The organism is Streptomyces canus 299MFChir4.1 (assembly GCF_000383615.1).
GTDB lineage: Bacteria > Actinomycetota > Actinomycetes > Streptomycetales > Streptomycetaceae > Streptomyces > Streptomyces canus_C.
Window position 1 is genome coordinate 110,857 of the sequence record NZ_KB911598.1, and the last position, 55,679, is coordinate 166,535.

The 55,679-nt window shown below is 69.7% G+C and carries 50 protein-coding genes and 6 pseudogenes (1 of these 56 running past the window's edge); 33 read left to right on the forward strand and 23 right to left on the reverse strand.

Features of this window, described 5'->3' with window-relative positions:
- The first annotated feature begins 237 nt into the window (after positions 1-237).
- The 3 genes from H293_RS0130300 (at position 238) to H293_RS0130310 (ending at position 6,082) form a co-directional block, all read left to right on the forward strand.
- On the forward strand, positions 238-2,892 hold the full coding sequence (locus H293_RS0130300; RefSeq protein ID WP_020121579.1) for a discoidin domain-containing protein: 2,655 nt from the start codon (positions 238-240) through the stop codon (positions 2,890-2,892).
- Between the two features lie 281 nt (positions 2,893-3,173).
- Positions 3,174-5,318: a glycosyl hydrolase family 95 catalytic domain-containing protein gene (locus tag H293_RS0130305; RefSeq protein ID WP_259294555.1), complete on the forward strand. Its 2,145-nt coding sequence runs from the start codon at positions 3,174-3,176 to the stop codon at positions 5,316-5,318.
- A gap of 74 nt (positions 5,319-5,392) precedes the next feature.
- Positions 5,393-6,082 carry a polysaccharide lyase family 7 protein gene (locus tag H293_RS0130310; protein WP_028808327.1) on the forward strand — a complete coding sequence of 230 codons (690 nt, stop codon included), beginning with the start codon at positions 5,393-5,395 and terminating at the stop codon, positions 6,080-6,082.
- A gap of 14 nt (positions 6,083-6,096) precedes the next feature.
- Here H293_RS0130310 and H293_RS0130315 read toward each other — a convergent pair whose 3' ends face one another.
- Positions 6,097-8,133 (reverse strand): ATP-binding protein, encoded by a 2,037-nt coding sequence (locus H293_RS0130315; RefSeq protein WP_020121582.1) that lies wholly within the window; start codon positions 8,131-8,133, stop codon positions 6,097-6,099.
- Positions 8,134-8,458: 325 nt separating this feature from the next.
- On the reverse strand, positions 8,459-8,962 hold the full coding sequence (locus tag H293_RS0130320; RefSeq protein WP_020121583.1) for a MarR family winged helix-turn-helix transcriptional regulator: 504 nt from the start codon (positions 8,960-8,962) through the stop codon (positions 8,459-8,461).
- A 236-nt stretch (positions 8,963-9,198) separates the two neighbouring features.
- Between H293_RS0130320 and H293_RS0130325 the strand changes: the two genes are divergently transcribed.
- The 5 genes from H293_RS0130325 to H293_RS0130340 all read left to right on the forward strand — a co-directional run bounded on the left by H293_RS0130325 (position 9,199) and on the right by H293_RS0130340 (position 12,555).
- The gene (locus H293_RS0130325) at positions 9,199-9,666 is read left to right on the forward strand and encodes a cupin domain-containing protein (RefSeq protein ID WP_020121584.1); all 468 of its coding nucleotides are present in this window, start codon (positions 9,199-9,201) and stop codon (positions 9,664-9,666) included.
- Positions 9,667-9,754: 88 nt separating this feature from the next.
- Positions 9,755-9,934, forward strand: coding sequence for a hypothetical protein (locus tag H293_RS0130330; protein WP_158694451.1), 180 nt, complete (start codon positions 9,755-9,757; stop codon positions 9,932-9,934).
- Between the two features lie 2 nt (positions 9,935-9,936).
- On the forward strand, positions 9,937-10,389 hold the full coding sequence (locus tag H293_RS58525; protein WP_158694452.1) for an NADPH-dependent FMN reductase family protein: 453 nt from the start codon (positions 9,937-9,939) through the stop codon (positions 10,387-10,389).
- A 14-nt stretch (positions 10,390-10,403) separates the two neighbouring features.
- Positions 10,404-11,348, forward strand: a complete 945-nt coding sequence (locus tag H293_RS0130335) for an NADP-dependent oxidoreductase (RefSeq protein ID WP_020121586.1) — start codon at positions 10,404-10,406, stop codon at positions 11,346-11,348.
- 640 nt (positions 11,349-11,988) lie between these two features.
- Entirely contained in the window at positions 11,989-12,555 is a 567-nt protein-coding gene (locus tag H293_RS0130340) for an SMI1/KNR4 family protein (protein ID WP_020121587.1), read from the forward strand.
- A gap of 483 nt (positions 12,556-13,038) precedes the next feature.
- On the opposite strand, the gene H293_RS0130345 is transcribed toward H293_RS0130340, so the two are convergent.
- Positions 13,039-14,022: a L,D-transpeptidase gene (locus H293_RS0130345; protein WP_028808329.1), complete on the reverse strand. Its 984-nt coding sequence runs from the start codon at positions 14,020-14,022 to the stop codon at positions 13,039-13,041.
- Between the two features lie 234 nt (positions 14,023-14,256).
- On the opposite strand from H293_RS0130345, the gene H293_RS0130350 reads away from it, so the two are divergent.
- Positions 14,257-14,862, forward strand: coding sequence for a TIGR03086 family metal-binding protein (locus H293_RS0130350; RefSeq protein WP_028808330.1), 606 nt, complete (start codon positions 14,257-14,259; stop codon positions 14,860-14,862).
- A 586-nt stretch (positions 14,863-15,448) separates the two neighbouring features.
- On the opposite strand, the gene H293_RS0130360 is transcribed toward H293_RS0130350, so the two are convergent.
- From H293_RS0130360 to H293_RS55295, 5 genes and pseudogenes are all read right to left on the reverse strand, one after another.
- Positions 15,449-16,285, reverse strand: a complete 837-nt coding sequence (locus H293_RS0130360) for an ATP-grasp domain-containing protein (protein WP_028808331.1) — start codon at positions 16,283-16,285, stop codon at positions 15,449-15,451.
- 146 nt (positions 16,286-16,431) lie between these two features.
- Positions 16,432-16,782, reverse strand: a pseudogene (locus tag H293_RS0130365) (transposase); the annotation flags it as partial.
- Between the two features lie 128 nt (positions 16,783-16,910).
- Entirely contained in the window at positions 16,911-17,681 is a 771-nt protein-coding gene (locus H293_RS0130370; RefSeq protein WP_020121594.1) for an NPP1 family protein, read from the reverse strand.
- Between the two features lie 538 nt (positions 17,682-18,219).
- Positions 18,220-19,518: a ThuA domain-containing protein gene (locus H293_RS0130375; protein ID WP_020121595.1), complete on the reverse strand. Its 1,299-nt coding sequence runs from the start codon at positions 19,516-19,518 to the stop codon at positions 18,220-18,222.
- A 217-nt stretch (positions 19,519-19,735) separates the two neighbouring features.
- A pseudogene (locus H293_RS55295) lies at positions 19,736-20,257 on the reverse strand (glycoside hydrolase family 18 protein); the annotation flags it as partial.
- A 1-nt stretch (position 20,258) separates the two neighbouring features.
- Here H293_RS55295 and H293_RS54325 point away from each other — a divergent pair.
- The 6 genes and pseudogenes from H293_RS54325 to ykgO all read left to right on the forward strand — a co-directional run.
- Positions 20,259-21,115, forward strand: a pseudogene (locus tag H293_RS54325) (zinc-binding dehydrogenase); the annotation flags it as partial.
- A 268-nt stretch (positions 21,116-21,383) separates the two neighbouring features.
- Positions 21,384-21,512 (forward strand): hypothetical protein, encoded by a 129-nt coding sequence (locus H293_RS61480; protein WP_020121598.1) that lies wholly within the window; start codon positions 21,384-21,386, stop codon positions 21,510-21,512.
- 202 nt (positions 21,513-21,714) lie between these two features.
- Positions 21,715-22,119: pseudogene (locus tag H293_RS50205) on the forward strand (aldo/keto reductase); the annotation flags it as partial.
- Positions 22,120-22,296: 177 nt separating this feature from the next.
- On the forward strand, positions 22,297-22,461 hold the full coding sequence (rpmG, locus tag H293_RS0130400; protein ID WP_028808333.1) for a 50S ribosomal protein L33: 165 nt from the start codon (positions 22,297-22,299) through the stop codon (positions 22,459-22,461).
- 46 nt (positions 22,462-22,507) lie between these two features.
- Entirely contained in the window at positions 22,508-22,768 is a 261-nt protein-coding gene (locus H293_RS0130405; RefSeq protein ID WP_020121601.1) for a type B 50S ribosomal protein L31, read from the forward strand.
- A 46-nt stretch (positions 22,769-22,814) separates the two neighbouring features.
- A complete protein-coding gene (ykgO, locus tag H293_RS0130410; protein WP_020121602.1) occupies positions 22,815-22,937 on the forward strand; it encodes a type B 50S ribosomal protein L36 in 123 nt (40 codons plus the stop codon).
- A gap of 207 nt (positions 22,938-23,144) precedes the next feature.
- Here ykgO and H293_RS0130415 read toward each other — a convergent pair whose 3' ends face one another.
- Positions 23,145-24,116, reverse strand: a complete 972-nt coding sequence (locus H293_RS0130415; RefSeq protein WP_020121603.1) for a helix-turn-helix transcriptional regulator — start codon at positions 24,114-24,116, stop codon at positions 23,145-23,147.
- A gap of 146 nt (positions 24,117-24,262) precedes the next feature.
- Between H293_RS0130415 and H293_RS0130420 the strand changes: the two genes are divergently transcribed.
- Positions 24,263-24,949, forward strand: a complete 687-nt coding sequence (locus H293_RS0130420; protein WP_020121604.1) for an alpha/beta fold hydrolase — start codon at positions 24,263-24,265, stop codon at positions 24,947-24,949.
- A complete protein-coding gene (locus H293_RS0130425; protein WP_020121605.1) occupies positions 24,942-25,520 on the forward strand; it encodes a GNAT family N-acetyltransferase in 579 nt (192 codons plus the stop codon). Before H293_RS0130420 ends, H293_RS0130425 begins: the two co-directional genes overlap by 8 nt.
- 44 nt (positions 25,521-25,564) lie before the next feature.
- Here H293_RS0130425 and H293_RS0130430 read toward each other — a convergent pair whose 3' ends face one another.
- The 3 genes from H293_RS0130430 to H293_RS61485 form a co-directional block, all read right to left on the reverse strand.
- Positions 25,565-26,389 carry a DUF1684 domain-containing protein gene (locus H293_RS0130430; protein WP_020121606.1) on the reverse strand — a complete coding sequence of 275 codons (825 nt, stop codon included), beginning with the start codon at positions 26,387-26,389 and terminating at the stop codon, positions 25,565-25,567.
- A 96-nt stretch (positions 26,390-26,485) separates the two neighbouring features.
- On the reverse strand, positions 26,486-27,406 hold the full coding sequence (locus H293_RS0130435) for an LLM class F420-dependent oxidoreductase (RefSeq protein ID WP_020121607.1): 921 nt from the start codon (positions 27,404-27,406) through the stop codon (positions 26,486-26,488).
- Positions 27,407-28,020: 614 nt separating this feature from the next.
- Positions 28,021-28,671, reverse strand: a complete 651-nt coding sequence (locus H293_RS61485) for an MDR/zinc-dependent alcohol dehydrogenase-like family protein (RefSeq protein WP_020121609.1) — start codon at positions 28,669-28,671, stop codon at positions 28,021-28,023.
- 506 nt (positions 28,672-29,177) lie between these two features.
- Between H293_RS61485 and H293_RS0130450 the strand changes: the two genes are divergently transcribed.
- From H293_RS0130450 to H293_RS0130470, 5 genes are read left to right on the forward strand one after another with little or no spacing between them, the layout of a single operon-like run.
- A complete protein-coding gene (locus H293_RS0130450) occupies positions 29,178-30,074 on the forward strand; it encodes a TauD/TfdA dioxygenase family protein (protein ID WP_020121610.1) in 897 nt (298 codons plus the stop codon).
- Complete coding sequence (locus H293_RS0130455; RefSeq protein ID WP_020121611.1) at positions 30,071-30,964, forward strand: ABC transporter permease; 894 nt, start codon at positions 30,071-30,073, stop codon at positions 30,962-30,964. Before H293_RS0130450 ends, H293_RS0130455 begins: the two co-directional genes overlap by 4 nt.
- Positions 30,961-31,692 (forward strand): ABC transporter ATP-binding protein, encoded by a 732-nt coding sequence (locus tag H293_RS0130460; RefSeq protein WP_020121612.1) that lies wholly within the window; start codon positions 30,961-30,963, stop codon positions 31,690-31,692. Before H293_RS0130455 ends, H293_RS0130460 begins: the two co-directional genes overlap by 4 nt.
- Positions 31,693-31,741: 49 nt before the next feature.
- Complete coding sequence (locus H293_RS0130465; RefSeq protein ID WP_020121613.1) at positions 31,742-32,800, forward strand: aliphatic sulfonate ABC transporter substrate-binding protein; 1,059 nt, start codon at positions 31,742-31,744, stop codon at positions 32,798-32,800.
- Positions 32,797-34,122: an LLM class flavin-dependent oxidoreductase gene (locus tag H293_RS0130470; protein ID WP_020121614.1), complete on the forward strand. Its 1,326-nt coding sequence runs from the start codon at positions 32,797-32,799 to the stop codon at positions 34,120-34,122. The genes H293_RS0130465 and H293_RS0130470 overlap by 4 nt, the downstream gene beginning before the upstream one ends.
- A 197-nt stretch (positions 34,123-34,319) precedes the next feature.
- Here H293_RS0130470 and H293_RS55315 read toward each other — a convergent pair.
- Positions 34,320-34,543 (reverse strand): annotated as a pseudogene (locus H293_RS55315) (MmyB family transcriptional regulator); the annotation flags it as partial.
- Between the two features lie 57 nt (positions 34,544-34,600).
- Here H293_RS55315 and H293_RS55320 point away from each other — a divergent pair.
- A pseudogene (locus H293_RS55320) lies at positions 34,601-35,092 on the forward strand (oxidoreductase); the annotation flags it as partial.
- 333 nt (positions 35,093-35,425) lie between these two features.
- On the opposite strand, the gene H293_RS0130485 reads toward H293_RS55320, so the two are convergent.
- Entirely contained in the window at positions 35,426-36,544 is a 1,119-nt protein-coding gene (locus H293_RS0130485; protein WP_020121617.1) for a fatty acid desaturase family protein, read from the reverse strand.
- Positions 36,545-36,551: 7 nt separating this feature from the next.
- On the reverse strand, positions 36,552-37,607 hold the full coding sequence (locus H293_RS0130490) for a ferredoxin reductase (protein ID WP_020121618.1): 1,056 nt from the start codon (positions 37,605-37,607) through the stop codon (positions 36,552-36,554).
- 87 nt (positions 37,608-37,694) lie between these two features.
- On the opposite strand from H293_RS0130490, the gene H293_RS0130495 reads away from it, so the two are divergent.
- From H293_RS0130495 to pntB, 3 genes are all read left to right on the forward strand, one after another.
- The gene (locus H293_RS0130495) at positions 37,695-38,834 is read left to right on the forward strand and encodes a PucR-like N-terminal domain-containing protein (protein WP_020121619.1); all 1,140 of its coding nucleotides are present in this window, start codon (positions 37,695-37,697) and stop codon (positions 38,832-38,834) included.
- 361 nt (positions 38,835-39,195) lie between these two features.
- Positions 39,196-40,752 (forward strand): Re/Si-specific NAD(P)(+) transhydrogenase subunit alpha, encoded by a 1,557-nt coding sequence (locus H293_RS0130500; RefSeq protein WP_020121620.1) that lies wholly within the window; start codon positions 39,196-39,198, stop codon positions 40,750-40,752.
- Positions 40,753-40,758: 6 nt separating this feature from the next.
- Positions 40,759-42,225, forward strand: a complete 1,467-nt coding sequence (gene pntB, locus H293_RS0130505) for a Re/Si-specific NAD(P)(+) transhydrogenase subunit beta (RefSeq protein WP_028808334.1) — start codon at positions 40,759-40,761, stop codon at positions 42,223-42,225.
- A 127-nt stretch (positions 42,226-42,352) separates the two neighbouring features.
- Here the strand turns inward: pntB and H293_RS55325 are convergent, their stop codons facing one another.
- Entirely contained in the window at positions 42,353-42,631 is a 279-nt protein-coding gene (locus H293_RS55325; protein ID WP_020121622.1) for a WhiB family transcriptional regulator, read from the reverse strand.
- A gap of 271 nt (positions 42,632-42,902) precedes the next feature.
- Here H293_RS55325 and H293_RS0130510 point away from each other — a divergent pair, with 271 nt between their 5' ends.
- Positions 42,903-43,073 (forward strand): hypothetical protein, encoded by a 171-nt coding sequence (locus tag H293_RS0130510; RefSeq protein ID WP_020121623.1) that lies wholly within the window; start codon positions 42,903-42,905, stop codon positions 43,071-43,073.
- 90 nt (positions 43,074-43,163) lie between these two features.
- Here the strand turns inward: H293_RS0130510 and H293_RS0130515 are convergent, their stop codons facing one another.
- The 3 genes from H293_RS0130515 to H293_RS0130525 all read right to left on the reverse strand — a co-directional run bounded on the left by H293_RS0130515 (position 43,164) and on the right by H293_RS0130525 (position 46,118).
- Positions 43,164-43,655 (reverse strand): hemerythrin domain-containing protein, encoded by a 492-nt coding sequence (locus H293_RS0130515; RefSeq protein ID WP_028808335.1) that lies wholly within the window; start codon positions 43,653-43,655, stop codon positions 43,164-43,166.
- A 90-nt stretch (positions 43,656-43,745) separates the two neighbouring features.
- Positions 43,746-44,234, reverse strand: a complete 489-nt coding sequence (locus H293_RS53825; protein ID WP_020121625.1) for an ABC transporter permease — start codon at positions 44,232-44,234, stop codon at positions 43,746-43,748.
- 951 nt (positions 44,235-45,185) lie between these two features.
- Positions 45,186-46,118, reverse strand: a complete 933-nt coding sequence (locus H293_RS0130525) for an aldo/keto reductase (RefSeq protein WP_020121626.1) — start codon at positions 46,116-46,118, stop codon at positions 45,186-45,188.
- Between the two features lie 586 nt (positions 46,119-46,704).
- On the opposite strand from H293_RS0130525, the gene H293_RS58530 reads away from it, so the two are divergent.
- Positions 46,705-46,857 (forward strand): hypothetical protein, encoded by a 153-nt coding sequence (locus tag H293_RS58530; protein WP_158694453.1) that lies wholly within the window; start codon positions 46,705-46,707, stop codon positions 46,855-46,857.
- A 141-nt stretch (positions 46,858-46,998) separates the two neighbouring features.
- Here the strand turns inward: H293_RS58530 and H293_RS0130535 are convergent, their stop codons facing one another.
- Complete coding sequence (locus H293_RS0130535; RefSeq protein ID WP_020121628.1) at positions 46,999-47,286, reverse strand: SHOCT domain-containing protein; 288 nt, start codon at positions 47,284-47,286, stop codon at positions 46,999-47,001.
- Positions 47,287-47,321: 35 nt separating this feature from the next.
- Entirely contained in the window at positions 47,322-47,765 is a 444-nt protein-coding gene (locus H293_RS0130540; RefSeq protein ID WP_020121629.1) for a DUF6325 family protein, read from the reverse strand.
- Positions 47,766-47,960: 195 nt separating this feature from the next.
- Between H293_RS0130540 and H293_RS0130545 the strand changes: the two genes are divergently transcribed.
- Together H293_RS0130545 and H293_RS0130550 are read left to right on the forward strand one after the other, a co-directional pair.
- Positions 47,961-49,304, forward strand: coding sequence for a hypothetical protein (locus H293_RS0130545; RefSeq protein WP_259294557.1), 1,344 nt, complete (start codon positions 47,961-47,963; stop codon positions 49,302-49,304).
- 251 nt (positions 49,305-49,555) lie between these two features.
- Entirely contained in the window at positions 49,556-50,974 is a 1,419-nt protein-coding gene (locus tag H293_RS0130550; RefSeq protein WP_020121631.1) for a DUF2252 domain-containing protein, read from the forward strand.
- Positions 50,975-51,305: 331 nt separating this feature from the next.
- Here H293_RS0130550 and H293_RS60405 read toward each other — a convergent pair whose 3' ends face one another.
- A complete protein-coding gene (locus H293_RS60405) occupies positions 51,306-51,434 on the reverse strand; it encodes a hypothetical protein (RefSeq protein ID WP_020121632.1) in 129 nt (42 codons plus the stop codon).
- A 343-nt stretch (positions 51,435-51,777) separates the two neighbouring features.
- Here H293_RS60405 and H293_RS0130560 point away from each other — a divergent pair, with 343 nt between their 5' ends.
- Positions 51,778-52,188, forward strand: coding sequence for a DUF7144 family membrane protein (locus H293_RS0130560; RefSeq protein ID WP_020121633.1), 411 nt, complete (start codon positions 51,778-51,780; stop codon positions 52,186-52,188).
- Between the two features lie 298 nt (positions 52,189-52,486).
- The gene (locus H293_RS50220; protein ID WP_020121634.1) at positions 52,487-53,776 is read left to right on the forward strand and encodes a chloride channel protein; all 1,290 of its coding nucleotides are present in this window, start codon (positions 52,487-52,489) and stop codon (positions 53,774-53,776) included.
- Positions 53,777-53,873: 97 nt separating this feature from the next.
- Here the strand turns inward: H293_RS50220 and H293_RS0130570 are convergent, their stop codons facing one another.
- Positions 53,874-54,845, reverse strand: coding sequence for a YhjD/YihY/BrkB family envelope integrity protein (locus H293_RS0130570; protein ID WP_078612698.1), 972 nt, complete (start codon positions 54,843-54,845; stop codon positions 53,874-53,876).
- A gap of 242 nt (positions 54,846-55,087) precedes the next feature.
- Here H293_RS0130570 and H293_RS0130575 point away from each other — a divergent pair, with 242 nt between their 5' ends.
- Positions 55,088-55,679 carry the 5' portion of a GAP family protein gene (locus H293_RS0130575; RefSeq protein ID WP_020121636.1) on the forward strand. The gene runs 95 nt beyond the window's last position, so the window shows 592 of its 687 coding nt (coding positions 1-592); the start codon lies at positions 55,088-55,090; its stop codon lies beyond the right edge, outside the window.

The window sequence follows — 55,679 nt, forward strand, 5'->3', positions numbered from 1 at the left end:
TCCGGGTTGCTGGGCGTACCCCCGGCAGCTCCGTCGACGTCTGCGGCACCCGGGGCACTTTCCCCACCCCCGACGGATCCCGCGACGCCTCCGACACCCCGGTCGCGCTCCGCCCCCCCCGGCGCCGTCGGCATCCCGGACGTCCTCGTCACCCCCGACGCCCTCGTCACCCCCGGCGGCTTCGAGGTCCCCGGCACCTCCAAGACCCCCAGCACCCCCGACGACTGGAGACGGGACATGAGACTCAGACACCTGTCTGCACTGGCCGCCGTGACCGCGCTGCTGACCTTCCCGGTCCAGGCGCAGGCGGCGCAGCCAGGCCACACGTACCACGTCGCCCCCCGGGGCAACGACCACGCACACGGCACGCAGGCGAGCCCGCTGCGTACGATCGGCGGCTGCCTCGAACGCGTACACCCCGGCGACACCTGCCTGATCCATCGTGGCACCTACCGCGAACAGCTCACTCCTCCCTCCGGCGACGAGGACGCCCCGATCACCATCGCGGCCTACGGCGACGGCCCGGTGACCGTCGACGGGACAGAGCGGGTGACCGGCTGGAAGGACGCCGGGGGCGGACTGATCGCCGCTGACACCGACCTGCCGCCCGACCCCGACTTCAACGCGGTGTTTCTGGACAACTCCCGCGCGGCGGAGGGCCGTTGGCCCAACTCGGGCACCGATCCGCTGAACACCACCTGGGCCGAGGCCGACTCCACCTCCACCGATCAGCACATCGACGACACCGACCTGCCCGACGCCGACTGGACCGGCGCCACCGTGCACCTGTGGGCCGGCTCCAACCCCTGGGCCCAGCAGACCGGCACGGTCACCGCCACCGCACCGGGTCAACTGGACTTCAAGGGCGGCAACTACCGCTGCCCTCCGCTGTGCATGGGCAACCAGACCTACCGCAATTACTACCTCGTCGGGTCGAAGGCAGCCCTCGACCAGCCGGGGGAGTGGTACTACGACGAGACCGCGCACCGGCTCTACCTGGTGCCCCCGAAGGGCGGCATCGCCGGACACACGGTGACCGCGAAGCACCGGTTGTGGGGGGTGGACCTGAGCCACAGCTCGTACGTCACCGTGCGCGGCCTGAACCTGCGGGGCACCTCCCTGCGAACGGGCGCTTCAAGCACGGGAGTTGTGGTCGACCGGCTGCATGCCACGTACATCTCCGAGTTCTCCACCCTGCCCATGCCGCCGGACAGTGATCTCGCGATCCCGCCGTTCGAGGGGCACATCGTCGCCTCCCGCATCCTCGACTCGGGCGTCCAGATCCTCGGCACCGGCAACACCCTCAAGAACAGCGAGATCAGCCAGTCGGCCGGAAACGGCGTCCTCGTCCGCGGCACCGGCAACACCGTCACCGACAACTACATCCACGACGTCGGCTGGATGGGCAGCTACACCCCCGGCATCGAGATCAACGGCAACGGCGACACGGTCACCCACAACACGATCCGGCGCACCGGGCGAGCGGCCATCGACACCGCCTGGCAGCTCAACGGCACCGAGTTCCACGACAACCGCATCGCCTACAACGACATCTCCGAAGCGATGCGCACCTCCCGCGACGGCTCCCCCTTCTACGTCTGTTGCAGCCTGAACGCCTCCGGCACCTCCATCGACCACAACACCGCGCACGACGCCGACGGCCAGAACGGCTACTACGTCGACAACTACTCCGGGCACTTCCGCCTGCACCACAACGTCGCCTGGAACACCGGCAGCCGGGGTGTCTACTTCAACGGCCACACCGGTCCCAGCATCGCCAACGAGGACCACAACTCCAGTTACGGCGTGGGCATCAACGTCGCCTCGTCCGCCCTCGGCGGGGCCACCGACGCGTCCGGCTCCTACCTCAGCAACATCATCGGACCGAAGCCGGTCACCGCGACACAGACCGGCAACCCACTGCCCGTCGTCCGCTCCAACCTGATCAGCGACAAGCCCGGCTACACGGACGCCGTCAACGGCGAACTGTGGCTGATACCCGGCTCACCCGCCATCGACGCGGGCGAAATGATCGACGGCATCACCACCGACGTCCAGGGCACGGCTCCCGACCAGGGCGCCTACGAGTACGGCGCGCCCATCTGGTCGACCGGCTGCGATCTGCCGGGCTGCCGACAGCGCGTGCGGCACGGCAACTGGACCGCCTCGGCGAGCGACGGCACCAACGCGTCCGCCGTCACCGATGGTGACATCAACACCCGCTGGACGGGCGCGGCTCCGCAAGCCGCGGGCCAGTACCTGACCGTCGACCTCGGTGAGAGCAAGACCTTCGGCCGGCTCTCCCTCGACGCGGGCCGCGACACAAGCGGCCAGCCGTACGGCTTCTCGGTCTCCGTCAGCCGCGACGGAACGCACTGGGGCGAACCGCTCGCCCGGGTCTCCGGTCGCTCCTTCACCCAGGACGCGGTGTTCCCCCGGCAGACCACCGCCCGCTACGTACGGATCACCCTCACCGCGAGTGGACCCGTGCCCTGGGTCGTCAACGACGTCCGGCTGTACGGCGACGCGCCCGACGCCGCCTCGACCCTCCAGGCCGAACAGGCGACCTCCGCACGAGGAGTACAGCGCGGCACGGCCGCCACCGGCGTCCTCGGCTCCGGCGACTGGGTGGGCTTCCGCAGGGCGAACCTCCACGGAAAGCACCTCACCGTGCGCCTCAACTCCACCTGCACCCAGGGCTGCTCGCTCCAACTGCGCCTGGACACGCCGGACGGTCCGGTGGCCGCGGTAGTGCCCGTCACGGGCACCGGCATCTGGCAGGAGCAGACCGTGACCCTCAAGCGCGAGGTCACCGGCACCCACGGCCTCTACCTCGTGGCGAAGGGCACAGGCCCGGTCTCCGCAGTCGACTGGCTGACCATCGGACCCTGACCACCGACCACCGGTCGGGCAGTGGGACACGGAACTCCGCTGCCCGGCCCCGCCGAATCCGAGTCCACAACCAGAAACCAGAATTGGGAGGCAGCCAGGTGACCGCGCCAACAGGGGACGGTATTTCTCGAAGAGGTGTGATCGGCAGGGCGGCAGCCGCGGTAGCCGCCGGCGGCTGGGCATCAGGTTCCGGCACCGCCTGGGCGGCGCCCCGGGAGTCCGCCGGGGCGGAGGGCGTACACGAACGCTTGGCCAGGGCCGCAGCTTTGCGCTGGCGGCGGATGCCCGGCGACTGGAAGGACGGCCCCTTCCTCGGCAACGGTCTCCTCGGAGTGCAGGTCTACCGAGGTGCGACGGCCAACTCCCTCAAGGTCATGGTCAGCCACAGTCAAGTGCAGGACCAGCGACCGCAGTGGCGCGCTCCGTACGGCTTCTCCCGGCTGCCCATAGGGCATTTCGACCTCACTCTCGCCGGTGAGGTGACCGGAGTCGACTGGACCCTGGACATCTGGGACGCGGAGCTGCGCGGCACCGTCACCACCACCCGGGGCAGTGTCCGCTTCTCGATGCTGGTGCACAACGCCCGTACCGCGCTGCTGATTTCCACCCGGCCCAGTGCCGGCGAGGAGACCGCGGCCTGGTCGTTCACGTGGCTGCCCGCCATTTCACCCCGTGAGAAGGACAAACCCGCGGACTACACGGGCAACCCCGACCCCCGCACCGGATCCGCCGGCACCACCCACTACGTCGAGCAGCCACTGATCGCGGGCGGCGGATGGACCACCGCCTGGCGTGAACGGCGCGTCGGCAGCGGCAGGTTGCTGGCCGCGCACATCGTCTACGGCTATCCCGAGGACCTGTCACGCACGACGGAGCGGGCCGTCGCCGACGTAGCGCGCACGCTCTCCGTGGACCCGGACGAGCTGGTGCGCGTCCACCGCACCTGGTGGCACCGCTTCTACCGGCGCAGCCTGGTCTCGGTACCGGACAAACGCATCCAGGACTTCTACTGGATCCAGCTCTACAAAGCCGCCTGCGCCACCCGGGCCGGCGGGCCCTCGATGTCCGAGTGGGGGCCGTGGTACCCGGAGACCGGCGGCAGCTGGAGCGCCGTCTGGTGGAACCTCAACGTACAGATCGCCACCTGGCTGATCCAGGGATCCGGTCACCCCGAACTCGACTCCGTCACCTCCACCTTCAAGAACTTCGAGAAGTACCTGCCGCTGTCCGTCCCGCCGGAGTACCAGGACGGCGACACCTACGCCCTCGCCCACCCCTCGGACTGGATGCTGCGCCCCGGAGCCAAGACGGTCGGCATCCCCGGCACGGCGACGAAGACCGACAACAACGGCAATCTCATCTGGGCCATGCACAACGTCTGGCTCAGCTACCGCCACTCCATGGACGTGTCGATCGTGCGTGACGTCCTCTACCCGATCCTCGTGAAGGCGGTGAACTTCTACGACCACTCCCTGTACGAGGGCAGCGACGGCAAGCTGCACCTGCCGCTCACCCGGTCGCCCGAGTGGGCGGACGCCACCGACTGCACCTACGACCTCTCCCTGATCCGCTGGGGCTGCGCCACCCTCCTCGACTGCCTGCGCGTTCTCCGTACGGACCATCCGCGCGCCGGGCGCTGGCGCGAGATCCTCCAGCGCCTGGTGGACTACCCGCGCGACGAGACCGGCGTCATGATCGGCGCCGGGAAGCCGCTCACCGAGTCCCACCGGCACTTCTCGCACATGCTGTGGCTCTTCCCCCTGCACGAGCTGGACTGGGACCGGCCGTCCGACCGGGACACGATGCGGACGACCTTCGACCACTGGGTCAAGGACCGGAGCCTGTGGGCCGGTTACAGCTACGCCGCCGCCTCCTCGATGGCCTCGCTGATGCAACGCCCTGAAGAGGCCCTCGACTTCCTCACCTTCTTCACCGACGGCAACGTCATCAAGAACGCGTGGATGACCGCGAACACCATGTACGTGGAAGGCGGGAACCTGGCCGTCGAGAGCCCGCTGACAGCGGCCCAGTCCGTACTCGACATGGTCGTGCAGAGCCACGGCGGCGTCGTACGGATCCTCCCCTCGGTGTCACGGCGCTGGACCGACGTGTCGGTCCAGGCCCTGCGTACCCAGGGCGCGTTCCTCGTCGACGCCGACCGATCAGGTGGCCGTACCCGATGGGTGCGCGTCCACAGCGAGGCCGGGGCACCGCTCGTTCTGGACCACGGCATCGACGGTGCCATCGACGTACGGGACGAACGCGGGCGGCGGCTGCGGTACCGGGAGACGGGGCCCGGTCGCATCGAGATCCCGCTCGACCGGCACGAAACGGCCGTCGTCCTGCCGCGCGGCACTCGCCCGGACCCGCGTCCGCGGGATGTGCCGGCCGCCGGTGGCGCAAAGCCCTGGGGGCTGCCGGACTGATCCGTGGGACCTCAGACGATGACCGACGTGATCAACCGCTCCACTCCGCTCACTACTTCGGAAAGGGACACGCCATGAACAGGAGATCCGTGTTACGGACCGGTGCCGGTCTGCTGGCCGGCAGCGCCGCGCTCGCCCTGCCGTCCGCCGCGCTTGCCGCCACGGCACCCGCCGTGCCGGACGCTGCCCCCACCGACGGCTGGACCAGGACCTCGTTCACCTACAGCTGGCAGAAGCCCTGGAACCTCGACCTCAGCGACCGGCACAGCTACAGCGGCGGCGTCGACCGCATGTGGGTGTACGCCACCGACCAGCCGTTCGAGGAGGGCAGCTCCACAGACCCGCGCACCGAGATGCGCTGGAAGGTCGACTACACCACGGGCGACCGTATGTGGGACGCCGACGTCTACCTCCCGTCCGGCACCGACGGTGCCTCCTTCGTCCAGATCCTGCGGAGCGTCCACCCCTCGGGCACTCCCGCCACCGACATCATGCTCAACATCCACAAGGCCAACGGCGGCACCGTACGCCGCTACGACGGCACAGTGCTCAAGACAGGGGCGTACGACACCTGGTTCAACGTGAAGATCGCCCACCACGCGACGACCGGGACCGGCACCGTCAAGGTCTACTTCGACGACTCCCTCGTCCTGACCGTCGACGACCGGGGCCCCGCCACCCGCTACTTCAAGAACGGCGTGTACAACCACGGTTCCGGCCGCGCGGAGGCCCGCTTCCGCAACATCCGCTACTGGACACGGTGACCCGTCAGCCGGTGTCATGAGTGCGGCGGGGTCGGGGTGGACGTCATGGCTGGTTGCCGCAGCAGTTGTTCGACGAGGCGTTCCTTTGCCAGGGCCAGGTGGCGCCGGTACGTGCCGTAGGGCACCCCCAGGCGTCGGGCGGCGGCCTTGTGGGTGCGGGGAGCCGTGATGTAGGTGGCGGTGAGAGCCTCGTGGGCCTTGACGCCCGCGGGGTCGATCTGCAGTGCGTCCAAGGCTGCGATGATGGCGCCGCGCAGGTCAACGGCCGGGTCGGGTGAGCCCGGCGGCACGAGATGGGAGTGCAGCAGGACACTGGTCGCGAATGCGCGGGGGGTGTGCCAGGTGCGCAGCGCATCGAGCACACCCTCCGCGAACGCGGCGCGCGCCGACTGGTCGCCCGAGCCACTCGTGGCGGCAGTCGCGGGCCATAAAGCCACGGGCGTGCCCGCCGCGCGCGCCCGGTGCCGCACCCACTGTTCCACCGGCTGCCGTCGCCAGTCCCGGCCGAAGACGTGCTGTCGCCGCCCGCCGACATCCACCGCCGCGACCTCCGGCATGCCGGCCTCGGCGAGGTAGCGCCCCCAGCGGTCGGCGTCTTCGAAGACGGTGAAGGTCACCGCGCGTCCGTGGATTCTCATCTCCTCGCCGATGGCGCGACGGCTGATGAGCTCTATCAGGGGCGAGGGTCGCTGGTGTCCGCCGGATTGCACCGCGAAGCGGCGGATGCCGAGGTGTTCGCCCGGTCGCAGGGGAGCGGCCGCCTCTACGAAATCCCAGACTGCTGCGATCACCGGGTCCTCGGCGCGGTCCTCGGGCAGTGGCGAGTCCAGCCGCAGAATGGCCATGAATGACACGGGTGCGGAGGAGCCCGCACGGCGGAGGACGCGAAAGGCCTCCGGCTGCCGGCGCACCCAGTGCGCGACCGCTGCCGCCGATGCCGGTCCCTCCGCTTCCTCGGCCATGCGCAGCACGCCGGGCACGTCTTCGGCCCGGAGCGGAGTGTCTTCGATGTGGGGGTGTGTCCGGTAGTTGTACAGATCATCCGGTCCCCCCTGGTTGCGGAAGAGGAACATCCACTCCGCGACCCGCAGCAGCGCGTCGTCCTCGGCAGCGCCGCGTACGGCCTGCAGGCCCGCGAGCGAGATGCGGACCCGGACGTCGTCGTAGCGCTCGGGATCCCGCCAGCGCAGGTCGGCCGCGAGGGTCGACCGCACCGCGTCGTGCGGATGCAGCCCTTCGGGAGTGGCCTCGATGTAGGGGAGTTGACGCAGCCAGGAGAACACCGTGTCGGTGTCCTCGTCACCCAGCACCGCGCGCAACAGGGGCTCGCGAGTGACGTAGGCCTGCGCGACGACCTCCAGGGCGCGCCGGTGGGCGACGCTGGGCAGGTCGCCCACGAGCCGCTCGACCAGGGTCGTCAGCACGTCGCCGGTCGGCTCCCACGGCGCGCCGGGTGCGGCCGGGGGCACGGAGGCGGCCAGGGAGAGGGCGAGCGGGCTGCCTCCGGCGAAGGCGACGAAGGCGTCGCGCTGCTCGGCGGGGACTCCCCGTGTGGCGAGCAGGGCGTGGGACTGGGCGGCGTCCAGCGGCCGCACGGCCAGTGCGGTGAACAGCCGCGCCCATCCAGGGTCCAGCGACCATTCGGCGTCGGGCGCGACTCTGCTGGCCACAACGACGATCGCATGGTCGGCGAGCCGCAGCAGGAAGGTCTCGCGCAGCCACGCCTCGAGGGGCTGACACTGCTCGAAGGTGTCGATGAGCAGCACTGTGCCGGGCTCGGCGCACGCGGGGGCGGCGGCCTCCTCGAGTCGGCGCGGATCGGCGTCGAGGAACCGTCCGTCCACGTGCACCACGCGGCGGCCGGTGAGCTCGGCCTGCCGGGCGGCGTAGCGCACCAGAGAGGACTTGCCGATGCCGCCGGGACCGTGAATGTACGCGACGAGCGGAGCGTCCGCCGCATCCGACAGCATCCGGTCGAGCACCGCCTGTTCCGGCTCCCTGCCCACCAGCGCACCGGCTCGAGCCTCCGCCAGCCGGCCCGCCAGGCCCACCGCTCCCAATCCAAGCTCCTCTCAGCAGACCCATTTTCATGCCCATTTTCATGGAAACAGCATGGCGGGACACGCACTACGGAGCCCGGCTGCTTCGGTAGGCCGAGGCCAACTCGGGGGTGCGGTGGCGACGTTCAGCGAGCTCGTGCTCCGCGGTGCGTCGGCGCCGCGTCCTTGCCCGCGACGACATCCCAGATGCGCAGGAAGAACTCGTGCCGACCGGGGGGCACCTGCGCAGCATGCGGGCCGGCGCACCCGAGGCTTGCCGTAGTTGCGCGGCACGTTGGCCGGGATCGTGATCGTGGACCCCGCTTCCACGGTCGTCCTACGCTCCACCTCTGCGGCGGCGAGACGCGGCCGAGCGAGGCGGCGTCGAGCGCATGTGGTCGCGCACCGGCGTCAGCAGGCCGGCGAGAGCCTTGACGTCGTCGCGCGAAAGCGGCTCGAACAGGAGGCCGCTGACCACCTCGATGTGACCCGGCAGCACCTTCGCAAGCAGCTCGCGCCCTGCATCGGTGATGGTGACGGTGATGCTCCGCTCGTCGTCCGGCGAGGGGGCGCGGACGACCAGGCCCTCCTTCTCCAGCAGACCTACCTGATACGTCAGGCCGCTGCGGCTGTAGACGACGCCGTCGGCCAGGTCGGTCATGCGGTGGCTGCCCGTCGGCGAGTCCCCGAGGCGCGCCAGCAGTTGGAACTGCACATAGCTGAGACCACCGGTCTCGCGCAGCTGCTGCTCGACCGCATGCCGGAGCAGGCTGGTCACCTCGACGAGGTCGAAGTAGGCGCCGAGCTGCACGGGGTCGAGCGACGGCGGTGAGTCAGGCATGACCGGAGTCTACTGCTTCGAATTCGAAGAGTGTGGAGTGCCGCCGTCCCAGCCACCACCTGGCGATGACGCGAGGGTCTCATTGGCAGGCCCGAGGACGTGACCCTGGTGAGCGCACGGTGTGGGCAGTGCTGGGCCCGACTGAGCACCGTAGAACATGGCGATCGGGCAGTGGTGCCGCGCAGGGTTGCGGAAAGGAGGACGGCGCCGCCGCCCACGGATCCCGAGGACCGGCCATGAGCATCCCCCACCTCGCCCAACGTGAGGACCAGCAGCAGCTCGAGTGGATCGGCGGGAGCGTCTTCAGCGTGCTGCTCGACGCCGAGGCGACCGGCGGGCAGCTGACCGTCGGCCGCTTCGACGTCAGCAAGGGTGAGGCGCCGCCGTTCCATGTGCACAACAAGGAGGACGAGGTCTTCCTGCTCCTGTCCGGTTCGGCGCTGGTGTGGGCCGGCGACGAGGAGCACGAGTTGCGGGAGGGCGGCATTGTCTTCCTGCCCCGGCGCATCCCGCACGGCTACCGCATCACCTCCGAGAAGGCAGATCTACTGCTCATCTCGACCCCTGGAGGGCTGGAGAAGATGTTCCGCCACGCGGGCCGTGACCTTCGTGAACCACGCCCGGAGGGCTTCGAGATCACCCCGCAGCTGCTCGCCGAAGCCGCGGAACTGTCCGGCAACGTCGTCCTCGGCCCTCCCCGGTGACGGCACCGCAGCCCGGCCACGGGGATGAAGCCATGAAACCGATGCCGGGATGAGCACCACCGCGTGAAGCTCCGTGTCCTTGGCCGTCTTGAGCGCCGGAGGGGGCTGCCCGCGTCCGACGCGCCTGCTCGCGGACTGGGTCGCGGAGGCTGTGTGCCGGTCACTGGCGGCCGGTGGTGTGCGCGCCGAGGTGGAGGTGCTGGAGTCGCACCGGCTGCGGACGACCTTGCCCGGCGTTCAGCCCACGGCCGCGCCGGCCTCGATCTGAGGGTGGCGATCGCGCTGAGGGAGGCGATCGCGGCGGTCCTGGCGGCCGACGGGCTTGTGGTGGCGATCGCGGTACTCACCGCGTCCCCGAGCGAGGTGTTCGACTCGTTCTCCGCCGGTCTCGGTGACGGAGTCCTCTCCGGCATGCCGGTGCTGCCGGCCCTCAAAAGTGGCTCCCGCCGGCAGCCACCCGACCTGGCGCAGGTGATACGCGCGCGCCTGACCGACGTGCACGCCGACCCGTGCCCATCGTCGTCGTCGCGGGCCCCGCCGGCTGGCGCGCCACAGCTCAGAGCGGCGCGGCGCGGCTGCGCGCCTGCATCGGCTAGCCGCCGCCGAGCTCACCGCTGCGATGCGCTCGCGCCGGTAGGGACTGAAACCACTTGCTTCGAATTCGAAGCAGATGTACCGTCATCAACAGTTGCTTCGAATTCGAAGCAAAGTCGATCGCAGTGAAGGTGAGAACCGAAATGAAGGCAGTACGTTTCCACGAGTACGGCGACCCCGACGTCCTGCGCTACGAGGATGTGGAGCAGCCCGTGCCCGGAGTCGGTGAGGTCCGGATCCGGGTCGCCGCGACCTCGTTCAACTCCGTCGACGGCAACATCCGCGGCGGCTTCATGCGCGGCCCCATCCCGGTGGAACTGCCCCACACCCCCGGCCTCGACGTCGCCGGTACGGTCGACGCGCTGGGTGAGGGCGTCGACGGCATCGCGGTCGGCGACGACGTCATCGGTTTTCTGCCGATGGACGGCAACGGAGCCGCGGCGGAGTACGTCCTCGCACCGGCCGACGTCCTGACCCCGGCGCCCAAGAGCGTCCCCCTGGCCGACGCCGCCGCGCTGCCGCTGGTGGGCCTGACCGCGTATCAGGCGCTGTTCGACCACGGCAAGCTGACGGCAGGGCAACGCGTGCTCATCAACGGGGCCGGCGGCGCGGTCGGCGGTTACGCCGTGCAGCTGGCCAAGAACGCCGGTGCTCACGTCATCGCCACGGCCGGCCCGCGCAGCAGCGAGGCGGTCAAGTCCGCCGGCGCCGACGAGGTCATAGACCACACCACCACCGGCGTGACCGCGGCGGTGACCGAGCCGGTCGACGTCGTGCTCAACCTCGCACCGGTCGACCCTGCCGAACTGGCCGCGCTGGTCATGCCGGTCCGCCCGGGCGGCGTCCTGGTCAACACGACGGTGTGGATGCCCGCCCCCTCCGACGAGGACCGCGGTGTGCGCGGCATCGACCTGTTCGTCCGCAGCGACGCCGAACAACTCGCGAAGCTGGTGGCCCTGATCGACCGCGGCGAGCTGCACGTCGCCATCGCCGAACGGCTGCCGCTGGCCGAACTGCCGCGGCTGCACGCCCGCGCAGCCGAAGGCGCGGTACACGGCAAGGTCATAGTCGTCCCGACCGCCGCCTGACATCGATCCCCCGCCGAAAGGAAGGGGCATGGCAATCCGCTTGGGCCCCGAAATCGCCGTGGCACCGGTCCCTATGGCCGGCGCGATGGCGGACGCCACACCACCGGCCGTAGGTGATATCGCAGCGCGCCGCGCCATGAGGGAGCCGATCATCGGCGCGCGGGGACGGCCCAGCCCATCCCGGGCCGACGTGAAAACGAGCGAGCACCACGCGACCGTCGGCGACGGCGCCCGAATCAAGATCGCGATGGTGCCGAGCACCCACTGCTGTGGACCCGCATCGACCACGGGGATGTGCGGAAGTTCTCGTGAGACCAGGGCTTCGCCGGCCGTCTGGTCGGCTGGACCTGCCTGATCCTCGGGCGCGAGCCCGAGATCGTCCGCAGACACCCTGGCCGGTGCCCCTTCCAGGCGCAGCCGAAGAGGTGGACGATGGAGCACCCGCTGTCGTGGATCACTGCCCACCGGCGCCTGGTTCGCGACCACGGGAGCAGGCCGGCTCACTCGGAGACCATGATCTGTCGGGCGATGATCGGGGTCGTGGTCCGCCGCCTGACGCGGGGCGGGGCTGCCACTCGGCCTGGTCCCAAATCGCTTACCCGGATGCGGTGACGTGCCAGAACGCCAGTACCGTGCTGCTGTGACCAGCGACAAGGCCGACCGCCGCGGGCTGTGGGACGCCGCTGCGGTCCGTGCCCGGGTCGCCGCCATGGCCCAAGAAGACCCTGCGCGTAAGCGTTTCGGCTCCTCACACCATGGATATCTGCTTCGGCCTCCTCTGGCAGAGGACACCATCTGGCTGTTCGAGCAGCAGCAGGGTGCCCGACTCCCCGCTTCCTACCGCGGCTTCCTCAAGGACGTCTCCGACGGAGGAGCGGGACCGGACTACGGGCTCCTGGGCCTTGCAGAGGAGGTGGACGACGAAGAGGCTCTGCACGACCTTCGAGAAGAGGGTCGACGCGTGGGCTTCCTGTCCACGCCGTTTGCGCACACTGACGGGTGGCCGGGGCCGGGCAGGGACGGCGATGCCGGCTACTCGGTCGGAGGGAGCCTGGTCATCGGGGAATGTGGTTGCGGCGCGTTCCACCGGCTGGTCGTCACGGGGAGGAACGCCGGCCAGGTCTGGCTCGACGATCCTGACTGGGGCGGCCTGACACCGGGGCCCGACTTCCGAGACTGGTACCTGGCATGGCTGGGCACGACCTGACTGGTGCGGCCCGAGCCCGTCCCGGTTCATAGCGCCGGACGTCGACGGCGGTCGTCGCACCGAGTGCCGCCCGGAAGCAGGGATGGACCTGGAACTCCGTCGCGCAGTCGGCCAGGAAGACGGCACCGAAGAGGACCCCAAAGAAGACGGCGACACACCGATCACGCAGGGCCGGGTTGCGCCTCGTCGGCTGCTCGCCAGGCCCCTGGTACGACGGCGCACCAGGACGCTGGCGATCAGCGCGGCCACCCGGCCCTTACCCTGCCGTGCAGAAGGAGTTGTACGAGATCATCGTGCGAGACCGTACGGAAGCCTCGTCCGCAAGGTGACACCCAGCTTGATATCGCCGAGCGGCGCGCCGTCACACCTTGATCACCAAAGGCGTCACGCATCCCGGGCTCCGCGCCACCTCACCGACAGGCGAGCGGTCGGCGGGCCGTGTCCACGGCCGCGTCCCGCTCGCACTGCAGGCACTCACGCGCGTCAAAGGGCGGCGGTCGTCCCCTCGCCGGAGGCGCTGCCCGCGAGCCACTGGTCCCATCCCAGGTTGAAGTCGGCGTAGCCGTTGTCCGCCGGGGCCTTGCCGCGGGGTGAGCCGGTGATGGTGATGGGGTCGCCCTGCTTGACCTGGCCGTAGAACCACTTGGCGTCCGACAGGGACAGGTGGACGCAGCCGTGCGAGCCGCGGGCGCTGCCGCTGCCCGGGTTCGGGTCGCCGGTCGAGTAGTGGACGTACGTGCCGGACTGGGTGAGGTGGATGTCCCAGGGCAGTGTCAGGTCGTAGAAATTGGGACTGCTCTTGTCGCAGCTGATTCCGACGCTGCAGGAGGTCATGTGGACCTTCTCCTGCTTGTCGATGACCGCCATCGTGCCGTCCCACGTCGGATACTCGGCGCTGCCCGCGTTGATCGACAGGGTGCGTACCGGCGCGCCGTTGCGGGTCACCTTCATGGTGTGGCCGGTCACCGAGACGTCCGCGCGCACGTCGTCACCGATCTTGAAGGTGTGCGTGTAGTTGTGTACGCCGTAGCGTCCGTTGCCATTGCTGACGCCCGTCATGTCGGCATCGATCTTCACCGTCGTACCGGAGGGCCAATACGTCTTCGGGCGCCAGTCGGCGCGCTTGTCGCCCATCCAGTGCCAGGCGCCGGCCACCGATTGTGAGGCACTCACCTTCATGTGCTTTTCCACTGTGGCCCGCGCCTTGGCCGCCACAGGGTTCGTGAAGATCACCGAGATCGGCATGGCCACGCCGACCGTGGTTCCCGTCTGCGGGGTAATCGTCTCGAGGAGCATAGGCGGACCCGCCGGTTTCGTCGGTGACGGAGAGGCGCTCGCACTCGGCTTCGCCGACGCCTTCGCGTCCCCGCTCGCCTTGTCGCTGCCGCCCCCGCCGCAGGCGCTCGCGCCCATCAGTGTCACACCCGTGACGAATGCGATCCATATGCTGCTCTTGCGCCGTCCCACGAACTGCCCCGGTCTGCTCGCTCTTCGGCCCTGACGGGCCCATCTCCCTGTCAGACAGCGAGGGCGTGGGCCGTAGTTGCACGCGTCGCGTAAAACATGTCCCAAGGTTCGGCGCTGGTCCGGGCCGTCCTGCCGTCGCAGACGTCCTTGGCTCCCTTGTCGTCACGGGCCGAGAGTGGACGCATGACACCAACGTTCATCACAGTGAGGGCACCACGAAAAGGGGGCTCTCCGATGAGCGATGGCATGATCTCCAGCGGTTGGGACGTTCTGGACGCTTCCCACGACGCACTACGCACGGCGGTTGGCGCCGTCCCCGCCGACGGCTGGCGCCTGCCGACACCCTGCGAGGACTGGACCGTCGCCCAGGTCTTCCAGCACGCCGTCGGCGACCAGATCGGCTTCGCCGCCGCCCTGACCGGCGAACCCGGCCCCGACTTCAACCCGTTCGCCCCGACGGGCGAGATGGAGGGAGTGGACCCGGCGGGGTTCCTGGAGGACGCCCTGGCACGCGCGGCGACGGCATGGGCGGGGGTCGACCGGGGCGTCGCCGAGGTGCCCACCCCGGTGCCGCCGCACAAGATGTCCCCTTGGTCCGGCTCGGCAGCGTGCGGGCTGGACGCAGCGGTCCACGGCTGGGACATCGCCCAGGCGACGGGCCGGCCGTCGCCGCTCACGCCCGAGTTGGCCCGCCCCCTTCTCGAGGTCGCCAGGGAGATCGTCGAGCCGCTGCGCCCATACGGCGCGTACGCCGCCGCCCTGGCCCCCGAGCAGGGCGACGACGACGTGGCGGTCCTCCTGCGTTACCTCGGCCGCGACCCTCGCTGGAGCGCCTCGTAGCGGGCGCTGATCGGGCCGTTGCCGTGATCCTGTTCGTGTTCCGCACCGGTGCCCAGGGGGAGCACCTGCCGCAGGCGCTCGGCTTCGGCTCGGGCGTGACGTGCGGGAGTCCTGGCCGCGTGGAACGAGGCCGACGTGTGGCCGCTGGCGATGATCGATCCTCCCTGGGCGGGCGGCCCGAGGCGGCCCGAGGGGGCCCGAGGGGGCCCCAAAGCGGGCCCAGCCTGGTCGGCCGTGCAGGGATGGGCGGCAGGCACCACGTCATCACCGACGCCCAGAGCATCCCGCCCGCCGGATAGCTGACCGGCGGCCACCGCGACGGCGTCACGCGGTTGCCGCCGCTACAAGGTTTGGCCGGTGGCCGGGTGGTGGGCCGGTCCTGGTGCCGGCCCGGCGCGCTCCTCGCCGAACGCGACCAGTCCCACCCCTCCGGCCTGGGCATCTTCCGGTACGTCGTCGAAAGAACGAACGCCTGACTGCACGGCTTCCGCCGCCTGCGCATCCGCTGGGACCGACGCGACGACCTCCACAAAGCCTTCCACGCCCTTGCCACCTGTCTCCAAGGTGACCGGCGGCCTGCCCTGGTTCAGGGGTGGGACGGGGTTCCGAGGAACCGGTGGAGGGAGGTCGTCATGCTGGTGACGAATGTGTCGCGGGTCGGGTCGTCGAGGCGGTCCAGGGAGAGGTAGGGGTTGAGGTCTTCCAGCTCGACAAGGAGCAGGTCACCGTCCTGGGTGCGGCAGGCGTCCACGCGCTGGATGCCGTGGTCAAGGGTGTTCCAGTCAATGAAGCGGCGGGCGAAATCGAGGTCGGCTTCGGTGGGCCGGTAGGGCTCGAGGACCCAGCGCCGTTCGGGGTCGGGGGCGTGAAGGGCGTACTGGAAGGCATCGTCGACGTAGTAGAACGACACCTCGTAGCGAAAATCGATGCGGGGCTGAACCAGGATGTCGCCGTGGACGAGGCCGGCCAGCTGTTCCTGAGGCACGAAGCTGAGGCCGATGGAGTCCGCCCCTGCCTTCGGCTTCACCACGTACTGGTCGCTCTCGGGCAGGCGGCCGAGGTCCTGGGGCCGGTCGATGGTGGGGATGACGGGGTATCCGGCTGCGGTCAGGTCCAGCAGGTATTGCTTGCCTGCCATGTCGGCCCGGCCGGACAGCGGGTTGTAGACCCGGGTGCCGCGCGCCGCGGCCCGGTCCCGGAAGGCGTCGTATTCCTTCTGGTAGTGCAGCACGGGGCCGCTGTTGCGGACCACGACCGTGTCAAAGGAGTCCATCAGAGCCGAGGCGTCCAGCGGATGGCACAAAGCGACGTCGAAGTCGTTCCGCAGCCGAGACGACAGGAAGATGTCCTCGTCGCAGTAACGCCGCCCCCGGGCCTCGTAGGCGAGGTCGGTCACGAACAAAACGCTGGGGCGGCCGGGCACGGGCCATCTCCTGGGTCGGTGGCCACCAATCTACTCAGACCACCGAACTCCCAGCACCGGGCCGGTCCCGCCCGTGCGACCAGTCAAGGACTCGCAGTAGTTGCACGGCGCACTTGGTATCGGCCGGCGTGGGCGGCTAACTGGCCCTAACAAAGCCTCTGGACGTGGCGGTGGGTGATCAGGCAGACGGCGATGCCAAAGAAGGCCTCGTGGATGTCGTGGCGTCGTTCCCAGCGAATGCGCAGGCGGCGGAAGCCGTGCAGCCAGGAGATCGTCCGCTCGACGACCCAGCGGAATGTGCCCAGGCCGGTGCCGTGCGGCTGGCCTCGCTCGGCGATCGCGGGCCGGATGCCGCGTTGCCGCAGGAGCCGGCGGTACTTGTCGTGGTCGTGGTCGTGGCCGCGGTCGGCGCAGAGTATGTCGGGCCGTCTGCGCGGCCGTCCGACGACTCCGGCCCTTGCCGGGATCTTGTCCAGCAGCGGCAGCAGTTGGGTGACCAAGCCTTGCCGACTGACCACTTCCATGCGTTCACCGGCATTGCCTGCTCCCGGCGGCGGCAGCCGCCCCGAGATTCGGGGCGGCGACCTTCATGTCCTGCGGTCTGGGCACCCGGCCGGCAGACAAGTCATGCGTACGGGTCGAAGGGGATGCCGCCCGGCTTGGCCTTGTTGAGCGTGTCGTTGAACTTGGAGTCCTGGAGCGGGAGGTTGGCGTTGCCCCAGTCGGAGCCGTTCAGGACGGTGCGCAGGTCGGGTGCGAGGCTGTCCCAGGTGAGCAGGTTCTCCTGGTGCCAGGCGCCGGTGTCGTTCTCCGCCGACTCGCCCCACTTGGCGAAGCGGAAGGCGTGGGTGCTGGCACCGTCCTTGTGGTAGACGGCCATGACGCGCCGACCGCTCATCGGAACGTCGGCAATCGGGTGGGTGCTGAAGCCGCCGTGCCGGGAGGCGGACAGGTATGACGGTGTGTCCGCCCCTTGCTCGACCCACACGACCATGCACTCCCAGTCGTGCCTGTGACCGATGCCCGGAGACGCCTCGTCCTTCTCGAAGTAGCTGGCGTAGATGATTCCGCACCAGCCGTTGTTGCACTTGGCTCGCGAGTAGGTGTTGGCGTGGCCGAGGTGGTCACCGCGGCACTGTCCGGTGATGGGGCCGGTCGGCTTCAGGCCGCCGTTGAGGGTCCCGCTCGCGTCGATGGCGGCGGCCGGGTAGCAGGAGTCCGTGTCGTAGTCGTACACGGGCTCGAAGTACTTCTGGAATGCGGTGGCGTTCTCGGGCAGGTTCTGCAGCACGCCCGCGGAGGCGCTGCCCGTCAGCGTGGCAGCGAGAGCCGCGCCGCTGCCCGTGACGGCGACGGCTCTGGCGAGCCGGATCGTTCTGCTGGTGGTTCGAGGCATGGGGTCTCCGTGGCGATGTGACGATCGCGGACATGACATCCGGCGTGTGCAGACAGAGACTGGCAAGCCGAGAGGCTGCTGGAAGGGCTTTCCGCCGAACTCAGGGCGGCATTTTTCCGAACTGATCGACGCTCGCCTGTGGTTCGGTGGGCGCGGACGGTCGGTCGGCTCGCCCGCATGCGAAGTCACACGCGCCCTTGGCGTGCCGGCCGACGAGGAGGCCCTCGTCGGCGCCCCAGGTCCGGCGTCTTGCAGCGAGTTGATGCCACCCGGGCCGACGCCGAAGGGAACGATTCGCGCGGCCCCGTGCGCTGGTGGCCGCCCACCGGAGTGTGATCGAACTGTCGGCTCGGCGGCTGTGCTGCGACAACTCAGGCTGCACCAGGGAGAACCGCTGCGGGCCTGATGGAGGTGACTGCCCCCGGGGTGGGTGGAGTCGAGGTGCTTGGTTCGTACGCTACCGGTGAGGGTGCGGAGTTCGTACTCGACCGGCTTGAGCATGCCCGGCGCGGGCGTCCTTGCGTCGATGTGCAGTGGCTCAGGACTGCGCAGCGAGCTCGAAGGCCTGCGCGGCCGAACCGTCGCAGGTCCGCTGAGTGAGCTGGACACTGTTCGTCGCCGGTGCGGCGGCTGTCAGACACTTGCCGCTGTGCCGGGCGACGAAGTGATAGCGCCCGCTTGTCTCACGCACCGGCTGCCATTGCTGATTCGTGCCGCCGGAGTAGGCCCACAGCTGCAACGGCGCGTTGTCCGCCGTCGAGTGGTCGGTCACATCGATCACCTGAGCGGGGTTGCCGCGGGCGGTGATCTGCGTGTACCCGCTGTCGGTGCTCCGGAACCGGTACTGCTGCGCTGTCGTGCCGTTGCAGGCGTACTGCTGGATGGCCGTCCCGTTGGCGGTGGCTGCCGAACGGGCGTCCACGCACGTGCCGTTGCCGCCGTTCTGCACCGTGTACCAGGCGGTCTCCGAGATCTCGTCGCCGGTCGGTGGGGTCGTGGTGCCGCCCCCGCCCAGCCACTTGAGCCCGTCCAGCAGGAACCGGTTCTGGCTCGCGCTGGCGAACGTGGACGAGAGCCGGGTGTTGGTCGTGTAGTTCATCGCGTTGTGGCCGAAGTTCGCGTACAGCATCCTGTACTTCGTGTTGGTCCACAGGATCGGGTAATAGCCGCTGTACCAGGACTGGTTGGGGTCGGTGCCGACCGGGAAGCTGCTGGGGTCGATCGATGCCAGGATCTTGATGTCCGGGTTCTGCCGCAGATCCTTGGACCAGTTGTACCACTCGCTGACCGACGAGGTGAACGTGGTCGGCAGGTTCACGGTGGCCGGGTTCGTGTGGTCCTCCACCTTCAGGGTCACCCCCGTCGGCCCCCAGGTGTTGGACGCGAAGTTGCCCGAGCCCAGGAAGGTGTTGTGGTACCAGGACCAGCTTGCCGCGTCGGTCGTGAACGCCGAGACATGGAAGCCCATGAAGCCGCCCCCACCCCTCATGTACGCCTCGAAACCCGAGCGTTGGGCGGATGTCTGCGGCAGATCATCCAGGAACAGGACGACTTGATAGGCGTTGACCCCGCCGTTGGCGAGCAGGTCCCAGTTGGTACTGGCCGTGTAGGTGAATCCGTTGGCGGCCGCCTGCTGCGGGAACCAGACGTTCGCCTCCTTGTCGAAGTCGATGTGCGCCGCGTCATAGGTGCCGCTGTAAAGGGCGAGGACCTTGAACGGGGTCGCGGCGGTGCTCGCCTGTGCGACGGGTGGTACGGCCGCGAGGCCCAGCAGCGTGGCCAGCAGGAGCAGGACCCGCAGGAGCGCTCGGGTGGAGCGGGATCGCACGGTTCTCATCTTCTGGTCGATCCTTTCCGTGTGGTCTAAGGGCAGTTGCTCAGGGGGAGGCGGCTGCCGTGGTTGGACGGCTCGCCGATGTCCGGTTGCTGTTGACCTGGTGGCAGCCGCCGCCATGGGCGCTTCCGGCAGGGGAGGGCGGCTGGTCGGTCCGCACGGTCGAAGCAGGGATGCGCCCGTGGTGGGGGAGTCGGGGTTCGGGTGCGGAGTGCGTACGTCAGCCGGTGTACCGGGCGAAGATGCTGGTGAACTGCCAGTTGCTCTGACTCACGCCCGAGCAGGTGTCGTCGCTCGGGTAGGCACCCGGGCAGGGGCGGTCACGGTTCGCGGACCAGAACGTCAACCGTGCCAGGTGATGGGCCTGCGCGTAGCTGAGGATGGTCTGGAAGTCGGCGGGGGTGACGGTCTCGTTGTCGTCGGTGATGCCGTTCATCGACGAGATGCCCATGGCGCGGTAGGCCGCGTCGTCGCTGTAGCCGTACGCGTTCTTCAGCGCGGTCTTCAGCCCCTCGGCCGCCCGCTGGGTGAGAGTGCCCATGTTCTGTCCCGCGCCGCCGAAGTCGAACGGCATGATCGTCCACGCGTCCACGGTCAGCCCGGACGAGGCGGCCCGGTTGATCAGACTCGTGTCAGGACCGCTCTGCCCGGTGCCGATGGTGACGTACACCTTGAGGCCCGGGTTGCTGGCCTTGACGGTCTTGAGCGCGTCCACGGTCCGTTGCTGCACCGTGCCGTTGCTGTCCGAGGTCACCACCCGCAAGGGTGAGTCGGACGCGGTGGTCACCTACCCACGCGTCCCCGGCATCGAGGGAGTCGGCGTGATCGACGAGGCCGACGAGGACAGCGGGCTGCGGCCGGGCCGGCAGGTGGCCACGATGATGGGCGGTATGGGCCGCGCGTACGACGGCGCGTACGCCCAGTACGTGACCGTCCCGCGGCGCAGGTCATCCCGTTCGAGAGCGACCTGCCGTGGGATGTGGTCGGCGCGCTGCCGGAGATGTTCCAGACCGCGTACGGTTCCCTGTCCCGCGGTCTGGACCTCAAGGCCGGGCAGACGCCGCTGATCCGCGGTGGCACCTCCACGGTCGGGCTGAGCGCGGCGGCGAGCGCGAAGGATCTCGGAGCCACCGTGCTGTCCACCACCCGCAGCCGGGAGAGGGCGGGGGAACTGCGGGCCGCGGGCGCCGACCATCCCCTCGTCGACGACGGCACCCTCGCCGACCAGGTGCGCGAACTGATCCCGGACGGTGTCGACGCCGCACTGGAACTGGTGGGCTGCTCGGTCCTCGCCGACACCCTCCGCGCCGTCCGCCGGCACAGCACGGTCTGCTTCACCGGAGCCCTGGCGGGCCAGTGGGCGATCCCCGACTTCAGCCCGTTCATGATCCCGGGCGGGGTGCGGCTGACGTCCTACGGCGGTCAGGCCGCCGACCTCCCGGCCGACGTCTTCGCCCACCAGCTCCAGGCCATCGCCGCAGGGCGCCTCAACGTCCCGGTCGCGAAGGTCTACCACGGCCTGGAACAAGTCCGTGAGGCCCAGGCCGGCCTGGAGTCCGGCACCACGCCGGGCAAGCACGTCGTCGTCCTGGACGACTGAGACCCGGGCAACCGAGAAACGACCACCGACCACGAGGTCAGCTACTTCGACCCGATGGTCAAGGAACTGGTCGTGGGACGCGACAACGTCATCGCGCACATCGACCCGCGCTGGCAGCCCGGCAACTTCGAGAAGAACGTCGAAGCCGTGGCCCGACTCGGCGACCTGGCAGCAACCAAGGGCATCACCGTCTCCCAGCCGGCCTTGGCCTGGCTGCTGGCCAGGGCGAGACATCGTCCCGATCCCGGGCACCCGGAGCGCAGCCCGCATGGAGGGAAACGCCCACGCGGCCGACGTCACCCTCACCGAGGCCGATCTCGGCGCGATCCACGAGATCCTCCCGAATAGCGGATTCGGCGCCCGCTACGCCGAAGAGCATGTCCCCAACTGGGTCTGACCCAGCCCGAACGGGCCTCCGAGTCGATCAGGAGTCCCGCGGCATGAGCCCCCGTCGCCCGGACGATCAGGGGGCCTCGGGCCGACGCCGCGCTCCGCTCACGGGTGGGTCGTGGTGTCGCGGGCCGCGTAGGCGGCCGGGGTGAGGCCGGTGCGGTCGCGGAAGAAGCGGCCGAAGTTCGCGGGATCGCTGAAACCGAGGGCAGCAGGGCCTGATCCGGCACCTCGGAGTGAGTAACGCGACGGCGGAACAGGTCGCCGAGGCGCAGGCGATCGCGCCGATCGTGTCCGTGCAGAACATGTACAACCTCGTCTACCGGCAGGACGACGAGCTCATCGACGAACTCGCCGGCAACGGCATCGCCTACGTGCCTCTCTTCCCGTTGGGCGGCTTCACCCCGCTGCAGGCCACGGCGCTCTCCGCTGTGGCCACCCGGCTGGAGGCGACGCCGATGTCGGTCGCCCTGGCCTGGTTGCTGCGGCGCTCGCCGAACATCCTGCTCATCCCCGGCACCTCGTCGGTGGCGCACCTGCGCGAGAACATCACCGGCGCGGGACTCGCGCTCTCCGACGACGACCTCGCCGAGTTGGACAAGATCGGCCATTAGCAGGACACCGCCCGGCCCCGCGCAAGACGAAGGGGCAGTGGCGGGGTGACACGGGCCCCACGCGCCGTTGCTCGCTGCGGCAGCCGGCCATCGGGAATGACGCGCAGGACGGCCTTGTTACCACCATTGCATGACATGACCGAGTCAAAGTACTCGGTGGTGGTGGAAGGAGTCCTCATGGCACGCAGCACCACGCGGCCCGTCGTCACGCTCAGGTCGACGGCCGGCACCCACGTCACCTACGTGACGCGCAAGAACCGTCTGACCAACCCCGACCGGCTGATCGTGCGCAAGTACGACCCGGTGGCCGGCAAGCACGTTCTGTTCCGCGAGGAACGATGACACCCGCCTCGGTCGTCGACCGAGGCTTCGCAAGGAGGCACCACCCATGAGGTCCGGCATTCACCCCGTCTCCCGCCCCGTCGTCTTCCGCGACCGTGCGGCGGGCTTCCAACTGCTCACCCGCTCCACCCTCGATGCACAGCGCACGGTGGAGTGGGAGGACGGCAGCACGTACCCGGTCGTCGACGTGGACATCTCGTCCGCGAGTCACCCCTTCTACACCGGTACTTCGCGGGTCGTGGACACCGCGGGCCGAGTGGAGCGCTTCGAGCGCCGCTACGGCCGTACCGCTGCCGTCCGTCCCTGACGGCCCGAGCCGTCTGACCCCTGCAAGGCCCGGCAAGGAGGCCGCTATGAAGGTACGCAAGTCACTGCGCTCGCTGAAGGCCAAACCCGGCGCTCAGGTGGTGCGCAGGCGTGGCGTGACGTTTGTGATCAACAAGAAGGGCCCCCGCTTCAAGGCCCGCCAAGGCTGACGCCACCGCGCAGCACCTCAACGGCCCGGCACCGCACTCGTGGTGCCGGGCCGCTTCCGGATGTGCAGTCAGCGAGGATGGATGCCCCTCAGTCGTCGATCTGTCGGAGCACCGGCGGTCTTCTGCGCAGGTACGGTCAGGTCTGGATGCCGCTCGCCAGGCGGCGACGGCAAGTAGCCCGCGGTTGGGGCCGTTCGCGATGCGCGCTCAGGGCTCGTCCGTCACGGCGGCAGTGAAACGCGTGGCGAGCACCCGCACTGCCGCGCGCAGTTCCTGCCCGCCCTCGACACGGAAGGCGAGCGGCAGCTGCGCCAGCCACTCCTGCGCGTACATCGTCGGATTCCTCGTGCTGCCGACGAGCACGCACCCGTCTCCCGACGGTTCGAGCCGTCCCATGGGCGGGCGGATCGACGGGAGCACCTCGGCCATCGGGGCGTCGAACACGACCCGCGTGGGAAACGCCCACCCCTGGCCCAGGTTCTCCTCCAGCGCCGCCACCGGGTCGAGGCCGTCGGGCATCTCGAAGCGGTGGGCGGTCTCCCGGACCGCGCGGACCCGGTCGATCCGGTAGGTGCGGATCGCGTCCGCGCGGTGCGAGTGACACAGGAGGTACCAGCGGCCGTAGCGGACGACGACCGCCCAGGGATCCACTTCCGCCTCCCACTCGTTGCCGGACTCGCTGCGGTACGTGACCAGCACGCGGCGTCGCATCGCACTCGCCGCGACGAGCGTGCTCGTGAGGGCGGGATCCGCACGGGACGCGTGACGGTCGGGCGCCGCCGACGCGTGCTCGCGCAGGGCGGCCGCCTGCCGGCCGACGCTCTCGGGCAGCGCCCGGATGACCTTGCCCAGTGCGGTGCCGACGAGGTCGTCGGCATCGGGGTCGGCGGCCGCGGGCTGACCGTCGAGGACCGCCATGACCAGGCCCAGCGCCTCGGGCTCCGTGAAGACGACCGGCGGTAGCCGAGCCCCGCGCCCCAGTCGGTACCCGCCGTAGGGGCCCCGGGTCGAGTGAACCGGGATGCCCGCCTCGCGGAGGATGCCGACGTAGCGGCGCGCGGCCCGCTCCGTGACACCCAGGGAGGCGGCAAGCTCTTCGGCCGTCACTCCCGCGGTACGGGACTGGAGGATCTCAAGGGTGCGCAGGGCTCGCGCGGTGGGACTGAGCTCGGTCGGCACCCGAGCAGATTAGGTGGTCACGAGATATACCGGAAGTGGATTGTCCGGAACCAGTCATAGCGTGAGGGCACCGACCTCGCGGCTGCACGGCTGCACGGCTGCACGGCTTCACGGCTTCACGGCTTCACGGAAAAGAGAACTGATTCATGGACATCCTGCTCATCGCCGGCCTGTGGCTCGACGGATCCGCCTGGGACGACGTCGTGCCCGCGCTCGAGGAACTCGGCCATCGACCGGTGGCACTCACCCTGCCGGGTCAGGGTGACGGAGCCGGGTCCGCCACGCTGGAGGACCAGGTCGCGGCGGTGCTCGCCGCCGTGGACGCGGCGCCGGAGAAACCCATGGTGGTCGGGCATTCAGCCGCCTCCACCCTGGCCTGGCTTGCCACCGACGCGCGGCCGGAGCGGGTCGCCAAGGTGGTCCTCATCGGAGGCTTCCCATCCGCCGACGGGCAGCCGTACGCCGACTTCTTCGAGACAAAGGACGGCGTGATGCCCTTTCCCGGCTGGGGCCCGTTCGAAGGACCGGACTCCGCCGACCTCGACGAGGAGACGCGCGGCCGCATTGCCTCGGCGGCGATCTCCGTGCCCGAGCAGGTAACCAAGGGGACGGTGCGGCTGACGGACGAGCGGAGGTTCGACGTCCCGATGCTGCTCGTGTGCCCCGAGTTCACCCCCGCCCAGGCCCGGGAATGGATCGACGCCGGTGACGCGCCCGAGGTCGCCCGCACCAGGCACCTGGACCTCGTCGACATCGACTCGGGCCACTGGCCGATGATCACCAAGCCGGTCGAACTCGCCCGACTGCTGGCCGCGGCGGCCGCCGATGTCTGAGCCCCGGCCGTTCCAGGTCCGCCCCCTGGACGCCTCCACCTGGGACGCCTTCGCCGATCTCGTCGAGCGCAACAACGGGATCTACGGCGGGTGTTGGTGCATCAGCTACCACCCGGAGTGCGGCCGCCAGGGGGGCAACCGCCGTCAGGCCAAGCAGGACCGCGTACGTACCGGCCGCGCCCACGCCGCGCTCGTCCTCGACGAGGTCGGCACCGCACAGGGGTGGTGCCAGTACGGCAGCCCCGAGGAACTCCCCAACATCAAGCACAGGCGCGCATACGACAAGGACGCACCGCCGCGGCCGGACTGGCGGATCACCTGTGTCTACGTCGACAGGAAGCACCGCGGACGGGGCATCGCGCGGACAGCGCTGGAAGGCGCCCTCGACCAGATCGCCCAAGCCGGAGGGGGCGTCGTCGAAGCCATCTCGGAGGTGACCGACGGGCGCGAGGCGCAGGGCCGCTTCCTGTTCAGCGCGACCGTCGAACTTTTTGAGGACTTCGGATTCACGCGCGGTCGACAGGTCGGCAAGCACGCGTGGTTGGTGAGCAGGGTGGTCGATCCGGCGTGAGTCGAGACGCCCCCCGAGGGGCAACCGAGCCGCATCAGGCGGGCTCAGGAACCGCCGCGCTCGCGGGGGATCTTGAGGCCGGCCTCGATCGCCACCGGCAGCCGGTTCTCGGCGGGGGGCAGCGGGCAGGTGGCCAGGTCCGTGTAGGCGCACGGCAGGTTCGCGGCGCGGTTGAAGTCCAGGACGACCGTGCCGTCGGTGCCGGTCGGTTCCACGGCGAGGGCCCGGTTGGCGGCGTAGGTGGTGACCCCGGAGGTCTCGTCGGTGAACAGCACCATCAGTCGGCCCGCACCAGGGCCGGGGAACGCGGTCAGGGACAGCTGACGCCCGTCCAGCTCGAACTCGATCCTGCCCGGAGCGTCGTACACATGCTCAAGCCCTTCTACGGCGGCGCCCACGGTGGTCGGTCGGGGCGTGTCGAAGGGGAGGTAGCGGCCCGTCACCGCCCAGCGCGGGTCGGGGGCGTAGGCGGGCGTTCCGGTGAAGGCCGTGCGCAGCGGTGCGTCCGGGTGCCGGGGGCGCACGATGTCGTTGCCGCCGCGCTTGGCGACCTCGATGACGGCGTCTCCCCAGACGGCGTCGACGCCGCCCCGCTCGGCAAGCACGCCGAAGCGGTGTTCACCGCGCACCGGCGTTCCGTCGACGACCAGTTCCTCGCCGTCGTCGAGGTCGACGACCACTCCGTCAGGGCCGGTGTGCCACGCACCGGGCGCGTCCGGGAAGCGCTGGGGCCGGTCGTCGAGCCAGTGCAGGCCGGTGATCGCCAGGAATCCGTGCGGGCCGGCGAGCCGGGCCTCCTGGGCGCGGTACCACTCCAGCCAGTTCTCGGTGAAGGCATGGAAGTCGGTCGTGGTGGCCTCTGTGGTCATGGGTTCTCCTTCGTTACGGGGGTTACGGGGGTTACGGGGGTTACGGGGTTACGGGGGTGCAGGGGGCCGGGCGGGCCGTCGGCTCGACCGGCGTGCTCAGCGGGCCAGTTCGCCGAGGAGTCGCCAGGTGCGTCGGCGGTCTGCTTCTCCCGCGATCTCGGTGCCCGAGAGCACGACCTCGGTGGCGCCGGCGTCGCGGTAACGGCGTACCTCGGCCTCGACGGTCTTCTCGTCGCCGATCACGGCCAGGTCGGCGGCCCGCCGGCCGCCGGACAGTTCGATGACGCGGGCGTAGGACGGGATCTGTTCGTAGAACGCGAGGTTCTCGGTGGTCTTGGCCCGCACCGCGTCCACGTCGTCGGTGACCACGCCGGGCACCATTGCCACGATCCTGGGCGCGGGGCGGCCGGCGGCCTCGGCCGCGGCGGTCACGGCGGGCACGATGTGGTCCGCCAGGGCGCGCGGACCCGCCAGGTAGGGCAGGATCCCGTCCGCCAGCTCACCGCTTACCCGCAGCGCCTGCGGCCCCATCGCGGCGACCAGCAAGGGGACGCCGCTCTCGGCGCCCGGTACGCGCGCCGGGATCGGGGTCGTGGCGGTGAGCAGCTCGCCGTGGAAGTCGGCCGTGCCGGTCTCGGTCAACTGCCGCAGGGCGGTGAGGAATTCACGCAGCCGGGCGACGGGGCGTTCGAAGGGCAGGCCGAAGCCCTCCGTCAGCAGTTTCGTGCCCAGGGCCAGACCGAGGTGGTAGCGGCCGTGGGTCGCGGCCTGGGCGGTCTGGGCCTGGCTGGAGACCAGCAGCGGGTGGCGGCCGAAGACGGGGATCGCGGAGGTGCCGACCTGCAGTCCGGGCACTTCCCGCCCGACGATCGCCGCGAGCTGGGGTGAGTCCGCACCGAAGGTCTGCCCGAACCAGGCTGACCGCAGACCGGCGCCCGCGGCCTCCCGGGCCAGTTGGACTGTGGCGTCGACCTGGTTCGGGGCGTCGGACGCGTTGAGCGCTACTCCAACAGTCATGTCAGTCAGAACGGGCGTCGGGCGAACCGGCATTCCGGTCCGTGTGTGACAGCTTCTTGTCATTCATGTGTACTCGGTCCTGACTGGGAAGGGGCATACCGGTGCTTAGCCCGCGGGGCAGGGCGGTGCCGGTGTACTCGGTGCGGTAGTAGCCGCGTTCCTGCAGTTCCGGACGAGCAGGTCGACGATGTCGTCGCGGCCGTCCGGGATGAGGCACGGCGTGACGTTGAAGCCGTCGACCGCGCCGCGCCGTACGAAGTGGGCGAACTTGTCGGCCAGACCGGACGGAGTACCGGCGTGCCCGCGCTGCGGGCCGAGCGCGATGACGGTCTCGCGCAGCGACCAGCCGTGCGCCTGCGCCTTCGCCCTCCTTGGCCAGCGGCCCGTCGGCGTCGCGGTCGGACAGGTCGATGCCCCAGAGCAGCCCGGCGATCCCCAAGGCCGTGGCAGGGGTGGCCTGTTGGAGTCGGATCCAACGCTTCTTCTCCTGAGCTTCCTCCTCGGTGGCACCGATGATGATCTCGGTGCCGGGCAGGATCTCAAGCCGTCGTCGGGTCGGCCGACGGCGCGCAGGCGGGAGCTGACCAGCCCACCGCGCCCGGGGTGACACGGACCTACACCACGTGGAAGCAGCTCGCCGACGAGGCGGGGATCACGCTCGGCACGAACTTCCGGAGTGGCCGCGCCGAGAGCTCCGCGACCGTGGCGGGGCCCCGGGGCTCGAGCCGAGTGCCTGCCTCGCACGGCGGCTCATGTCCGTCCGTCTGCCGCGCAAGGTGGGCGCGCAGGCGGGTCGGGAGGTGCCGCAGGCCTGCGTGCGACCACGCCACGGTGAGCGGGGGAGGCCGAGTCGCCGGACGCCGGACGCCGGACGCCGGACGCCGGACGCCGGACGCCGGACGCCGGACGCCGGACGCCGGACGCCGGACGCCGGAGAGCCGGGTGAGCTCAGCGTAGGCGACCGACCCCGACGACAGGTGAGCGACCCGGTCCGGCAGCGCATCGCCGACCGGGGTGGAGTTCGGCGCGGCCACCAGCGCGTGGTCGCGCCACCCGAGCCGGTGCGTGACGGCGTCTCCCGGCGGCAGTGGGCCGCCCGCGCAGTCTGGCAACGCAAGGAAGTACCGGTTGCGGACTAGGACTTGCCCGGGGCCGGGCGCGGGCAGCGGCTGCGCGACGACGGCGAAGTACTCAGTGCCGGGCGGCCCCTCAGGGACGGCGACGAGCCGGGCCTCACGGGTGGCTGACGGCAGGGGAGTGACCACACGTCTCCCCGGCCTGCGGATCGCCTCCGGAAGACGGAGAAGTTCGCTGTGTCCGCAATGCAAGACCTGTCCGGAAAGTTATTGACCAACGCGGTGGACCTCTGCTGAACTCCCGTTCCATGAACCCGCGCGTGGACCTCACTCGGCGGCGCCACATCGATCTGGCGCACGTCTCCAGCGCGTTTTGTTGTCGCTGACCCGGCAAGTAGTCCCCGGCAGCGGCCGGTGTGCGCCCACGGCGCGCGCCGGGGCAGCGACGGTGCGAAGCCGCCCGCGCTGCGACCCTCCCCGCGGGATCGTCGCATCCACCTCCTGAGGGCTCCCGTCTCACCTCCTTTCCGTACTCGTACTCGTACGAGCCGGGAGCCTGTTCGCGCACGCCGACGCGGTCGCTGAGAACGCGGCTGTAGCGGTCCCGCGACCACACGTTCTTTCCCTCCGGCCTGCTCAGCCGGCCTTCCGCGCGCCCCTTGGTGTGCGCCCAGCCGTCCGGGAGTGACCCCCTCATGCCTCCGTCCATCCGTAAGCTCACCGGCCGCATCGGCGCGGTCATCGAGGCCGTCGACCTCACGGCGACCCCCGATCTCGCGACGGTCACGGCGCTCCGTGACGCCCTCAACGAGCACAAGGCGATCGTCTTCGATCACGCCGACCTCGACAACGCCGGCCAGGAGCGCGTGGCCCGGTGGTTCGGCGAACTCACCACCGCCCACCCCAACGTGCCGGCCACCGACGGCACGACCAACGTGCTCGCCGTCGACAGCGAGACGTCCAAGGCCAACGAATGGCACACGGACGTCACCTTCGTGATCAATCCGCCGCAGCTCACCACGCTCCGGTCGATCGTGACCACGCCGTACGGCGGAGAGACGCTCATCGCCAACGCCGCCGCGGCCTACCGCGACCTGCCCGCACCGCTGCGCGCCCTCGCGGACACGCTGCGCGTCGTGCACACCAACCAGTACGACTACGCCCGTCCCGCGGCCTCGACCGCACAACGGCAGGAGTACGACCGAGCCTTCGTGTCGACGCCGTACGAGGCGGAGCACCCGGTCGTGCGGGTGCATCCGCTGACGGGCGAACGCGGGCTGTTCATCGGTGGGTTCGCCAAGCGCATCGTCGGTCTCCCGAGCAGCGACTCGGCGGATCTGCTGCGCATCCTCCAGTCGTATGTGACGCGTCCGGAGAACATCCTGCGCTGGACCTGGTCTCCCCAGCAGCTGCTGATCTTCGACAACCGGATCACCCAGCACTACGCGGTGGACAACTACGACGACCATCCGCGCCGCCTCAACCGGGTGACGGTCGCGGGAGAGGTACCGGTCGGTGTCGACGGACGCCGTAGCGAGCAACTCGTCGGTGACGCCTCGCACTACAGCAGCGTGTTGGCGGTGGCGGCATGACCGAGCTCAGCCTCAAAGTGCCTGCCGTCGCCAAGGGGCCGGCCGCCGAGACGACGAGCGCGCACGAGCGTGAGGTGTTCCTGCCGGGCGACGCCCGCCGCCGGACGCCGCTCAGCACACTCCGCGAGCGCCTGCGCTGGCCCCTCGGGGTCTATACGACTCCCGTCGTGATCCTCCTCGCCTGGGAGGCACTCGCGCGGGCCGGAGTGGTGTCGAAGACCTACGCCCCGGCACCGACGTCGATCGTGAAGTCGGCCGTCGACCTGTGGCAACAGGGCGTCCTCGGGCCGGACCTGGCCATCTCGCTGCAGCGTGCCGGTATCGGTCTCGCGGTCGGGCTGACGCTCGGCATCGTGACCGGGGTGCTCGGCGGGCTGCTGCGCAGCGGTGAATACCTGTTCAACGGCCTCGTGCAGGTGCTCAACACCATCCCGCTCCTCGCGGTGCTGCCGCTGATGATCGTGTGGTTCGGCATCGACGAACTCACCAAGGTGCTGCTGATCTCCTTCGGCGCCGGTGTCCCGATGTATCTCAACCTGTTCGCCGCGATCCGGGGCGTCGACCAGCGGCTGATCGAGATGGCGCGCACCACGGGCGCGGGCACCTGGCGCCTGGTGACGCGCGTGCTGGTGCCCGGGGCCCTGCCGGGGTTCCTGGTCGGCCTGCGGTTCTCGCTCGCGTACAGCGTGTTGGGCCTCGTCGCCGCCGAAACGGTCAACGCCGACAAGGGACTTGGCTTCCTCATCACGCAGGGGCAGACCTACCTCCAGACCAACCAGGTCTTCGTGGGGCTGGTGATCTACTCGCTCCTCGGTCTGCTCGCCGACCAGTTCGTCCGGGTTCTCGAGCGGGTGCTGCTGCGGTGGCGACCCAGTTATGAGGCGTCATGAGCAGCACGATCGCGACGGAGCTCCGCCGGCAGACCGGGGTCGTCGTCGAGAAAGCGGTCCGTCGGTTCGGTGACCGGGTGGTCCTCGACCACATCGACCTCACCATCGCCGACGAGGAGTTGGTGATCCTGCTCGGTCCCTCGGGCTGCGGCAAGAGCACCCTTCTGCGACTGCTCGCCGGACTCGACCGGCCCGACGGAGGGCGTGTGGAGGTCCCGGCACGGCGCGCGATCGTCTTCCAGGCCGACCGGCTGCTGCCGTGGCAGCGGGTCCTGCGCAACGTCACGCTCGGCCTGCACGGGCCCGACGCGGAACAGCGAGCCCGCGACGTTCTCGCCGAGGTCGGACTCGCGGGCCGCGAGAAGGCATGGCCCAAGGAGCTCTCCGGCGGCGAGGCCCAGCGGGTGTCGCTCGCGCGGGCCCTGGTCTCGGAGCCCGAACTCGTGCTGCTCGATGAGCCGTTCGCGGCCCTCGACGCCATCACGCGGCTGCGCATGCACGACCTCGTACGGGCCCTGCGGACCAAGCATCACGCGGCCATGCTGCTCGTCACCCACGACGTCGACGAGGCGATCGCCCTGGCGGACCGCATCGTCGTCATGAGCGACGGCCGCATCGGCACCTCGCACGAGGTGCACCTCTCCGCCGCGGACCGCGAAGCGAGCGTCGCACGCGAGGAACTCCGCGCCCGGCTCCTGGCAGATCTCGGCCTGGCCGGCCAGCACTGACCTCACCGAACACAAACCCTCACCCAGCACAGAAAGCACACCACATCCCATGCGCAAGAGAACCAGCAGACTCGTCGGCGCCGTCGGCTCGCTCGCCCTCGCGGGCACCCTCGCCGCCTGCGGATCGTCGTCGTCGGACACGGCGGCGCCGCTGAGCAACGCCGCCGACGCGAGCGACGCCAAGCACCCCGAGTGGAGCAAGTACACCTTCACGATCGGTGACAACGGCGGTGACGGCAGCCAGGAGCTGGCGAAGCTGACCGGCGTGTTCGACAACGCGCCCTACAAGGTGAAGTTCGCCCGCTTCACCTACGGCCCGCCCCTCGTGCAGGCCGCCGCCTCGGGCGACATCGACCTCGGCAGCGTCGGCGACGTACCGCCGATCACGGGTGCGGCGAAGGAGTACGGCTTCAAAGTCGTCGCCGTCAACCGCTCGCTCACGCCCGACCAGGCGGTGGAGAACATCATCGTGCCGAAGGGCTCGAAGCTGAGGACGGCCGCCGACCTCAAGGGCAAGAAGATCGCGGTACCGCAGGGCAGTTCGGCCCACGGCCTGGCCCTGAACGCGCTGAAGAGCGTCGGCCTCACCCCCAAGGACGTGAAGCTGGCCTTCCTCGATCCGGCAGCCGGTGCGACGGCGTTCAACACGGGCAAGGTGGACGCCTGGTCGATCTGGAACCCGCAGTCCGCGATCGCGGTCAAGAACGGCGCGCGGATCCTGGTGAAGGGCCTCCCGCCGATCGACCAGACGAGCAGTTACTACGTCGCCAGTGACGCGTCGCTGAAGGACAAGGCCAAGCGTGCCGCTCTCGCGGACGTCCTGAAGAGGCTGTCGCGGGAGTTCGCCTGGGGTGTCAAGAACCCCGACAAGTACGCGCAGGCACTCTCGAAGGAGCAGGGCATCCCGCCGGCCGACGCCAAGGCATCCCTGGCCGCCTACTCGAACCGGGTGACCCCGGTGGAGCAGTCGGACATCGAGCTGGAGCAGAAGCTCGCCGACGCCTTCCTGGAGGCGGGTCAGATCACCAAGAAGGTCGACGTCAAGTCGATCACAGACAACCTCCTCCCGGCCGGTTACGACAGCTCCAAGCTGAAGGTGACCTCATGAGCGAGAGACGGCGGCTCCATCTCAACGCCTTCCTCATGGAAGCGGGCCACCACGAGGCGGCGTGGCGGCTCCCGCACAGCAATCCCCGGGCGGACTTCGACCTGCGGCACTGGGTCGAGCTGGCGCAGCTGGCCGAGAGCGCCAAGTTCGACTCGCTGTTCCTCGCGGACGGCCCCGCCCTCATCGGCACCGGCGAGTTCCGGCCGCCGGGCCAGCTCGAACCGCTGACCCTGCTGACCGCGCTGTCCCAGGCGACGAGCAGGATCGGCCTTATCGCGACCGTCTCGTCGACGTACAACGAGCCGTACAACCTCGCCCGTCGACTCGCATCCGTCGACCACGTCAGCGGTGGCCGCGCCGGCTGGAACATCGTCACCTCGGCAGGGGCGGACGAGGCAGCCAACTTCGGCCTCGACAACCGCCCCGGCCACGCCGAACGCTACGCCAGGGCCGACGAGTTCCTGAAGGTCGCCAAGGCGCTGTGGGACAGCTGGGAGTCCGAGGCCGTCGTCGCGGACAGGACCACCGGACGCTACGCCGACCCCGAGCGGCTGCACCGGCTCGGCCACGAGGGCAGGTACTTCAAGGTGGCCGGCCCGCTCAACGTCGAGCGCCCGCCGCAGGGTTACCCGCTGCTCGTCCAGGCCGGCTCCTCGGAGGACGGCAAGGACTTCGCGGCCCGCCACGCCGAGGCCATCTTCACCGCACACACCACGTACGAGCGCGCGGCCGCCTTCTACGCCGACATCAAGGCCCGGACAAGGGTCGCGGGCCGTGACCCGGACGGCGTGATCGTTTTGCCCGGTATCGTCCCGTACATCGGGTCGACCGAGGCGGAAGCCCGCGCGCTCGCCCGGCAGTTCGACGAGCTGCGCGTCCCGGAGTACGGGCTGCGCCAGCTGGCCGCCGTGTTCGAGACCGAGCCGTCGGCCTTCGCGCTCGACGATCCCCTCCCGGATTACATCCTCGCCAGGCCGAAGCTGGAAGGCTCGCAGAGCCGTTCCGACCTGATCATCGATCTCGCGGTGCGCGAGCAGCTGACGGTCCGGCAGATCATCTCCCGGCTCGGCGGCGGGCGCGGCCACTTCGAGTTCGTCGGCACGCCCGAGCAGATCGCGGACACGATCATCGCCTGGTTCGAGGGTGGCGCCGCGGACGGGTTCAACATCATGGCTCCCGCCCTGCCGTCGGGCCTCGCGGCCTTCGTCGAGCACGTGCTGCCGATCCTGCGGGGCAAGGGGCTGTTCCGCGAGGAGTACGAAGGCACGACACTGCGCGAGCACTACGGGCTCCCGGTCCCGGCGAACCAGTTCCACGGCTGACCCGCTCGTGACTCCCGCCGCCTCCCGGAGTGGCGGGAGTCCGCCCGCGCTGCGGGTCGAGGGGCTCACGGCCCAACCGCAGCACGCCCGCGCGACCGCGCCGTCCTGAATCCGACACCGCGTGCCGGAGGTGACTGCCGTGCGAAAGGGCGTTGGGCGTGGCGCGCAGTCAACTACCGATGATCAAAGGGAGTTCGTCATGGCGTGCGTGCCGACGACGTGCCCGTTCCCGCCCTTGTCGCGTCCGCGCCGCGGCTGGCCAGCAGGCGCAGCGCCTCCGCCGACGGGGAGCCCGGTTCGGCGTGGTACGTCACCAGCATCTGTTCGTGGTCGTCGGCCTGGTGGAACGACTCGAGGGGAGGTCGAGTTCGCCGACGAGTGGGTGATGCAGGCGCTGGATGCCGTGGCATCTCTCCTTGACCGAGCCTGCGCTCTCGCGAAGCAGACGGCCGGCTGAGGTCCCGGCGCCGACCACGCCGGCGCCGCGGACCGGGCCGGCTTCGGCATCGAGTTCGCCCGGGCTGACGCGGAGGCGATCGGCGGCCACCGGACCGGCTTCCGCATCTCCGCCAGCAACCCCTACAACGACATCGCCGAGACCGACCCGGCCGACCCACTGGCCACCTACGCCACCCTGATCACCGGACTCGCCCGGCCGGACCTCGCCTACCTGCACCTGGTCGAGAGCCCGGACCACGACCTGACCGCCCGGCTGCGCAAGGACTGGCCGACGGCGTTCATCCTCAACCCCTTCAGCCACCCAGAGACCACCGGCCCCGGCGCTCTCGCCCCCATCGAGGACGGCACCGCGGACCTCATCGCCTTCGGCGCGCTGTTCCTGGCCAACCCGGATCTGCCCGCCCGCCTCGCGGTCGGCTGTCCCTTCAGCACCCCCGATGCGGCCACCTTCTACGGCGGCGAGCACCGCGGCTACACCGACTACCCTGCGCTGGTCGCTGACAGCGCATGACCTGAATAGATGTCATCGCCGGTGGGTGCGGCAAGGCAGGACGCGAGGTTCAGGTGACCGAAGTCCCTCTGAGGGGAGAACGTGAGGCCGCGGGGACGCGGCCGGCGGAACCGACGCCACAACTGGACCGGGGCCCTTCGCACCGGAGGGGGCCCTGCCGGGAGCTGTGTGCCGGGGCGCCCGGCGCACGCCCAGGCAGCGCAGCCGGACACCGCGCTGCCTGGATCACGTGTCGTACGGTCCGATGTCGCGGCCGCTCACCGTCCGCAGCGGATCTCACCGCACCCGGCGGTGCCGCCGACAGGGCCGAAAGACCTGCACCCATACCGGGAGTCAGGCCGCGACGAGCTCCTGCTCGCGGTCCGGGATTTTGACCGCGGGCTTCTTGTTCGGCAGCGAGAGCCGGAAGACCTTGTGCCACGCGGAGAACACCTGCTTGGGCAGCGACCCGGTGACGTACTCCAGCTCGTACTTCTCGAACAGTGCGCGCACCTTCACCGCGACCTCGGCGTACCGGTTGCTCGGCAGGTCCGGAAACAGGTGGTGCTCGATCTGGTGCGAGAGGTTGCCGGTCATGAAGTGCATGGCCTTGCTGCCGCTGATGTTCGCGGAGCCCATCATCTGACGCAGATACCACTGGCCGCGCGTCTCGCCCTTGATCGACCGGCGCTCGAAGACCTGCACGCCCTCGGGGAAGTGCCCGCACATGATCACCGAGTGGGACCAGATGTTGCGGACCAGGTTCGCGGTGAAGGTGGCGGCGAGCGTGGGGAGGAACGAGGGGCCGGACAGCAGCGGGTGGATCACGTAGTCCTTGAGGACCTGCTTGCGGATCTTGCGGCCGACGGCCTTGGCCCGCGCGCGGAACTCCGGGTTCTTGCGGCGGCGCTTGTTCAGGTTCTTGCCGAGCTCCAGGTCGTACGCCGCGATGCCGTACTCGAAGAAGCAGGCGTTGAGGAAGTTCCACAGCGGCTGGCCGAGGTGGAACGGGTGCCACTTCTGGTCCTCGTCCACGCGCATGATGCCGTAGCCGAGGTCGTTGTCCTTGCCGATCACGTTGGTGTAGGTGTGGTGCAGCTCGTTGTGCGAGTGCTTCCACTGGTCGGCCGGTGAGACGTGGTCCCATTCCCAGGTGGTGGAGTGGATCTTCGGGTCCCGCATCCAGTCCCACTGGCCGTGCAGGATGTTGTGGCCGATCTCCATGTTGTCCATGATCTTCGCCACGGACAGTCCGGCGGTGCCGATCAGCCATGCGGGCGGGAAGATCGAGAACAGCAGTACGCCCCTGCTGACCAGTTCGAGCGTGCGCTGCGCCGAGATGACCTTGCGGATGTAGGCGGCGTCTTTCTCGCCGCGGCCGGCGATCACCTCGTCGCGGATCGCGTCGAGTTCGCGGCCGAGTTCCTCGATCTGCTGCGTGCTCAGGTGGGCGGTGGGGTCGATGGCGGTCAAGGTGCTCCTACCGTTCGATGTCGCAGGGGCCCGCCGCGGCGGACACGCAGGTCTGGATGAGGACGCCCGGCTCGGCCTCGGTGATCTCGCCGGTGCGCAGGTCGCGGACGGCGCCCGCCTTGAGCGGGGTGACGCAGCCGAAGCAGATGCCCATGCGGCACCCGGAGGGCATGAGCACGCCGGCCTCCTCGCCGACGTCCAGCAACGGCGTGGCGCCGTCCGCGTCGACGGTCTTGCCGGTGGTGCTGAACGTGACCTCGCCGCCGTCGCCGGCGGCGACGATGCTCGGGCGGAAGCGTTCGGTGTGCAGGCGCTCCGGGATGCCGTGGTCGCTCCAGTGCTTTTCGGCGGCGTCGAGCAGGCCCGCGGGCCCGCAGGCCCAGGTCTCGCGCTCGGCCCAGTCGGGCACCAGTTCGTCGAGACGGGCGATGTCGAGCATGCCGTCCGTGTCGGTGTGCACCTCGGTCAGACGCAGCTTCTTGTCCGCGACCAGCTCGTGCAGATCGCTGCGGAAGATCACGTCGTGCGGCTGCGGCGCGGAGTGGACCATGACGACGTCGTCGAACTCGGTGTCGCGCAGCATGCCCATCACCGGCGTGATGCCACTGCCGGCCGTCAGGTAGAGCACCTTGGCGGGCTTGGTCTGCGGCAGCACGAAGTCACCGGTCGCCTGATCCAGCTGGATCAGCGTGCCCGGTTTCGCTCTGCGGACCAGGTGGTTGCTGACCTTGCCGTCCGGGATCGCCTTCACGGTGATCGTGACGCGGCCGTCCTGGCGGTTGGTCGGCGAGGTGATGGAGTAGGCACGCCACAGACGCACCCCGTCGACGTCCACCCCGATCCGCACGTACTGACCGGCCGTGTGGCCGCGCCAGCCCCGTCCCGGCCTGATCACGATGGTCGCGGCGTCACCCGTCTCGGGGTGGACGGCCTCGATGCGCCCCCGGAGGTCAGCGCCCGCTCGCAGCGGGCTGACCAGGTCGAGGTAGTCCGACGGCAGCAGCGGCGTCGTGACCATCTCCAGCAGTTTCCACGCCCTGCCGCGCAGGGCCACACTCGTCATGACTCCAGCTTGCTGTGCCTCAGGGCGTAAAGTCCTGACCGCAGGACGTAAATCTGGTCGGCTGAATTGTTCGCAGGGAACAAAACCATGAGCCATGCAATCCAGAGGGCCAGCGAACTGGCCCTGGACGAGACGACGGTCACTGTCCTTCGGACCTCGCTGAAGGCCACCGCGGACGAGATCGTCCAGGCGATCATCGACGAGGTCCCTCCCTACGCCAATGCCCTGTCGGGTCGTATGGGCGGCACCATCCGCCGGGCCGTGCGTACCGCCCTGGGGCACTACCTGGACCTGGCGAGCGGGACCGCCACGGGCGGTGACGCCGGTGACGCGGCTTATGAGCTGGGTCGCGGCGAGGTGCGTGACGGCCGTTCGATGGACGCCCTGCTCAGCGCCTACCGCGTCGGTGCCCGCGTGGCCTGGCGATGCCTGGCGGCGGGTGCCGTACCCGCGGGTCTGCCCGCCGCCGAGGTCGCCAAGTTCGCCGAGCTGACCTTCGCGTACATCGATGAGCTCTCCGCCGCGAGCGCCGCGGGCCACGCCGACGAACTGGCCGCCCAGGGCCGGGCCCACGAGCGCCACCTGGAACACCTGGCCCGCGACCTTCTCGCCGGCGCGAGCCCGGATGTACTGCTGGTCTCCGCGCAACGGGCCGGATGGCAGCCTCCTGTCTCGCTGACCGCGGTCCTGCTGCCCGCCGCCCAGGCCCGGCCCGCCTACCGCACGCTCGACCCGACCACCCTCGTCGTCGACGATCAGCCGGACGCCACCGGCGTGCTGCTCGTCCCCGACGCCGACCGCTCACATCTGTTGCGGCAGCTGACCGACCGCAGCGCCGTGGTCGGCCCGGCCCGGCCATGGACGCGTGCGTCCGCCTCGTACGCCCGAGCCGCCCGCGCGCGCTCCCTCTCCGCCGACATCCGCGACACGGAGGACCACCTGCCCCAGCTGGTGCTGAGCGCCGACGTGGACGCGTTCGCCGACCTGCGTGCCCGAGCGCTCGCACCGTTGCGGACCTTGCCGGTCGCGACCGCACGGCGGCTGGAGGAGACGTTGCGGGCGTGGCTGTTGCACCAGGGCAGGCGGGAGGAGGTGGCGGCGGCGCTGTTCGTCCATCCCCAGACGGTCCGGTACCGGATGTCGCAGCTGAGGGAGCTGTTTCCGGATCTCGCATCGCCGGACCGGGTCCTTGAACTGACCCTGGCGGTCGGTCTTGGGGGCAGCTGACCCATACCTCGACCGTCCGCAACCGCGTCCGCGAGCTCGCTGCCCCTCGGTGTCGGTAATAGAGGGCTGTTGGGCGGCGTGGAGCCGGCCGCAGTACGGCGACGCCTGCGTGCTCCTGGGCGAGATCGGCGGACGGGGAGGCGATGCCCGCACCGGTGGAGACGAGTTGGTCGTCGCGGGTTGCCGGTCGTCGGACCAGCCACCGGGGCTGGGCACCGGAGCGCTCGCTTCACGTCGGGTCCCACGTGCTGTCGGCCGTACCCGACCGACGGGTTAGGTACCGGCGATCACGGGGCAGGACGTCGTAACCCACGCAGCGCAGATCTCCCTTTCGCACCTCCTTTGACGAGAGATACAGGACATGTCTGCTGAAGAAAGCGCGCACCATCCTCCTCACCGCGTCGGCGTCGTCGCCGAGTCCGTCTCCGGAGAGACACGGGTCGCGGCGACCCCGGCGACGGCACGGCTGCTGCTCGGCCTCGGCTACGAGGTCGTCGTCGAGTCCGGGGCCGGCGAGGCCTCGGGCTTCGACGACCAGGCGTACGCCGACGTCGGCGCGCGGATCGCCGAGGCATGGGAGGCGGACGTCGTCCTGAAGGTGAACGCCCCCACCGAGGCCGAGATCCGCCGGTTGCGGAGGGGCGCGGTCGTGGTCGCCCTGCTGGCCCCGGCACAGGATCCCGAGTTGCTCCAGGCGCTCGCCGATGCCGGGGTGACGGCCCTGGCGCTCGACGCCGTGCCGCGTATCTCGCGGGCCCAGTCGATGGACGTGCTGTCCTCGATGGCGAACATCGCCGGTTATCGCGCGGTCATCGAGGCCGCGCACGTCTTCGGACGGTTCTTCACCGGTCAGGTCACCGCGGCGGGCAAGGTGCCGCCGGCGAAGGTGCTGGTGGCCGGCGCGGGCGTGGCCGGTCTCGCGGCGATCGGCGCCGCCTCCAGCCTCGGGGCGATCGTGCGCGCCACCGACCCCCGCCCGGAGGTCGCGGACCAGGTGAAGTCGCTGGGCGGCGAGTACCTGCCGGTGAACGCCGTGCAGGAGGCGAGCACCGACGGCTATGCCAAGGCGACCTCCGCCGACTACGATCGCGCCGCCGCCGAGCTCTACCACGACCAGGCCGGGGACGTGGACATCGTCATCACCACGGCGCTGATCCCGGGGCGGCCCGCGCCGCGGCTGCTGACGGCCGAGGACGTGGCCGTGATGAGGCCCGGAAGCGTCATCGTCGACATGGCCGCCGCGATGGGCGGCAACGTCGAGGGCACTGTGCCGGGCCGGATCGTGGTGACCGACAACGGCGTGACCCTCATCGGCTACACCGACCTCGCCTCCCGGCTTCCGGCCCAGGCCTCGCAGCTGTTCGGCACGAACCTGGTGAACCTGCTGAAACTGCTGACCCCTGGCAAGGCCGGGCAGCTGACGATCGACTTCGACGACGTCGTGCAGCGGGCGGTGACCGTGGTGCGGGAAGGTGAGGTCACCTGGCCGCCGCCCCCCGTCGCGGTCTCGGCCGCACCGGCCGCACCGCCCGCGGCCGCACCCGAGCCGCCCGCACCGAACCAGTCGGGACTGACGCCCGCCCGGCGCTTCGGCCTCATCGGGCTCGGAATGCTCGCGACGTTCCTGCTGGTGGCCTTCGCTCCGGCCCAACTCGCCGGCAACTTCACGGTGTTCGCACTGGCGGTGGTGATCGGCTACTACGTCATCGGCAAGGTGCACCACGCACTGCACACCCCGTTGATGTCGGTGACCAACGCGATCTCCGGGATCGTCGTGATCGGCGCCCTGCTGCAGATCGGCCACGAGAGCTGGATCGTCACCACGCTGTCCGTCGTGGCGATCCTGCTGACGAGCGTCAACATCTTCGGAGGTTTCGCCGTCACCCGCCGCATGCTGTCCATGTTCTCGAAAGGCTGAGTCGAGATGACTTCATTGACGGCTTCCCACGCGGCCGACCTGGTCGCCGCCCTGCTGTTCATCCTCAGCCTGGCCGGTCTGTCCCAGCACCGCACCTCCCGTGCCGGCGTCGTCTACGGCATCGCCGGCATGGCCCTCGCCCTGGTGGCCACCGTAGTCGTCGCGTCGCGCAGCATCAGCGCCGGAGCGGTCGCGCTGATCGTGCTGGCGATGGCGCTCGGTGCGGCGCTGGGCCTGTGGCGGGCCCGGCGCGTCGAGATGACGCAGATGCCCGAACTCATCGCCGTCCTGCACAGCTTCGTCGGCCTGGCCGCGGTGCTGGTGGGCTGGAACAGCTACCTGGAGGTGGAGTCCCACGGCGCGGCGCAGGACCGGATCGGTGCCGACCTGCTGGGCATCCACCACGCCGAGGTGTTCATCGGCCTCTTCATCGGCGCGGTCACCTTCACCGGCTCGATCGTCGCGTTGCTGAAGCTGTCGGCGCGCATCAAGTCCCGGCCGCTGATGCTGCCGGGCAAGAACGCCCTGAACGTCGGGGCGCTCGTGGCGTTCGTCGCGCTGACCGTGTGGTTCACGATCAGTCCCAGCCTGCCCCTGATGATCATGGTGACCGTGCTGGCCATGGCGCTCGGCTGGCACCTGGTCGCTTCCATCGGCGGCGGCGACATGCCCGTCGTCGTCTCCATGCTGAACAGCTACTCGGGCTGGGCGGCGGCCGCGGCCGGGTTCCTTCTCGACAACAACCTGCTCATCGTCACCGGCGCGCTGGTGGGCTCCTCCGGCGCCTACCTGTCGTACATCATGTGCAAGGCGATGAACCGTTCCTTCCTCTCCGTCATCGCGGGCGGTTTCGGTATCGAGGCGCCGTCCGGCGGCGCGGAGGAGCAGGGGGAGCACCGTGAGGTGCGGGCCGCGGAGGTGGCCGAGATGCTCGCTCAGGCCCGCTCGGTGATCATCGCTCCCGGCTACGGCATGGCCGTCGCGCAGGCCCAGCATCCCGTAGCGGAGCTGACGCGGCAGTTGCGCGGGCGGGGCGTCGAGGTTCGCTTCGGAGTCCATCCCGTCGCCGGGCGCCTGCCCGGTCATATGAACGTACTGCTGGCCGAGGCGAAGGTGCCCTACGACATCGTCCTGGAGATGGACGAGATCAACGACGACTTCGGCGGCACCTCGGTCGTGCTGGTCATCGGCGCGAACGACACCGTCAATCCGGCCGCGACCGATGACCCGGCGAGCCCGATCGCCGGGATGCCGGTGCTGCGGGTCTGGGAGGCCGAGCAGGTCGTCGTCTTCAAGCGCTCCATGGCCTCCGGTTACGCGGGTGTGCAGAACCCCCTGTTCTTCCGGGAGAACAGCGGCATGCTGTTCGGCGACGCCAAACAGAGCGTGGAGGAGATCCTGCGCGTACTGGAGTCCGACAGCCGACGCGACGCGGCGCCGACGGTACGGCAGCCGAAGGTGTCCAGTCGCTGACGGGCGATTCCTCGCGTTCACAGAAGCGCGGAGGTGCGGGAAACCGGCCGGGGAGGCCCGGTGCTTCAGGACCGGGCCCTGCGGTACCGCCCTTGCCGGTGCCCGCACCTCACGCTCGCGACCCCGCTCAGGCGGATCCAGACGTTCGTTCACTGAGGAGGGCGCCGCGGATCGCTCTACGCTGGCTCGCGGTCGTATCGCCCCAGACGCCGTCCGTCTCACCGTGGCGGACGGCCCAGTCACGGCAGGCCACCAGTACCGGGCACCGGCGGCACACGGCCCGGGCGGGCGCCGTCGCGGTGTCCGTCTCCACCAGAGGGAAGAACAGTTCGGGATCCTCGCCGACGCACAGCGCCCGGAGACGCCAGGCGTAACGACGACTGTCGATCGAGGGTGTACGAGCCATACCGCACCTCCACGGTCCGTCCAGGGCACAGGTGTGAACGCGGCTTGAGAGCCACGGTCCCGGCAGAGGTGTACAGCATGTTATGCCTCTCGACCGGAAGAAGGCCATAGCGGACCGACGAAGAGCAGACCCCCGTATTCCCGGGAGGACACCGACTGCAACTACATCTCGGAACTGGTCCGAATTCCCGCGAGAGGAGGAGAGAAACCAGGGAAATCCGCTGTGTGTTCTTGCATTCGCCGGGCACGAGGAGCGACGGAGGTTGATAACTATGGTTCCCCTGCTTGTCGTTCTTCTGCTGGCTCTGATCCTCTTCGGCGCGGGTTTCGCGCTGAAGGCACTGTGGTGGCTCGCCGTCATCGTGCTGGTCGTCTGGCTGCTGGGCTTCGTCATGCGCTCCGCCGACACAGGCGGCCGCAAGGGACGCTGGTATCGCTGGTAATCCGCCAAGCAACAGCATGTCTGTGGGCCCCTGAAGCCTCAGGGGCCCACAGACATGTTCCGGATCAGGGGAGGTGGCTACGGAATGCGGTCAGGAACCGACGATGCGGCGCACATTGTCGACAGCGCCGCAGCCTGCCTTCAGCTGACGCTCGCGCTCTGCCATGAACGCCTCGCCCAGTTCCTCGCGGCGCTCCATGGCCACATTCTCGCGCGCTCCGTTCAGGATGGTGCGCTCCTCCTCGTCGGCGTGATGCGTGACCGCCTGCACGAGTTCTTCGAGCTTCTCGTCCCACTCCTCGGAGCCGACCTCTTCGACTTCCAGGAGTTCCAGGAGTGCCTTGTTGCCCTCCTCGTGCTCCTCCTCGCCGTGTTCCACCTCATCGTCGTCAATCTTCTTGTAGCGCTTCAGGGCGGGATACACCTTCGCCTCTTCCGCCAGGGCGTGGGCGATCAGCAGATCGGAGAATTCCCGAAGGGCTGCGGCCCGGTCGGCTTCGACGCTGCGCATCAGGTGAAAGAGATCCTCCATCTTCCTGTGGTCCTGGAGAATGAGTTCAACCACGTCTCGTGTCTGCGCCATGGGGGTAGGCATCACTTTCGTGCGGGGGACCTTGCAGGAATCCAGCTACCCCGTTCTGCGGTGTTCAGCAGCACAACCTGATTCGCGGGATCAGCGCTGCGGTGCCTCGCTGGGCTGGGTACGTGCCGCTCTCCAGGCCGGGTACAGCCCCGCCAGTAGGCCGGCCGCCGGGCCGACCACGGGGGCCGCTACGACCGTGGCAGGGTCTACGACCGGGGTCCAGTCCCGTACGACGGCGACGGTGACAACAGCGGGCGTGGTGTCGGCGATGCCGACGGCGCCAATCACCAGCCACTTTCCCGCGAGGAGAAGGAAGAGCTGGTCGAGTTGGGAGGTGACGTCTGTCGGGAGCATCCTGGGGTCGGGGGGCGGGAGGGCCTTCAGGTACTCGGGATGGTCGGGGCGCAGCACGGTGGGGGCTTCGGCGGCGATCTGGACGGCGGCGCCGATGTCGGTGGCGATGAGCACATTCGAGCCGTCGGCGGGTGGTCCCCACAGGGCCTCGGCGGGGGTGCGGGGGACCATCACGGAGAGCAGGAAGGCGGCCTCGCGGCTGACGTCGGAGAGGATGCGGATCACGGTGAAGGGCTCGCCGCCGATGACGGCGACGGGCTGTTTCGTCCGGGACGGACAGCCGTCGTAGAGGCGGCCCTGGGCGAGGGTGGGGACGGTGGCCCGAAGAGGACCGGGCGAGGCGGCGACGACGTCGATCTGCAGGCCCTCGGTGCTGTCGCCGACGGGGGCGGCGGCGACATCCGGCTCTCATTCGGAGCCCACGTCGTTCCAGTAGACCCCGGCGTGCGGCACGCCGTTGAGCCTTCCGACGCGGGCGTCGCCATCGGCGGGGAAGGCCCGGCGAACTCGTTTCGCTCGGCCGCCACGTCCTTGACAGTGACCTCGCCGGCGAGTTCAGGGCGGCGAGCCGATCGCGCAGCCGCCTCCGCGGCGACCTGGCGCACCCCCGTACTCACGTCGTCCAAGTGCCGTACGAAGAGCGGCAGAACGTGCGGGGTGCCGGCGTCCGTCACATGGTGCGGGTCCAGGAGCGACAGCGCGGCGGCTCGGACCAGGGGGGTGCGGTCCGCCAGTTCCCGCAGACCCGGCAGTGCTTCCGCCGGGCCCGTGAGGACCCTCTTGGCCACGCCGACCAGGGTGGTGTTGGCGCCGCGACCGGGCCACCAGCGGCCGGGTGACCGCCGCGCTTTCCCCGGCCGGAACCTGGCGGCCGCCATGGAGTCCAGGCCACCAAGCCCACCTCCGTACACCTCGGGCGCGGCATGACCCAGTAGAGGAAGCAGCAGCCACACGGCATCCCATCTGCCCATAGTGCCGTAGGCCTTTGCTGCCGCCGCAAGCGTGCTGCGGGGGTGGCCGTTGTCGGGTCGGAGTCGGAGTCGGAGACCGTGTCACGAGAAATGCACCGGACCCCACGACAGTGACACGGCCACTCATGGCCACGGCGTCAGCGCGGGGATCCGGTGTTGTCAGGCCTGACGACCGAACGAAAAGGTCATCAGGAAGGGGCAGAGGCTAGGGCACTTTGTATCCGGCGGCGCGGAACAGTTCGTACCATTCGGATCGGGTGAGCGGGATGTCCGAACCGAGTGCGGCGGCCGTGACGCGTTCTGGCGTGGTCGTTCCGAGTACGACCTGCATCTGCGCGGGATGACGGGTGATCCAGGCGACCGCGATCGCCTCGGCCGGGACGCCGTATTTGCCGCTCAGCCGGTCGATCACTGCGTTCAACTCGGGGAAGCGTTCGGAACCGAGGAACGGGCCGTCGAAGAATCCCGCCTGGAAAGGCGACCACGCCTGAATGGTGATGTCGTGCAGACGGCAGTAGTCGACGATTCCGTCATCACGTACGACCGACTGATCGAGGCCCTGCATATTCGCGGCGACGCCCTGCGCGATCATCGGGGCGTGAGTGATCGACAGCTGCAGCTGGTTCGCCACGATGGGTTGCGTCACGTACTTGCGCAGCAGGTCGAGTTGTCGGGGGGTCTGGTTGGAGACGCCGAAGGCACGTACTTTGCCTGCCGCCGACAGCTCGTCGAAGGCGCGGGCAACTTCCTCCGGCTCGACGAGAGCGTCGGGACGGTGCAGCAGCAGGATGTCGAGATAGTCCGTGCCCAGGGCCTGGAGCGAACCGTTCACGGACTCGACGATGTGGTCATAAGAGAAGTCGAAGTACGGCCCGTCCTTGACGATGCCGGCCTTCGACTGAATGACGAACTGCTCACGCTCCGACGAGCTGAGTTTCATGGCCTCAGCGAACCGACGCTCGCAACCGTGGTCGTCCGAGCCGTATACGTCGGCGTGGTCGAGGAACGTGATGCCGGTGTCGCGCGCAGTGTTCACGAGCCTGCGCACCGCCTCGTCGGGCATGTCCTGGATGCGCATCAGTCCGAGGACGACGTTGGGAACCACCATGTCGGTGCCAGGCAGGGTGAAGGTTTTCATGTGACTCTTTCGCTGTGACTTGAACGTTTGGAGTCGCGGATGCTTGCGGAGCGCGAGGCCCCGGGGATCGGGACGGCGAAGGGCGCGAGCGCGAGCTCCCGAGCGTGCGTGACTCGGTGGACGCCGGTGCCCGTCTCGTCGGCGGCCTGCTGGATCGCTCTGTGGCGTTCTGCGAGGCCCATCGCGTTCGCGATACCGCCGAGCGACCGCCAGGGGAGGAAGGTGGGCGAGAACTGGTCCTGAACCGACTCGAGCCGACCGCCGGGGTCGGACGGTGGAACCGGTAGGGACCGATGGCAGGGACGGCCCGGTCACTGAGGATGCGATGCTGCATGAATTTCCTCCTCCCGGACGCGTTGGCGAGTGCGCGGTGCACTGTGACGTCGCGTGCTCACTCTAGAAATGGCCGATCTGGAAATCCAACAGCTGTTGGTTCTGATATTGAGAACTGCGGGATGTAAATGGATTGGCGCCAGACGGCGTGCGTGCCCGCGAACGCTGAGTGCGCGACCGCCGTAGCGGCGCGCAGCGCGGGACCGCAGTCGGCCGTCCCTCGGCGACCCGGCGCTGATGGCCACCCGCATCATTGACAGCTTGGAGCAGACCCCCCGCCCCGCTGCGACTGGTCCTGGGCAGCGACTCCTACCGGTTCCTCCAAGCAGCCCCGTCCGAGCGGCTGGCCGAGATCGAGGCCCAGCGCGATACGGCAGGACTGACGGACATCACCGACGGCGCCTGACCAGTGGCAGGGTTGACCTGCCCGCCCCTGCCGGCAGTATCCGGCTCGGCCGCCCCAGGTGGGTGGAGCAGCGCCGCCTCCTGGGCAACCGCGTGCCGCCGTCGCTGCACAGGTGGCTCCCCTGTGCCGCCGCAACGGCGATCACGCCTCCAGGAGCCTGCGCTTCTGCTCCTCGAACTCGGCCTCGGTGAGCACACCTTGGGTCTTCAGCTCGCCGAGCTGCTTCAGCTGTTCGATCTTGGTGGTCATGTCGGAGGGCGGAGGAGCCGTCGGCGGTTCGGCGTAGGACGCCGATGGGGGCGGGGGCGCCTGGGAAGCCTCCTGGGCCGCCCATCGTCCCTGTTGCCGGCGGTTCACACGGTTCGACACGGCGGTCGCCGTTCCGGCGACGACGGCGGTGCGTGCGACCCCGCGGAGGAGACCTGGCATGACTGTTTCCCTTCGGTCTGGCCGTTGCGTTCAGCTCAGCCGACGCTCTCGGTCGCGTCGAGGGCTGCGACGAGCGCGGGCACCGGGATCCGTCCGGAGGCGACCATCCGGGCCCCGCCGCGGCGCAGGGCGGCGGCGAAGGGTGCGGCCCACCGGTTCTCGTAGAGCAGGATGCCCGCGGAACAGCCGGGTTCCAGCGCCTTGGCGGCTTCGTCGATGTCGTCCTGGCCGAGGAGTCCTGACGAGGCTCCCTCGAATACGGCGAGGTCGAGGTGGCCGTCGCCGGTGAAGTCGGCGATCTCCATGCCGGTCACCGAGCCGTCGTCGTCCTTCTTGATGAACACCAGGTCCAGGATCCGGATGAGTCCCTGGTCCACGAGATCGACGAGGATGGGGAGGCCCTCGCCCGTCATCCGGTTACCGGGGAACTCGACGACCAGATAGTCGATGGGGCCCACGTCTTCGAATTCGTCGCTCACGGCGTCACCTCTGGTGCTCGTGACTGTCTTCCCCCGCGTGGCTGTCGCCCCCGTAGCTCCCCTGACTCATCGTCCCCCAGAACGCTCCTCACCCAATTGCAGCACCGGAGCGTGGTCCTCGCACCTCGGTGCGCCGTTCACCCGCCCGGCCCACCCGGGTCGCGCGTTCCACGGCGGACATCTGTGCTGGTCACCATGAGCGCTAGCGGTGACGAACAGCTCTCGGCCAAGGAGCGCGGTGAATTGGCCGAACTGCGGCAGCGGGTCCACGCCCTGGAGGGCGCCGGGCCGCCCCGTGCGGCTCGGCACCACCCGTTCCGCTCGCTCGGCTCCGTTCTGCTGATCCTTCTCGCCGCACTGCTGGCGATGCTGTCCGTCGTCGCGGTGTGGGCGAACAGCATCGTCCAGGACACGGACCGCTACGTGAAGACCGTCGGCCCGCTGGCGAGCGACCCGGATGTGCAGAAGGCGGCCACCAACCGGATCACCGCCGCCGTGCTGGCCCAGATCGACGTGGACGCGCTGGTCAAACAGCTCACTGACGCGGCCTCGGCGAAGGGTGTGCCACCGCAGGCGGCCAAGCTGATCGGCAATCTGGACGGCCCGATCGAGAGCGGCCTCAAGCAGCTGGTCAGCGGCACCGTGGAGCGGGTGGTCACCAGCAGCGCCTTCGAGAAGGTCTGGGTGAACGGCAACCGCAGGGCGCACGCGGCGCTGGAGAAGGCCCTGACCGGCCAGGCCGACGGCACCGTCAAGGTGGAGAACAACCAGGTCGTCATCGACCTGGGCCCGATCGTCGCCGAGGTCAAGGACCAGCTGGTCGCCGCCGGCTTTACGCCCGCCGCCAAGATCCCGGCCGTCCACACGAACTTCGTGGTGTTCCAGTCGAAGGACCTCGGCAAGATCAGGTCCTATGTGAGAGTGCTGGAGCTCCTCGGCGGCTGGCTGCCCGTCATCGCGCTGCTGATCGCGGCCGCAGGGGTGTACACGGCGTTCAACCGACGGCACGCGCTGATCGGGGCTGCCCTGGCGGTGTTCGCCGCCATGCTGATCCTCGGCATCGGCCTCACCGTTTTCCGGGACGTCTACCTCAATCATCTGCCTGCCGGCGTCTCCGAAGCCGCCGCGGGATCCGTGTACGACGCCCTGATCAAGTTCCTGCGCGCCGGTATCCGTGCCCTCGCCGCGGTCGCCCTGTTCACCGCCATCGGCGCCTTCTTCGCCGGGCCGTCCCGGATCGCCGTCGTCACTCGCACCGGCTGCCGCAGGAGTATCGGCGCCCTGCGCGACGTGACGACCTCGGCGGGCCTTCGGCTCGGGGCGGTCGGGCGGTTCGTCCATCGCTTCAAGCGCTGGATCGGAGTGGTCATCCTGGTGGTCGCGGCGATCGTCCTGTTCACCTGGACCTACCCCACCACGGCGGTCGTGGTGTGGACGGCCGTGATCACGTTGGCGGCCTTCGCGATCCGCGAGTTCCTGGACTATGACGGCTCCACGCCGTCCTCCGGCGCGGACGCCGGGGCCGCCGCCGCGCACTGACTCGGCTCGCCGGGTGCCTCCTCGGGGGATACGTTGAATGCGGGAAGCCCGTGAACCGCCGTCCCGCAGGCACAAGGACCGCGAGCACGGCGAGGACGGAGCACGCTCCGAGACCGGCGCCCGGTTGCGCCGGCCGGGGTACCGGCCACCACACGGCACACGACAGGCGGGCACCTCGGAGCGGACCTCCCACAACTGACGGCCCGTCGTCCCCGTAGGCGCGGAGGCGGCCATCCCCGGGAGCCGCTGTCATGACAGAGAACCACCTGGACGGCCGCGAGTTGCGGCACCGCACCCCGCAGGAGCGGGCCGCGCTGGGCAAGGCGGCGCGGGCCGCAGTCCCGCGCTCCAGCCACGCCGAGTTCGCGCCGGGGCCGAAACGCCCGGACCCGCTGGAGATCATCGGTGAGCAGTCGGCGACGCGGCTGCCCGAGCTCGTACCGGTCCGCTACGGGCGGATGTCCGAGTCTCCGTTCCGGTTCTACCGGGGAGCAGCCGCCATCATGGCGTCGGATCTCGCGGAGACGCCGAGGACGGGTTTCAGGACCCAACTGTGCGGCGACGCCCACATGCTGAACTTCCGGCTGCTGGCCTCACCCGAGCGCCGCCTCATGTTCGACATCAACGACTTCGACGAGACGCTGCCGGGCCCCTGGGAGTGGGACGTCAAACGCCTGGCCGCCAGTCTCGCCATCGCCGGCCGGGCGAACGGCTTCAGCACCAAGGAGCGGGCCGGGATCGTACAGGCCACCGTGCGCTCGTACCGCGAGAACATGCGCGCTTTCGCCGGAATGGGCAACCTGGCCGTCTGGTACGCCCAGTTCGACGAGAAATGGGTGGAGGAGCGGTTCGGGGAGGACGTCTCCGCGCGGGGCCGGGACCGCTGGGGGCAGGCCCTGGCCAAGGCGCGCTCCCACGACACCCTCCAGGTCTTCGAGAAACTCACGGTCGTCATCGACGGCAAGCGCCGTATCGCCCCGGATCCGCCGCTCATCATCCGCCTAGAGGACCTGCTGCCGGACGAGCGGCGCGGCCAGCTTCAGCAGCAGATCACCCGGTTGATCGAGCGTTACGGCAAGACCCTGCAATCGGACCGGCGGTTCCTGCTGGAGCAGTATCGGGTGGCCGACATGGCGCGCAAGGTCGTCGGGGTCGGCAGTGTCGGCACCCGCTGCTGGATCGTGCTCCTGCTGGGGCGGGACGACGAGGACCCCCTGTTCCTCCAGGCGAAGGAGGCCGACGAGTCGGTGCTGGCACCGCACGTCGGGCCCAGCGCGTACCCGACCCAGGGCGAGCGGGTCGTCTCCGGGCAGCGGCTGATGCAGGCCACCAGCGACATCTTCCTGGGCTGGGAGCGGGTCGAGGGGCTCGACGGCCGGCGCCGCGACTTCTACGTACGGCAGTTGCGGGACTGGAAGTGGGTCGCCGTGGCCGAGGAGATGGTGCCGCGGGGCATGCGTACGTTCGGCGCTCTGTGCGGGGTGACGCTGGCCCGCGCTCACGCCAGGTCCGGCGACCGTATCGCCATCGGCGCGTACCTGGGCGGCGGGGACTCCTTCGACCGGGCGCTGGTCACGTTCGCCGAGCGCTACGCCGACCAGAACGAACGGGATCACCAGGCGCTCGTCGACGCCATCAGCGCCGGAAGGCTGCCGACGGAGGCCGCCTGAGGAGGCGACGGCACGGCCACGGCCAGGGTCAGTGGCGCTGGCCCATGTCCTTGCCGCGGGCCAGGACGTGGACGAACACACCGAGGAACGGCAGGACGAACTTCTTCCTCGCCTCCGCCGGGCAACAGGGGCAGCCCGAAGGCCTCGCTGATACGCGGGCGGCGGTCACCACGCGGGCGCTGCCGACAACGGGGGGGCGACGGCGACGAGGGTGCCCTGGATCTTCTCCGGGGGTACGCCGATCTCTCGGCGGCGCCGAGGTTGAGCAGGCACGAGGCAGGGGAGGCGCCTGTGGCCACCAGCGCGCCAGGGCCGCGACACGGGGCGGTAGCTAGGTTGTCGGGGTCAGGCCGATGGTTCGAACGCGTCGCGCGATCAACTCGGCCAGAGTGTCGAACACGGGGGTGTCAGCCTCGCCGGGCACGCCGGTACCGTCGAGCCTGTTCGTTTCCTCGCCCATCCTCCGGGTCCTCTCTCGCGACCAGAGCTTTGCTCCGGGTCCTGACCGGCTGCCCATCAACGCCGGCCACGGATTGCCCGTCCTGCCTCACCCGACGCGGATGAGTGATCACCGCGCGCCCTGTCCGCCGGTCGAGGGAGCTGCGCGACCTACGCGCCACGGCGGTGAGGTGAGCTTTCGGCGCCGGAGGTCAGCGCAAGGGTGAAGCCGCGGTCGTCCACCATCAGCGAGTCGACCTCCCGAACCTCACCCGTAACGGGTGATCACCGGCGGCGGATCACTCCGCATGCTCACAGGTGAGGCGCTGAGTGCCGCCTCTCGCCGGGGAAGTGAGGAATCGACCATGGCCACCACCACGACGCACCGCCACTCGGAAACCGCCGAGGCGACTGCCGGCGGCCTGACAGTGTTCGCCGCTGTCCTGCTGTTCATTGCCGGTGTCCTGGACCTCTTCCGGGGCATCATGGCCATCGCCAACGACGACGTCTTCGTGAACACCCCCAACTACGTCTTCAAGTTCGACCTGACCAGCTGGGGTTGGATCCAGCTGGTGCTCGGAGTGATCGCCATGAGCGTGAGTGCGGGTCTCTTCACGCGTGCCACCTGGGCCCGGGTCGTCGGGGTCGGCATCGCGGGGTTGGCGATCATCGCCAACTTCCTGTCGATCCCGTACTACCCCGTCTGGTCACTCACCCTGATCGCGATGTACGCCTTCGTCATCTGGGGCCTGTGCGTCGTGCGGCGGGAACGCTGAGCGAAGTACCGGTCGCCGCGGAAGTCCTTGACGGCGCCCGCACCGCATGGCCTGTCGGCCCACATCATGACCTGCCGACCCACATCAGGACGAAAACGCCCTTGCCGGATATTCGACCTCGCCTCCTCCAGGGCCCGCAGGTCCCCAGTCCGGTCATCGTCCTGCTCAACGGTTCAAGCCGACGCGCCCCCATCGTGTGGCGCCGAACTCGGGAGGACCCATCGCCGGAACGACGTCGGAGAGTGGCTCCGGCCCCGCGGCGCGGAGTCAGCCACCGGAAGCCGACCTGCTGAGAACCATGCTGGGCCGGCCGGAGTATCGCAAGGCCCTGGTGTTCTGTGGCCTGATCGGCATTCCGGTGGCGCTGATCGCCTTCTGGTTCCTGGTGGCGGTCCAGCAGCTGGAGCAGCTGATCTGGACGGACTGGCCCAAGGACCTGGGCTGGGAGAAGGCTCCCTGGTGGTGGGCGCTTCCCCTGCTCACGCCGGCCGGTCTCGTGGTCGGCGTGGTGGCCGCCCGGTTTCCGGGCCGGGGCGGACACATACCCGCGGGGGGCCTGCACTCGGGTGGCATCACGAGAAAGGCGCTGCCTGGCGTCTTGATCGCCGCTCTGGTCGGTCTGCCGCTCGGCGTCGTGCTGGGGCCCGAGGCACCGCTGATCGCGATGGGCGGCGGACTGGCTCTGCTCTTCGCGAACCTGGCCCGGGCTCCGGAGACCGAGGCGAGCACGGCGCTGCTGAGTGCTGCCGGGGCGGCGGCCGGCGTCTCCGCGCTCTTCGGGAATCCGATAGTGGGAGCGGTGCTGCTGATCGAGGTGGCCGGGGTGGGCGGCCCGCAACTGTTCGCGGTGATGCTGCCGGCACTGCTGGCCAGCGGGGTGGGCGACCTGATCTTCACCGGTTTCGTCCGCTGGACCGGCTTCGAGACGGGGAGCCTGGACATCGGCCTGCCCAAACCGCCGCCGCTCGACTGGGCGGACGTGCTGTGGGTGCTGGTGCTGGCGCCCGGCCTCGCGTTCCTCGTCCACTGGGCCTTCGTGGGCGGACGCTTCGCTGCGCGGTTCGCAGCGGCCCGGACGGTCCGCAACACCACCCTCTGCGCGCTGGGTGCGGCGGTCTGCATCACCCTCTACGCCGTCGCCACGGGGCGCTCGCCCGCCGAGGCGGCCCTGTCGGGCGAGTCCACCCTCTCCGATCTGGCGCGGGATCCGCACGCCTGGCCGGTGGGCGCCCTGATCGCGGTGCTGGCTTTCAAGAGCCTGGCGTACGCGCTGTGTCTGGGCAGTCTGCGCGGTGGTCCCGTCTTCCCCGCTCTGTTCCTGGGCGGGGCGGCCGGTGTGCTGCTGGCCCCGCTGCCCGGTCTGGGGCTGGTCCCGGCTATGGCGGTCGGGATGGCGGCCTCGGTGACCGCGGCCCTGCGGCTGCCCGTGAGCGGCGTCGTCCTGGTCGTGCTCCTGCTGGGCAACGTGGACACGGTGGCGCTGGTGGTGCTGGCCGCGGTCGTGTCCTTCGTGCTCGTCCAGCGGCTGCCGCAGGGCCCGGGCGTCCCTGGGACCGGTGAGCAGCCGAGCGATCGGACGGCTCACTGACGCCCATGACGGTCGGGTGGGTTCGTGATGTCCACGTGCTGCCCTGACCGTCGGCCGCGCGGCCTGGCCTGGCCGCACTGTTCGGAAGTGCGGGTCATCACGGTGGTGTGTGGTGCGGAGCGCCGTCCGCCGGCGTTTCGCCGGGCGGAGGGCCCGGCGGCTCAGGTGTGCCCAGATGGCGGGCGGCCCAGGGTTCGCGGGCGATGACAGCGCCGGCCGTGAGGCACAGAGTCGCCACCACGCAGAGCGTGATGAGCCAGGACAACAGCGTGAAGACGGCACCCATAGAGCCGTACTTCTCCAGGCTGTGGTTGAGGGCCCGGGGCACGTACAGCGACGCGGTGGAGGTGAGGACGGCCAGGGCCGTCCCGGTCAGCAGCGCACCCGGCAGCAGCGGCCGCCAGGGCACGCGCGCGACCAGCAGAAGATGCTGCGTCCACCACCAGATGCCGACCTCTGCGATCAGCAGCAGGGGTACGCCGAGCCACAGTCCGAGGCCGAAGCCGTTGCGCAGACTCCCCTGTACGGCGAACATGGCCAGCCATGTCGCGAGCCAGGCGATCCAGCGCCAGGCGGCCACCCGCGCGCTCGCCTTGGGCAGGCTCCAGGCCCGCTGGCACAACCGTTGCATGGCGCGGCTGCACGCGGTGGCCGAAAGGAGCACCATCAGCCCGCCGACGACGCCAGTGGTCTGCCGCAGCTCGTCGGACGGCTCATCGGTGCCCTGGAGAACCTTGTTCAGTTCGGCGTTCGCGCTTCCGGTGAGACCGAAGGCGTCGTGCAAGGACGTGACCAACTGGTCACGCAGCCACTCCGGGGCGATGGAGCCCACCACGAACAGCAGGGGCACGGCCGTGAGGAACGTCTGGGCGGCCAGCCGGGTCGCGGAGTCGAACACGTTCACCGAGATCAGGTGCGACAGCAGATGTGTGATCACGGGGAACCGGTTTTCGGCCCGGGTGCGCAGTCCCACCAGCCGGGCCCCCGTCGAGGCGGCACGCTCCCGCAGCGCCGCCCGGCGCGACGGACGGTCCGGGCGCCTTCTTCCGGTCCCTGTCCCTGGCTGCATGCTGCCAGGGTGCCGCCCCGGAGACCACGCGGCCCCGGCAGGTGTACGCCGCAGGGCCGAATGGGTCAACAATGTCGTACGCAAAGGTGTGAAGGGGTGATCTGGCTACTAGGCCGGATGAGTCTCCGGCGCGGACCGGCCTCGCCGCCGACGAATTGTGAGGTGCGGAACCGGCGGGGAGACTGAAGTCATGATCGACAGTCGTGCCGTGGCCGGACACTCACCAGCGCGCGGGGGCTGTGATGGTGCTTGACCTGGTGGTCATCGGCCTCGCGATCGCCGTGTTCCCCCTGTCGGTGACCGCGTTCGTACTGGTGCTGTCGGCGCGTGGCGGAGTCTGGAACGGCCTGGTCTTCATCCTCGCCTGGCTCGCCTGCTTCGTGGCCGTCCTGGCCGCCGTACTGCTCACCACCGGCGGCAAACCGCCGGCTCCCCACTCCCCGCCCTCCACTGCCTCCTCCGCCGTCAAGCTCGCTATCGGCTTGGGACTCGTCGGATACGGCTGGCACCGGCACCGGCACCAGTCCCGGCGCAAGAACGGTGAGGAGGCCGTCGCCCCTTCCGGCCGACGGCACAAGTCCTCCGGCGGACTGATGGCGCGACTCGACCAGATCTCCCTGTGGACCGCGGCGGGGCTGGCTCCGCTGCTCCAGCCGTGGGGGCTCGTGGCAGCCGGCGCGGCGACGGTGATCAGCGCCGACATGTCCCACGCATCCTCCTATCTGGCCTTGTTCGGATACTGCCTTCTCGCCACGAGCAGTCTGCTGGCGATGGAGGTCTACACGACGTTCGCTCCGGACTCGGCCAGAGTGCGCCTGGGCAAGCTCCGCACCT

Coding starts and splice junctions, on each gene's coding strand:
- H293_RS0130545 (WP_259294557.1), top strand. CDS start 47,961: ATGAGCGCTAGCGGTGACGAACAGCTCTCGGCCAAGGAGCGCGGTGAA.
- H293_RS0130515 (WP_028808335.1), bottom strand. CDS start 43,655: ATGGCGCAGACACGAGACGTGGTTGAACTCATTCTCCAGGACCACAGG.
- H293_RS0130420 (WP_020121604.1), top strand. CDS start 24,263: ATGGACATCCTGCTCATCGCCGGCCTGTGGCTCGACGGATCCGCCTGG.
- H293_RS0130370 (WP_020121594.1), bottom strand. CDS start 17,681: ATGCCTCGAACCACCAGCAGAACGATCCGGCTCGCCAGAGCCGTCGCC.
- H293_RS0130535 (WP_020121628.1), bottom strand. CDS start 47,286: ATGCCAGGTCTCCTCCGCGGGGTCGCACGCACCGCCGTCGTCGCCGGA.
- H293_RS0130490 (WP_020121618.1), bottom strand. CDS start 37,607: ATGACGAGTGTGGCCCTGCGCGGCAGGGCGTGGAAACTGCTGGAGATG.
- H293_RS0130375 (WP_020121595.1), bottom strand. CDS start 19,518: ATGAGAACCGTGCGATCCCGCTCCACCCGAGCGCTCCTGCGGGTCCTG.
- H293_RS0130305 (WP_259294555.1), top strand. CDS start 3,174: ATGCCCGGCGACTGGAAGGACGGCCCCTTCCTCGGCAACGGTCTCCTC.
- H293_RS0130465 (WP_020121613.1), top strand. CDS start 31,742: ATGCGCAAGAGAACCAGCAGACTCGTCGGCGCCGTCGGCTCGCTCGCC.
- rpmG (WP_028808333.1), top strand. CDS start 22,297: ATGGCACGCAGCACCACGCGGCCCGTCGTCACGCTCAGGTCGACGGCC.
- H293_RS0130335 (WP_020121586.1), top strand. CDS start 10,404: ATGAAGGCAGTACGTTTCCACGAGTACGGCGACCCCGACGTCCTGCGC.
- H293_RS0130320 (WP_020121583.1), bottom strand. CDS start 8,962: ATGCCTGACTCACCGCCGTCGCTCGACCCCGTGCAGCTCGGCGCCTAC.
- H293_RS0130570 (WP_078612698.1), bottom strand. CDS start 54,845: ATGCAGCCAGGGACAGGGACCGGAAGAAGGCGCCCGGACCGTCCGTCG.
- H293_RS0130495 (WP_020121619.1), top strand. CDS start 37,695: ATGAGCCATGCAATCCAGAGGGCCAGCGAACTGGCCCTGGACGAGACG.
- H293_RS0130325 (WP_020121584.1), top strand. CDS start 9,199: ATGAGCATCCCCCACCTCGCCCAACGTGAGGACCAGCAGCAGCTCGAG.
- H293_RS0130455 (WP_020121611.1), top strand. CDS start 30,071: ATGACCGAGCTCAGCCTCAAAGTGCCTGCCGTCGCCAAGGGGCCGGCC.
- ykgO (WP_020121602.1), top strand. CDS start 22,815: ATGAAGGTACGCAAGTCACTGCGCTCGCTGAAGGCCAAACCCGGCGCT.
- H293_RS55325 (WP_020121622.1), bottom strand. CDS start 42,631: ATGGCTCGTACACCCTCGATCGACAGTCGTCGTTACGCCTGGCGTCTC.
- H293_RS0130350 (WP_028808330.1), top strand. CDS start 14,257: ATGAGCGATGGCATGATCTCCAGCGGTTGGGACGTTCTGGACGCTTCC.
- H293_RS0130450 (WP_020121610.1), top strand. CDS start 29,178: ATGCCTCCGTCCATCCGTAAGCTCACCGGCCGCATCGGCGCGGTCATC.
- H293_RS0130300 (WP_020121579.1), top strand. CDS start 238: ATGAGACTCAGACACCTGTCTGCACTGGCCGCCGTGACCGCGCTGCTG.
- H293_RS0130510 (WP_020121623.1), top strand. CDS start 42,903: ATGGTTCCCCTGCTTGTCGTTCTTCTGCTGGCTCTGATCCTCTTCGGC.
- H293_RS0130405 (WP_020121601.1), top strand. CDS start 22,508: ATGAGGTCCGGCATTCACCCCGTCTCCCGCCCCGTCGTCTTCCGCGAC.
- H293_RS0130435 (WP_020121607.1), bottom strand. CDS start 27,406: ATGACTGTTGGAGTAGCGCTCAACGCGTCCGACGCCCCGAACCAGGTC.
- H293_RS0130430 (WP_020121606.1), bottom strand. CDS start 26,389: ATGACCACAGAGGCCACCACGACCGACTTCCATGCCTTCACCGAGAAC.
- H293_RS61480 (WP_020121598.1), top strand. CDS start 21,384: ATGGAGGGAAACGCCCACGCGGCCGACGTCACCCTCACCGAGGCCGAT.
- pntB (WP_028808334.1), top strand. CDS start 40,759: ATGACTTCATTGACGGCTTCCCACGCGGCCGACCTGGTCGCCGCCCTG.
- H293_RS60405 (WP_020121632.1), bottom strand. CDS start 51,434: ATGGGCGAGGAAACGAACAGGCTCGACGGTACCGGCGTGCCCGGCGAG.
- H293_RS0130470 (WP_020121614.1), top strand. CDS start 32,797: ATGAGCGAGAGACGGCGGCTCCATCTCAACGCCTTCCTCATGGAAGCG.
- H293_RS0130550 (WP_020121631.1), top strand. CDS start 49,556: ATGACAGAGAACCACCTGGACGGCCGCGAGTTGCGGCACCGCACCCCG.
- H293_RS50220 (WP_020121634.1), top strand. CDS start 52,487: ATGCTGGGCCGGCCGGAGTATCGCAAGGCCCTGGTGTTCTGTGGCCTG.
- H293_RS0130425 (WP_020121605.1), top strand. CDS start 24,942: ATGTCTGAGCCCCGGCCGTTCCAGGTCCGCCCCCTGGACGCCTCCACC.
- H293_RS0130525 (WP_020121626.1), bottom strand. CDS start 46,118: ATGAAAACCTTCACCCTGCCTGGCACCGACATGGTGGTTCCCAACGTC.
- H293_RS0130310 (WP_028808327.1), top strand. CDS start 5,393: ATGAACAGGAGATCCGTGTTACGGACCGGTGCCGGTCTGCTGGCCGGC.
- H293_RS0130560 (WP_020121633.1), top strand. CDS start 51,778: ATGGCCACCACCACGACGCACCGCCACTCGGAAACCGCCGAGGCGACT.
- H293_RS0130500 (WP_020121620.1), top strand. CDS start 39,196: ATGTCTGCTGAAGAAAGCGCGCACCATCCTCCTCACCGCGTCGGCGTC.
- H293_RS0130460 (WP_020121612.1), top strand. CDS start 30,961: ATGAGCAGCACGATCGCGACGGAGCTCCGCCGGCAGACCGGGGTCGTC.